This window comes from Streptomyces sp. NPDC060031, from assembly GCF_042736805.1.
Taxonomy (GTDB): Bacteria; Actinomycetota; Actinomycetes; order Streptomycetales; family Streptomycetaceae; genus Streptomyces.
The window spans coordinates 54,969-101,018 of the sequence record NZ_JBHWVM010000017.1; the positions used below are offsets into that span (position 1 = coordinate 54,969).

The following is a 46,050-nucleotide window of genomic DNA, read 5'->3' on the forward strand; positions in this document are numbered from 1 at the left end:
GCCGATCTCCTCGGGAATCGTGAGCGTCCGCTCCAGCGCCCCGTCGGCGTAGACCCGGATGGAGCGGTCGCCGTATCCCGCGGCGGCCACGCGGCCCGCGTCGTTGACCTTCAGCCCCGCCACCGAGCGAAGGGCGTCGGGCAGGCGGGTGACGGAGGCGTCGCCCGCCCGGTAGGTGAAGCCGACCTGGTCGGTGGTGCCGTAGGGCCGGTACCAACCCGTCATCAGACCGCCCTGGTTCACCCCGACCAGCTCGCTCTCGATCCGGCTGGCGTCCGGGACGGGCACCCGGTGCACGGTGCTGCCGGTCCAGTAGACCGCCTTGCCCCGGGACGAGCCGACCGACAGGGTGCCGCGGCCCAGGGCGCGTACACCCTCCCGCGGCCAGGACACCTCGGCGCCGGGCAGCGTCCCCAGCGCCGTGAGCGCCGGCTTGCAGGGCGCGGATCCGGCCGCCGCGGCCGGGCCGGCCGCGGTGACCAGTCCGGCCAGAACGACCGCGGCCCCGGCGGCGGCCATGTATTTCCTCATGTGTTCCCCCCTGGTTGGTACGTACGGAATTCATGTTGCCCCGGGGGCGGGACGGAAGGGGGCCGGAACCGGGCAGACCGCGGTGGACAGGCTGATTCCGGCCGCGGACGGGCCGATTCCCGGCCGCGGCGGGCGGCGGCGGGGCGGCGGCGGGGCCCGGCCGCGGCGGAAACCGGCGTCCCGCAGACGATCAAGTTGCCGAAGGGTCTTGCGTCCGGAAGGTGACAGATGAACAAATTCGGAAGGCGGAGCGCTCGGGGACAGCGCGCGCCGGACGATCCGAGGGGGAACGCACACCATGTCGCAGCAAGAAGTCACCACACTCGCACCCACACTGACGCCCATGGTGGTCGTGGAAGGGGTGCACCGCAGCTTCGGCAGCGGCGCCCAGGCCGTGCACGCACTGCGCGGCGTGTCCTTCGAGGTCCGCCGCGGTGAACTCACCGCACTCAAGGGCAGGTCCGGCTCCGGCAAGACCACCCTGCTCAATGTGGTCGGCGGCCTCGACACCCCGACCGGCGGCACCGTCCGCCTCGACGGCACCGACCTCGCCGAGCTGGACGAAACCGGGCTGCTCGCGCTGCGCCGGGACCGGATCGGCTTCGTCTTCCAGTCCTTCGGCCTGATCCCGGTGCTGACCGCGGCCGAGAACGTGGGGGTCCCGATGCGGCTGGGCAAGGTCCCCGCGCAGCAGCGCGAGGAGCGCGTCCGTACCCTGCTCGCCCTGGTCGGCCTGACCGAGCACGCCGATCAGCGCCCGGGCGAACTCTCCGGCGGCCAGCAGCAGCGGGTGGCCGTGGCCCGGGCCCTGGCGAACGATCCGGCCCTGATCATCGCGGACGAACCCACCGGGCAGCTGGACTCCGAGACGGGCCGCTCCATCATGCGACTGCTGCGTGCGGTGGTGCACAGCGAGGGAGTCACCGTCCTGGTCGCCACGCACGACCCGGCCCTGATGGAACTCGCCGACCGGGTGGTGGAACTGCGCGACGGGCACATCGTCGAGTGACCGGTCACATGCCGGGACCGTAGCCGGGGTCCTCCGTCTGGCGAGGGGTCCACCACTCGGTGAGCCCCCACGCCCCGAGCGCGAGCGCGGCCATGGCCGGCAGGAGCGCGAGCCAGGGGTTGCGCACCCAACTCGTGGTCAGCGTCCAGGTGAGGAGCGGAATCAAGCCTCCGCCGAGCAGGATGAGGGGCAGGTCGACGAAGAGCACGCTCAGATCGCGGGCATGAGCCTCGAATCCGCCGTCGAGGCTGAACGCGGCCCGCGGCGTCCACAAGAGGGCCCCGGTCGTCGCACCGAGACCGGCCAGGAGGCGTCCGGCGTGCTGCCTCACCTTCGGATCCATGTCCCTGACCCGTCCCGCGGTCCGGTCTGAGGTCCGGTCCGAGGTCCGTCTCGGGGTCCGCCCCGGGGTTCCTTCACTGGTTCCTTCGCTCATACCCGCGACAGACGCGGCGGCGCGGAGCTTGGTTCCAGCGGATGCGGGGTTACCTTCGGCGGCATGGACGGTGATCGCCGAGGGTGGCGCCAGTGTGTGCTCGGCGGGGCGGTGTTCGCCGTGTGCATGGCCGGCACCACGCTGCCGACCCCGCTCTACGGGCTGTACCAGGAGAAGTTCGGATTCTCCGAGCTGACCGTGACCGTCGTGTACGCGGTGTACGCCTTCGCGGTCATCGGCGTGCTGCTGCTGGCGGGCAACGCCTCCGACGCCGTGGGCCGACGACCGGTCCTGCTGGCGGGCCTGGGCTGCGCGGCGGCGAGCGCCGTCTGCTTCCTGTGCGCCACCGGCCTGGGCTGGCTGTACGCGGGGCGGCTGCTGTCGGGGCTGTCCGCCGGGCTGTTCACCGGCGCCGCCACGGTGTACGTGATCGAGCTGGCCCCGCACGGCGGCGCCTCCCGGGCCACGTTCGTGGCGACGGCCGCCAACATGGGAGGCCTGGGCTGCGGACCGCTGCTCGCCGGAGTGCTCGCGCAGTACGCGGCCTATCCGCTGTACCTGCCGTTCGCGGTGCACCTCGTACTGGTGGCCGCCTCGGCCGTCGTCCTGCTGCGGCTCCGGGAGACCGTACGGGAGCGGCGTCCGCTGAGTACCGTACGGCCGCAGCGGCCCGGCGTGCCCCCGCAGGTGCGGGCGGTGTTCGGGCCCGCGGCGATCGCCGCCTTCGTGGGGTTCGCGCTGTTCGGGGTGTTCACGTCGGTCAGCCCGGCCTTCCTCGCGCAGTCGCTGGACGTGCACAACCACGCCGTGAGCGGGTCGGTCGTCGCGCTGGCCTTCTTCTCCTCGACCGCCGGGCAGCTCGCGGTCGGCCGGGTCGGGGTGGGGCGATCGCTGCCGCTGGGCTGCGTCGGGCTCCTGGCCGGGCTGGGGCTGCTCGCGGGCGCGCTGCGCCGGGACCTGCTGCCGCTGGTGGTGCTGAGCGCGCTCGTCGGCGGGATCGGGCAGGGCCTGGCCTTTCGCGGGGCGCTCTCCGCGGTCGCCGAGGCGTCTCCCGCGAACCGGCGCGCGGCGGTGATCTCGACGCTGTTCGTGGTGGCGTACGCGGGCATCTCGGTACCGGTGATCGGTGTGGGGGTCCTGGCGGGTCCCCTCGGCCTGGAGGGTGCGGGTCTGGTGTTCATCGCGTGCATGGCCGTCCTCGTCTCGACCGCGGCCCTCTACCTGCTGCGCCGGCCGGTACGGGCGAGGCCGTGAACGCGGACGGGGTCGATCGGCGTGAGCACCCCGAGCCGGTCCTCGACCGCCTGGGCCGCGTCCAGGCACAGGTCCTCCCGGAAGGCGCGGCCGACGACCTGCACCCCGCACGGGAGCCCGTCGACCACCCCCGTGGGCACGGCCACGGCGGGCACGCCCACGAAGCTGGTCACCGTGCACAGGCGCATGCCCGACGCGACCCGGTCCCGGCCCGCCCTGTCGCGTGACTCCAGGCCCGGCTCCACCGGCGGTTCGGTGAACGAGGGGCCGAGCAGGAGCGGGTACTCGTCGAGGAACTCGGCCCACGAACGGCGGACGTTCAGCCAGGTGCCCATCAGCTTCATGAACTCCTCCGCGCTCGCGGGCGGTGTCCGCTCCATCGCCATGCCGATGTAGCGGTCGCCGCCCGCGCCGAGGAGAGTGCGTACCGCCGGCCAGGCCGGGGCGAACTCGGTCACGGTGATCCGGCCGTACGCGTCGAGGGCCTCGTCCAACCTCGGTACGTCCGCCACCTCGCGCACGTCGTATCCGGCCTCGCGCAGCGCCTCGGCCGCGGCCTGGACGGCCGAGAGGACCGCGGGGTGGACGCCGTGCCCGCCGGGGTCCGCCACGACCGCGACCTTGACCGGTCCGGGGAGCGGATCGCCGTACGCGGGCACCGGTACGGACCGCGGGTCGCGCGGATCGGTGCCCGCGAGCACCTCGTACGCCAGCCTCAGGTCGGCCACGCTGCGGGCCAGCGGGCCGTCGGTGACCAGCATCTGGGACGCCGGGCCCGGGTCGTCGGGGCCGAGGAAGCGGTGGTCGGCGGGGAAGCGTCCGGTGGTCGGCTTGAGGCCCGCCACACCGCAGAACTGGGCCGGGACGCGGATCGATCCGCCGGAGTCGTTGCCGAGGCCGAGCGCCGCCATGCCCGTGGCGACGGCCACGGCGTCGCCGCCGCTGCTGCCGCCCGGGGTCCGGCCGGGGTCCCAGGGGTTGGCCGTGTCGCCGAACAGCTCGCTGCGCGTGTGCATCCCGGCAAGGATCAGGGTGGGAACGTTGGCGTGCCCGACCGGGATGGCGCCGGCGGCACGCAGCCGCGCCACCGGGGGAGCGTCGGCCGATGCCACGAGATCGCGGAAGCGCTCCACGCCGAAGGTGGTCGGAACACCCTCGATGGCGGTGGTCTCCTTCACCGTGAACGGAACGCCCGCGAGCGACCCCGGCGTTCCACCGGCGGCCCGGCTGCGATCCGTCCGCGCCGCGGCCTCGCGCGCACGCTCCGCCAGGAGTTGGGTGACTGCGTTGACCTGCGGATTGACCGTGGCGATGCGGTCCAGGTGGCTCTCGACCAGTTCGACGGCCGACACCTCTCCGCTCCGTACGGCTGCCGCCTGCGCGGCGGCCGTCATCTGCCACAAGGCGTCCTGCATGGCTCGTACTCTCCCCGTCGTCGTGGGTGCTGTCGATTGTTTCGATGCGCTTGCATCGAAACCATACCCGCCGAACCGATGCGGGTGCATCGAATAGAGTGGCCGGCACGACAGCCCGCGGAGAGTGGGGCAACGAGGAGGCGATCGGGCATGCCCAGACAGGTGGACCACGAGGGCCGGCGCCGGATCATCGCCGACGCCGTCTGCCGGCTCGCCGACGAACGGGGGCTGGAGGGCGTGACCCTGCGCGACGTCGCCGCCCGCGCGGAGGTGTCCATGGGCGCCGTCCAGCGGTGCTTCCGCACCAAGGAGGAGATGCTCGTCTTCGCCCTCGGGCACATCGGCGAGCGGATCGGCGAGCGCGTCCAGGCGCGCCTCGTCAGGAGCCCGGCCCAGTCGGCGGCCTCCGCCCTGGGCCACGCGGCCACCGAGATCGCTCTGCTCCGCGAAGAGCACCGCGCCGAGGCCAGGGTCTGGCTCGCCTTCGTCGCGCAGGCAGCCGTCAGCAAGCCACTCGCCGAGACGCTGAAGACGAACTACGCGGCCCTGCAGGCGGCGTTCACCCACCTCATCTCGGAGGCCCGCGAGGACGCCGGCCACACCGGGCGCCTCGATCCGCAACGGGAGGCGCGCACCCTCCTCGCCCTCGCGGACGGTCTCACCACGCACGTCCTCATCGGCCACCTCACCCCGCAGGAAGCCCAGGAAGCCCTCCATGTCCACCTGGCGGGCCTGTGGGGCGGCCCGGGGGGATAGCGCGACCGACCCGCCGGGCCCCCGGCGCGAGGGCCTGCGTCGGGGACCCGGCGGACGATCGTGGACCGCGGCTGATCCGGCGTCAGGAGACGCGCTTCAGCGTCCATGCGTTGTTGTTGAAGCTGGGGTTCGAGGAGTACACGCAGCTGCTGGTGTAGTACGAGGCCGTCTGGATCCAGCCCGCGGGCTGGTAGGTGGAGGCGCAGGCCTGGACGACGGTGCCGACGGGCAGCCCGGTGAGCTGCTTTATCTGCTTGATGTTCGGGCTGAAGCTCTGCGTGCCGCAGCTGATGCTGTAGCCCCAGCTGACGTCGACGAAGCCGGCCGGGGTGAGAACGCTCGCGCAGGAGGTGGTGACGTCACCGGGGGCGGCCTGGGCGGGCGCGGCGGTCAGGGCGAACATCGCGGCGGCGCCGGCGAGGGCCATGCCGGTGGTGCGAAGGCGAGTCATGGGTGATGGCTCCTTGGTCATTGCGGACGGCCGATCAGGCCGGGAAGCCATTACTACGGGCTGATGATCAGTGCCGGATAGCGGCTTTCCGGCCTAAAGATCCGGTCATCCCGCCGGGACCGTCACCATCGGTGTGTTCCACCCGGAGATGCGCAGCTTCGGCGCCGAGCCGCGCAGGTCACCGGTCCGGTAGGTGGCCGTCAGCGTCGTCGATTCACCCGGCCAGAGGCTGATCTGGTTGTCGCTCCACCGGACGGGCAGGACGGGCGCGCCCCGCGCCCCCACCAGGTGGACGTCGGTGAGCAGGGCGGGCGTCTTCCCGGTGCCCGCGTTGCGTACGGTCACCGTGGTCGTGGACGTCCCCGCACCGTCCGCCGTCGTCGAGGCCGTCGCGGTGACGGTCGCCCGCCCCATCGAGTCCAGCCCCTTGAAATCGGCGTAGGAGGTGGTGGGGGTGTGGAACCAGGTGCCGTGCCCGTAGTCGAGCACGTCCGCCTTCGTGGAGAGCCAGTAGACGTTGCGGCTCACCTCCCGCCCGCCCGCGTCCGTCAGCAGCAGCCGCGCCAGGTAGGTGGTGGACAGGCCGCCGACCGACGCCGGGACCGTCAGCGCGGTGCTGCTCGCGCCGCCGCCCGCGACGCTCAGGCCGCTCACCGTCCGGTCGTACTTCTGGGTGCCGTCGGTGTTGAAGAGGGTCACCCGCGCCGTCAGCCCGGAGGCCGCGGAGGTCCGGTTGTTGACCACCGACACCGCGCGGTTGTCGTACCCGTACTGGACGTGCAGGGGCTCGTTCGCCTTCTTCGCGCCGAAGTAGGCCCCGCCCTGGTCGAGATACCGGTCCAACAGCTGCCACTGCAGCGAGGTCCAGCCGCTGTTGAACATCCAGTAGATGACGCCGGTCGACGGGGCGGACGCGTCCTTGGCGTTGCGGGCGTACGCCTCGAACTGGGCGCGCACGTTCTCGTACTGGGCGAGCTGTGCCTTGCGGACGTAGTCCTCGAGGCCGGTCGGGGGCCCGTAACGGCCCGACAGGGCGGCGTCGTAGAGCCGCAGCGTCGCGAAGGTGGGCGAGGGGGAGCGGTGGTACTGGGCGGCGGACGGGTCCTTCCACAGGGTTTCCAGCTCGGCCGGGGACATCATGCGGCGCAGCGTGTCGAGGGTCGGGACGTCCGGACCGGCGCTGGTCTCGGAGTTGAAGCCGGTGGCGCCGCCTTCCCGCTTGTTGTACCAGTAGCCGGGCGGGACCCAGTCGTACGGACCGGTCATCTTCATCCCGGAGCCGCCGGTGAGCGGGGCGGAGGAGTCGGAGGCCGCGGGAACCACCGGGGTCCTCCAGTCGGCGGCCTTCAGCGCGTCGACGTAGCCCTCCTCGATGTCCTCGTTCGGTGCGAAGTCACTGCCGATCAGGAAGGAGATCACGCTGGGGTGGTGGCGCAGCCGGGCGGCCTCCGCGGCCATCGAAGCCTTGGCCACGGCGAAGTCGGGGGTGTCCCAACTCTCCCCGGCCTCGGTGCCGTTGACCTCTCCCTCCCATTTGTCGCAGCACTCCCAGCCGGGAAGCGTCAGGATCCCGTACCGGTCGGCGAGGTCGAAGAACTCGTCGGGCTCGATGTGCCCTTCCAGCCGCAGGGTGTTCAGGCCGAGGTCCAGGGCGTACTTCAGCCGGTCCTCGGCGTAGGTGCGGTCCCATCGCAGGAACTCGTCGGGAGACCAGCCGCCGCCCTTGATCAGCAGCGGGCGGCCGTTGATCCGGTACTGCCGGGCGTCGTCGGCGTTCAGCGGAGCACGCACGTCGCGGATGCCGAAGGACGCGTGCGCGGTGTCGGAGGGCGCCCCGTTCACCGTCGCGGTCAGGTCGAGACGGTACATCGGCTGGCCGCCCATGGCGGCGGGCCACCACACGCGGGGGGAACCGAGCCGCAGTGCGGGGTGGTCGGCGGGGGAGAAGACCACGGTCTTGGTCTCGTGGGGGGCCAGGGAGACGCTGCGGCTGACGGTGGCCGGACCCGCGGTGCCGGACACGGTCGTGGTGACGGCGGTCGATGAGTCGTTGCGCACCCGGGCCTTGACGGTCAGATCGGCCGAGGACATCGACGGCATGGCCAGGGCGGTCACCACGTGTGCGTCGCGCAGGGCGACCGGCCCGCCGCGCCGCACCGTGACGTCACGGACGATGCCCATGTTCTCGTCGGGCGGCGGCTGCAGCCAGTCGAGCCAGCCCATCGTGAGGTGCTCGCGCGGATCGTTGGGCTGGACCCGGAAGGCGACCGTATTGGTGCCCGCCTCGATCAGGTCGGTGACGTCCAACTCGTGCCGGGTGTACGCCCCGGTGACCGTGCTCGCGGCGGCGACCCGGCGGCCGTTGACGAAGACGTCCGCGGCGGAGATCACCCCGCTGAAGTCCAGGTACGTACGGGCGGTCGTGTCGGGGACGGTGAAATCGGACCGGAACCACCAGGGCACGGTGAAGTCCTCGGCGGGGATCCGCTTCTGGTTGGTGGAGCGGAAGGGGTCGGGGTACACCCCGGCGGCGAGCAGCGCCGCGAGGACGGTGGAGCGGGGGCCGGCCGGATACCAGCCGGCCGCGCGATAGCCGGGGCTGGAGACGGCGGCCGCGGAGTCCGCGACCTTCTCCGTCGACTGGATGGCGTACCCGGCCAGGGCCGTCGCACTGCCCGGGGCCGCGCCGATCGCGGTGGCCCGTGGCCCGGGGGCGGCCGGCCGCGGAGCGGGAGCCGCCCGGGTGGCGCCCGCGGTGAGGGCCAGCACCAGGCCGACCAGGGCCAGGGCGGTGGTTCTCGCGTGGACGAGGGCGAGGCGGTGCGGCACGTGGCCCTCCTGGGGAAGCAGACCCCACCCCTATCGGTCGCCGCCCGCCACCGTCCACCCACGCCGCCGTGTCTTCAGCCCAACGGACCAAGGAAGAGGTGTGAACGGCGGCGGGCGTCCGCCGATATGGGATGTACCCGCGTCCGCCCCGCGTCCTACGCTCGGCGCGTGGACACCGTCATACTCGCCAGCGTCGTACTGCCCGTCACAGCACTGCTGTACGGCCACTTCGGCCTGCGGCGCTCGCGGGAAGCACGGCGCCACCGGGAGGCGGTCGCGCACCTCGCCGCGATCGTGGTCGACCCGTACCACGCTGCCGCCGACCGCTGGTGGCCCGACGACGACACCCAGGCCGCCGCCGCGCGGCTGCCTGGGCTGTACCGGGGTGCTGCTGCTGTGCGCGGAGTTCAGCTTCGGCACGGCCGCGCTGCTGGACCACGTACCCCGCGGCGGGCCGGTGCAGTGGGCCGCGGCCGTGGCCACGGGGCTCGCGCTGGTCGCGCAGATCGTCTGGCTCGACCTCGACGACCGGCTGCGCGAGGGCGGCGCCGCCCGAGTGGATCCGCTCGCCGAACGGCTGGCCGCGCAGGGGCCGCATCCGGCGCTCGTGGAACTGGCCGAGCGCGACCCGCAGGGCGTGACGCGACTGCGCATCAGCCGGATGCGCACCCGGCGCGGCCGCAACCGGGGCCGGCCGCGCCGCCGGGTCGAGCGGGTCGAGCGGGTCGAGCGCGGTGCCCGGCCGTGAGGCGGGCACCGCGCTCCCTCAGGTTCAGTGCCAGTACTTCATGAGAGTTCCTCCTCCCCCGTGTGTGGACGCAGAGTGACCTCGAAGCGGTCGAGACCGCGCAGGGTCAGATTGCGCCGGTGTTCTGGTTCCGCGACCGCCCGCGCATCGGGGTAGTCCCTGGCCAGGGTCGTGAAGACCGATCCGGCGAGCCGGATCGCCATGGACGCGCCCAGGCAGGCATGGGCCCCGCGCCCGAACCCCAGGTGCGGGTTCGGGGCACGGTCCAGTCGCAGCTCTGTGGGGTGGGCGAAGCGGAGCGGGTCGTGATTGGCCGCTCCCAGGAGCAGGGTCACCGGATCGCCCGCCCGGATGGTGACGCCTGACAGTTCGGTCTCGGTGACGCAGACCCGGGCGTCCGCCTGCACGGGTGCGTCGTACCGGATCAGTTCGTCGACGGCCGCGGCCAGGGGCGCCCGGCGAAAGGCCGTCAGCGCCCCGGGGGTCGTCAGCAGGGCCGCGGCCGCGTTGCCGAGCAGCCGCGAGGCGGATTCGTAGCCCGCGTGGAGTACGACCCGCAGGCTGTTGCGGAGCACCGCCCGGTCCACGCCGGCGGCGGCCGCGCTCTCGGCGTGCTGCGCCACGTAGGCGATGAGGCCGTCCTTGGGCGGATCGGCGAGCCAGCCGCCCGCGTACTCGGCGAGCCGGGCCCGTGCGGAGACGGCGGGCTCGTGCTTCTCCGGCCACAGCCCGGCGTCCATCCCGTCGACGACGGTGCGGGACATGGGCACGAACCAGGCCTGGTCGGGGGCGTCCACACCGAGGAAGGCGGTGATGAAGCGGAGGGCGAGCGGCTCGGCCAGCTCTCCGACGAAGTCGAAGGAGGGCCGCAGCGCCAGTTCGGCGAGCAGGTCCGCGGCCTCCCGCTCCATCGTGTCGTGCAGCGCCTGCCGGTCCTGGGCGCGGAAGCCGTCGAGCAGCAGATGACGGATGGCGGTGTGCTCGGGCGGATCCAGCGTCTGGACGCTCAGCAGCGGGGCCGGTATGTCCTCACCCGCCCGCCGCCAATCGGAGGCGAAACGTGCACTGTCGGTGAGTACCGAAAGGCAATCGGAATGCCGTGTCAAGACCCAGGAACCGAGCAGTTCGTGCCAGAAGACAGGGGTGATATCACGCAGCCCGGAATATGCGGAATACGGGCTCCGCAAGTTCGACGGACGGGCCAGATCCAAGAGTGGGTCCATGGTCGCCGATTGATCCACGAGAACGTCTCCCCCCGCACAAATGGCCTGGTTGAGGCCGCAAATGCTTCCGGTAGAGCAGTGCGATACGCAGGAATCGCCGGTGGGCGACCCGTCTGCGCAGGCACATCTTCGAACTGATCGTCGGTGACGCTACCACGCAACTTGGCTGGCTGGTATGACTACCTGCCACAGATGTTTCCCATGACTCCGGGGGAGTTACGGATGCCAGAACAAGGTCAGACAATCGTCCATGATGTGCCGGTAAACGTCGCTCAACAGCCCAATCCCTACCCGCTCTTCGAGCGAATCCGGGAACACGGGGCCGTTCAGCGCGCACGGCTGAATCCCACCCTTGAAGTCTGGATGGTCACCGGATATGACGAGGCGGTTTCGGCGCTCACCGACCCGCGGCTCAGCAGCAGCCCCGTCAAGGTGAACGGCCTCGAGGAGGAGATGGCCCACCAGGAGCGCACCAACGTCCTGATGGCCAGCATGCTCGTGGCCAACGGCGAGGACCACACCCGCTTGCGCAACCTCGTGTCCAAGGCCTTCACCGCACGACGCGTGCAGGAGATGGCGCCCCGCATCCAGGAACACACCGATGCCTTCCTCGACGCGATCGCCCCCCGGGGATCCGCCGACCTGGTCTCCGAGTTCGCGCTGCCGCTCCCCATGGCCGTGCTCAGCGAACTCATAGGTATTCCAGCCGAGGGGCAGCCAGATTTCGCCAGGCTGGCGGTCGGGCTCATCATGCCGCCCAACACCCCCGAGCGACTCGCCAAGGGAGCGCGCGCCCGGGCCGAACTCACCGAGTTCTACGAGCCGTTGCTCGCCCAGCGCAAGGCGGATCCGCGTGATGACCTGCTCAGCGCCCTGTGCGCGGCCCAGGCCGAAGAGCGCATCAGCGACCGCGAGCTGATGGCCATGGCCATCCTGGTCACCCTCGCCGGGCACGAGACCACCGCCAGCCTCATCGCCAACGGCGTCCACGCCCTCCTTCGCCACCCCGACCAGTTCGCCGCGCTCCGCGAGGACCCCGCGCTGCTCCCCGGCGCCATCGAGGAACTGCTGCGCTACGAGGGCCCGGTCAGCCGCGGCGTCGCGCGCTTCACCGTCGAGGACTTCGAGATAGGCGGCGTCACCATCCCGGCAGGCGAGATGATCATCATCGGACTCGCCGCCGCCAACCGCGACCCGGCCCGCTACGACCGGCCCGACATCCTCGACGTCGCCCGCCGCGAAATGCCCCAGCAACTCGCCTTCGGCCACGGAGTGCACTTCTGCCTGGGCGCCCCGCTGGCCCGGGCGGAGGCCAGGATCGCCATCGGCTCGCTGCTGCGCCGCTTCCCCGACCTGGAGCTGGCGGACGCCGACGAGACCCTCACCCGCCGTGAAGGCATCCTGCGCGGCATGGCCACGCTGCCGGTGACCTTCACACCCCGGGCGTAGGAGCGGGGCGTGAAGGCGGACGGACGCAACGGACGCAACGGACTCAACGGAGAGGAAGTTCCATGACAGCGGCCTCCGGCACCGCGGAGTTCGACGCGATAGCCCCCGGCTACGACCGGTCGCGCGGCGGCACGGCCCGCGCCGCCGGCTTCGCCGACCAGCTGGCACCGCTCCTGGACCCGGCGCACCCCGTACTCGATGTCGGCGTCGGCACCGGCGTCGTGGCCGCGGAGCTGACGGCCCGGGGCCACCGGGTGTGCGGCGTGGACCTCTCGCCCGGCATGCTCGCCCTGGCCCGCACCCGGCTGGGACAGCGTGTCGCGGTGGCCGACGCCGGGCGGCTGCCGATCCGCACGGCGTCGGTGACCCAGGCGGTGTCCACCTGGCTGCTGCACACCGGGGTCGACCGCAGGGCCGTGTTCGGCGAGGTGGCCAGGGTGCTGCGTCCGGGCGGCCTCTACCTGGTGATCCCGGCCGGGGGCATGCGTCCGACGGACGACATCGGGCGCATCGTGAACGAGCTGGAGGACCGGCTGGACCCGGAAGGCACCCGGCAGGACGGCCCGCAGGCGCTGGCCCCGGCCGCCGAGGCGCGGGGCCTGGTGTACGAGGGCACGGCGGGTGAACGGCCCAAGACCTTCGAGGTGTCGCCGCAGGACATGGCGCGCTCCCTGTCCGGCGGTCTGTTCACCGGCGCCTGGCCGGTCCGGGGCGACGAAGTCCGCGTCGTGGACGAGGCCCGCGCCCGGCTCCTGGCCCTGCCGGACCCGGCCGTACCCCGGGTGCGCCACCTGGCCGACTTCGTCATGGTGTTCACCCGCACCGCCTGATCCCGCGGTGCGGGGCCGTCCTGCCGGGCGTGTTCCGCGGGCACGGCCCCCTCCGCGGGCACGGCCCCCCTCCGCGGGCTTCACGCCGCATTCACCGGAGGCTGTCACCGTCGCCGTATGGACCTCAGTAGACGAGAACTGCTGGCAACCGGAGCGGCCGCGGCCGCCGCCCCCCTCACCCCCGCCGACCCCGGTCCGGGCCCCGGCCCCGCCCCGGGCTCCCGCCCCGAGACCGCCACCCGCACCCTGCGCGGCACGATCGCACCCGGGGCCCCGGACTTCGTGTACATACCCCTGGAAGTCCCGCCGGGGACACGCGAGTTACGGATCGCGTACACCTACGACAAACCGCCGGTACCGGCCGGCACCCCCGGCAACGCACTCGACATCGGCATCTTCGACCAGCGCGGCACCGCCCTGGGCGGCCGTGGCTTCCGCGGCTGGTCGGGCGGCGCCCGCGGCGAGTTCTTCCTCCGCGCGGACGACGCCACCCCCGGCTACCTGCCCGGCGCCATCGAACCCGGCCGCTGGTACCTGGCGCTGGGCCCGTACACGGTGGCACCCCAGGGCCTCGCCTACGAGATCACCGCCGCCTTCACCCCCGGCCGGCCGCAGGCGCCCGCAGTCCCCGCCCATCCGCCGCAGCGCGTCCGGGGCCGCGGCCGCGCCTGGTACCGGGGCGACTGCCATCTGCACTCCGTGCACTCCGACGGCCGGCGCACCCCCGCCGAGCTCGCCGCGCTCGCCCGCGGGGCGGGTCTGGACTTCATCAACTCCTCCGAGCACAACACCCACTCGGCGCACGCGGCCTGGGGCCCCGTCGCCGAGACCCATCCGGATCTGCTGATCCTGACGGGGGAGGAGGTCACCACCCGCACCGGCCACGTCCTCGCGATCGGCACCACACCGGGCACCTTCGTGGACTGGCGCTACCGCGCCCGCGACCAGCGCTTCGACCGGTTCGCCCACCAGATCCGGCGGGCCGGAGGGCTGGTCGTCCCCGCCCACCCGCACGCCACCTGCATCGGCTGCGCCTGGAAGTTCGGCTTCGGGGAAGCCGACGCGGTGGAGGTGTGGAACGGCCCCTGGACCCCGGACGACGAGGTCGCCCTCGCCTCGTGGGACGCGGCCCTGCGCGGCGGCGGGGAGCGGTGGCTCCCGGCGGTCGCGAGCAGCGACTACCACCGGGACCCGGACCGGGTGGGCACCCCGCAGACGGTGGTCCTGGCCGACGACCTGTCCCGTGAGGCGGTACTGGCCGGCCTGCGGGCAGGCCACAGTTACGCCGCCGAGTCCTCGGCGGTCTCGGTGACCTTCGACGCGGTGACCGGCCGCGGGGCACACGCCGGTATCGGCGACCGGCTCCGGGCCGAGCCCGGTACGGAGGTCCTGATCCGGCTGACCGTGACCGGAGCCGACGGATGCGACCTGCGGCTGGTCACGGACCAGGGCGTGGCCTTCACGGCTCCGGCGGCCACGTCGCTGGAGTGGCGCACCACCGCCTCCCGTACCTCCTACGTCCGCGCGGAGGCCCGGCGTCCCTCCCAGGCCCCACCCCTGCCAGGCCCCCCGGCAGCGCTGACCAACCCGATCCTGCTGGGGTGACCGTGCCGCCGAGGGCCTGGCCGGGTCGTGTCAGTGCCCGGTGACCCGGGTCGTGGCCTTGGCGGTGTCGTTCGCCCTGTTCGGATCAGCGGTACGGGAAGTGACGGAAGCCTTCGCGGTGATGGTGGGTCGCTGGGCGGCCCGTACCGTGACGTGGAAGACCCGCTGCTGTCCGGCGCCCAGGGCCTTGACGCGCCAGGTCACCTGCGTGGGCGTCTGCCGGTCCGAGCCGGGGGACGTGCCCGTGACCGGCAGCCCGTGGGGCCGGGTCAGGGTGACGGCCGTGTCGGCGGCGCTGAAGGGCCCCTTGTTGGTCACCGTGACGGTGTAGCCGTACTCGGCGCCGCCGGGTACGGCGGCCGGTGCGCTCAGCCGGACCACGAGGTCCGCCCTGGGTGCACCGGCGCCGACCTCGACCCGCCCGATCCGGTCGCCGAAGACCTCGGTGAACCACATGCCGCCGTCCGGGCCCGCGGTGATGCGGATCGGGGCGCTGGCCGAGTGGGGCAGCGGGTAGTGCGTGACGTCCCCGGTGGTGGTGATCCGACCGATCCGGTCGGTGAACTGCTCGGTGAACCACAGATTGCCGTCGGGCCCTGCGGCGATCCCGTCCGGACCGGTGTCGGGGACGGAGAACTCGGCGATCGCCCCGGCGGTGGTGATGTTCCCGATCCGGTTGCTGAAGAGTTCGGTGAACCACAGCTTGCCGTCCGGGCCCGCGGTGATGACGTCCGGCCCGCTGTCGGCGTGGGGCAGGGGGTACTCGGTGACGGCTCCGGCAGGAGTGATCCGCCCGACGCGGTTGCCGAGGATCTCGGTGAACCACAGGTTGCCGTCCGGCCCGGTGGTGATGCTCTCGGGAGAGCTGTCCGCGTTGGGCAGGTCGTATTCGGTGGTGACGCCGTCTGTGGTGATCTTCCCGATGCGGTTGCCGGGGTCCTTGGTGTACCAGAGGTTGCCGTCGGGCCCGGCGGTGATGGCGAACGGGGCGCCGTCGGACGGCAGTTCGTATTCGGTGATGACGCCGGCCGTGGTGATCTTCCCGATGCGGTTGCCGAGGATCTCGGTGAACCACAGGTTGCCGTCGGGTCCCGCGGTGATGCCGAGCGCGGTGTGGTCCTGGCCCGGCAGGGCGTACTCGGTGATCTTCCCGGCCGGGGTGAGCCGAGCGATCTTCCCGATGCCGGTCTCGGTGAACCACAGATTGCCGTCGGACCCGGTGGTGATGTCGCTGGGGGAGCTGCCGGCAGTGGGGAGGGGGTGTTCGGAGATGTCGCCGACCGCGGCAGGGACCGGGAGGGGGGTGGCGGCGGAGGCGGCGGGCAGGCCGATCAGGCTGACGAGCAAGGCGGCGGTCAGCCGGTACGCCCAGCCGGAGCGGCGGTGTCGGGGTGTCCGGGACGCAGGCCCGGACAAGGTGGAATGGGTCACGGGGCAGACCTTTCGGCCGGAGGTCGGGGCGGGCGGCCCGCCATCTGACCGAGACCTCGCCGACGGATCCGAGCGCTGTCGGGCGGCTCGTGGGCTCGCGACAGCGGTGCGCGCGCTCTGGATGCCGGGCATGCGCACCGCAGCGTAGGGGCCGGATGACGGCGCGTCAGCCCGCTGTCGGCCAACGGGCTGACGGCCAACCGGGTGATCCCGGGCCCCCACGGCTACGCGAGTTCCCCTGGCCGCCCGATCAGCCGAAGCCTCCACGCGTTCGTCGACGGCTCCTTGCGCCGCTTGCGGTCCGCGGCGGTCACCGCGCGAGGAACGCCGCGGCGCTCGCCACGAACCGGTCCGCGTCGTCGAGCCACGGATAGTGGCCCGCCCCCGGCTGCACCACGAGCGTGGCGTCGGGGAACAGCTCCGCGAACCCGGTCACCGTCTTCGGGGGGCTGTTCAGGTCGAACTCGCCGGCGAGCAGCAGCACGGGTGCCTCGTGGGCGGCGAGCGCCGCCCGGGTGGCCTGCGGGTCGAAGGCCCCCTCGGCGGCGAAGAGGGCGACGGCCTGCGTGTTGTCCGGCCGGCTCGCCGCGTGGTGCTCCCGCGCCGCGGCATCCCACCGGCCGCAGAAGAAGGGGGCGACGGCGTCCCAGTCGCTGCCGGTGCCCTCGTTGATCGCCTCCAGGGCGGCGAACGCCGCCGGGAACCACGGCTCGTCCTTCCGGCGGAGCGCGAGCTCGCGCCGGGTCTCCCCGCTGATCGCGATGCCCACGGCTCGGGCGCCGGGGGTGATCAGGGCCAGCTTGCCGACGTTCCGCGGGTATTGCGCCGCGTACCGCGCCGCGAGGTTGGCACCGCCGGAGTGCGCGAGCAGGTCCATCCGTGGGAGTCCGAGGTGTTCGCGCAGGGCCTCGACGTCCTCGACGAGGCGGTCGCAGCGGTAGGAGGAGGCGTCTTCGGGCATCGCGGAGCGGCCGGTGCCGCGCAGGTCCAGAAGGATCAGCCGCCGGTGCGCGGACAGTCCGCCGAGGTCGCCGAGGTAGACGGAGTCCGACGGGCCCCCCGGGATGCAGACGAGCGGGGCTCCGTCTCCGTGGGTGCGGTAGGCCAGCTCGGTGCCGTCGGGTGCGGTGAAGGTGTGCATGCCGCGGATCCTGCCAGTCATAACTCGGTTGTACAACCTGGTTATGGCGCAGGGTGGCCGGGGTGTATAACCGAGTTGTGGAAGGCGAAGCGATACTCACCGAGGAGCAGGCCGAGCGGATGCTCGCCCGTATGAACGAGGTCATCCGCGCGGGCGAGGAGATGCGCAGGCTCCGCACCGAAATGATCAAGGTGCTGGTCGATTTGGGCTGGACCCAGGACCGGATCGCCCGGCTCACCGAGATGAGTCAGCCCGCCGTGTCGAAGCAGGTGACGAAGTACAAGGGCGACGATCCGCTGCCCCCGATGGAGCTCTCCCTCGCCCAGTACGACAGGCCCTGGCTCGAAGGGCGCCTGTGGGGCCTGGCCGAGGAGATCTCCGAGAGCTGCGACGCCGCCCGCTGTACCCGCCATGTCAACGCCATCGCCCGCGGGCGAAGGCGCTTCACGTCCCAGCACGTCGACGAGCTGCGACGCCTCGTGGAAGAGGACCTGAGGCTGCACCGGGCGGAGTTGCCCGCCGGCTTCCGGGAGGCGTACGACGACATCGGCCGCGGTCTCGACGTCCCGCCGAAGGGCGCCGCCACGGCTGCGGCCGCCGCCACCGCATCGCCCTCCGTGCGCCGCGCCCTCGCCTGCCAGATCCAGCGCGACCGCCTCAGGGCCGCCTCGTGAGCCTCCGGTGACGCGGCGTCACATTCCGTCGGCCGCCGGGGTGGTGGGCGCGGCCGTGGCGATCAGGGTTGCCGCGAGGTTCTCCTTGCGCATCCGCTGGTCGACGTAGAGCAGGGCGATGACCAGCTGGGGATAGCCGAACTGGAACAGCATGCTGATCGCGCCGCCGACCAGCATGGAGATCGCGTACACGACGATCCCGAAGATCAGCGCGCTGGGATCGACGTCGCCGTTGCTCCCTTCCATCAAGGTCGGGAAGAGCGCGGCCATGCCGACGAAGCCGAACGGCAACTGGATGGCGTAGCCCACGGCCATCGCCACCAGGTACGCCAGCATCGTGATGCCGAAGACCCGCCACCAGCCGTCGCTGACCAGCCGGGAGGAGCGCCGCAGAGCCGCGACGGGGCCGAGCCCCTCGCACACCGCGGCGGCGGGCCCGAGGCTGAAGCGCGTCGCGAGCCACACCGAGACGGGCATACAGACCAGGATGCCCAGGAACAGTGCGAACAGGGCGGCCGGCGGCCCGGAACCGTCCGAGGTGACGACGATCAGCGGGATGCAGATCGCGTACACGACGAGCATCGGCCCGCCCGCGATCAGCCCGGCGAGCAACACGGTGCCGAGCACCGACGGCAGCCGCGACCAGCAGCGGCGCCACATCGCGCCGAAGGTCGTGGGCCGCCCGAGCACGGCCTCCTGCACCACCGCGGGACACAGGGCGCTGATCATCCCCGCGCCCAGCATCATCGTGACCATCAGGAGCACACCGGCCGGCACGAAGGCCAGGACCAGAGCCATCACGTCCGCGCCGTCCGCGCGCTGCCCCGGGGGGAGGTCGAAGACCGCGGAGAACCGGCTGTGGACCGCCGCGACGGCGATGCCGATCGCGGCGGCCACGAGCAGGATCCCGAAGCCCTGCACGGCGAGTATCACGCCGACCAGGGGCTTCCAGTACCGACGGAAGGTCGCGAAGGCGCCGCCGATTATTCCGCCCACGTCCAGCGGCTTCAGGGGTATGACGCCCGGCTGCGGCGCGGGCGGCGGCATCCAGCCGGCGCCTCCCCACTGCGGCATGGGCTGTCCCGGGTGTTGACCCCACCCCGTGTTGTGCGACATCGCTGTTCCCCCCTCGAATGAAGGGACACGGTAACCCGCCGCAAACCGCGAGGTCGCACGGGCCCTGCCGGCCTCGGCCGGGCCCGGGGCCGAGGTCAGGCGGGGAGGGCGTCGACGGTGGGCACGACGACGCCGAACAGGTCGGTGACGGCGGTCAGGGCGGCTGCCTGGAGGGTGGTGGCCGGCAGGACGGCGCCGTCCGGGGTGGTGAGGGCCCGCGTTGCGGTGGCCTCGGCGACGACGGTGGGGCGGTAGCCGAGGTTGAAGGCGCCCTGGGCGGTGCAGTTGACGCACATGTGCGTCATGAAGCCGGCCAGCACCAGGTCCTTGCCGCTGCCCGGGGCGGCGCCGAGGCCGGCCAGGGTCCTCTCCAGTTCGGTGAGGTGGAAGGAGTCGGGGAACTGCTTGACCACGACCGCCTCGCCGCCCACCGGGGCGACTTCGTCGCTGATGGCGCCGATGTGGGCGCGTATGTCGTACGGGGTGTTCTCGCCGCCGTCGTTGATGACGTGGATCACCGGGGTGCCCGCCGCGCGGGCGCGCTCCAGCAGGCGGGCGCCGGCCGCGAGGGCTTCCTCGGCACCTTCCAGGGCCATGACGCCGGTGCGGTAGGTGTTCTGGAAGTCGATCATGATCAGGACGCAATCGCTCAGCTTCGGCGGCCGGTCGTCCAGGCCGCTGAGGTCGCGCAAGGTCGTGGAGGGAAGGGTCGTGGAGTGCTGGTGCGTGCTCATGGGGGTGCCTTTCGGAGGGAAATGAGGCAGGGCGAAGCCATGCGCCGTGCCTGCGCATCGCGTAGGGGGGCGGTACCGGTGGGTGGAGGCGGTCAGTCGGCCTGGGTGCGCAAGCGGCGGCGGTAGGCGGCGGGGGTGGTGGCGAGCTGCCGCCTGAACGCCCGGTGCAGGGTCTCCGCCGAGCCGAGCCCGGCAGCGGTCGCCACGTGGTCGAGCGGATCGTCGGTGGTCTCCAGCACGCGCCGGGCCACCTCCACCCGGGCGGCTTCGACGTAGGCGGCGGGACTGGCGCCGGTCTCCTGTTTGAAGACGCGGGCGAAGTGCCGCTCGCTCAGGCACATCCGGGTCGCCAGCACCTCGGCGGACAGGTCCTCGTCCAGGTGGTCGGCCATCCACAGCCGCAGCTCGTCGATGTCACGACGGGCGGGGGCGGGCCGGCTGAGCGGTACGGAGAACTGGCTCTGCCCGCCCTGCCGCTTGAGGTACATCACCAGCTGCCGGGCCACCGCCAGCGCGACGTCCTCGCCCAGGTCCTCGGCCACCAGGGCCAGCGCGAGGTCCAGGCAGGCGCTGATCCCGGCGCCCGTCCACAGCCGGCCGCGGTCGGCGCGGACGAAGATCGGGTCCGGATCGACCGTGACACCCGGGTGGTCGGCGGCGAGCTGGGCGGCGGTCGACCAGTGTGTGGTCGCCGTCTTCCCGTCCAGTAGGCCCGCCGCCGCCAGCACGTGAGCCCCCACGCACACCGACGCCACCCGCCGGGCGTACGGAGCGGTCTCCTTCACCCATGCCACGACATCGGCGTCGATACGGGCCACGGGGCCGTCGTCGGCCATGTCGACCGCACCGGGCACCAGCAGGGTGTCCACCTGCCGGCCGACCTCGTCGAAGGAGAGGTCGGCCAGCAGCCGCACACCCGCCGAGGTCCGCACCTCGCCGCAGGCCGGCCCGGCGAGGCGGACCTGGTAGCCGGCGCGGCCGGCGGTCTCCCGGTTGGCCAGGGCGAAGACCTCGGCCGGGCCGGCGACGTCGAGGAGGTCGACATCGGGGAAGACCGCGATGACGACACGGTGCGCAAGGGGCATGACCCCATCCTGATCGCCCCCACCCATGGCCGCAATGACGGCTGACTGTCACATCCGGACAGGGAGGGACGGGCTACTGCGGGGTGAGGAGGTGGCGGAGGCCGACGATCTCGTAGCCCCGCTGGAGGGCCGCATCGATGATCCGGGGCAGGGCCAGGGCGTCGAGGACGACACCGTCGCCGTTGCTGCCGACGTGCATCTGCAGGATCGCGCCCGGGGTGAGGGCGTCGACGGCGCGCCGCACGGCACGGTCGACGCTCATGCCGCCGTCCGGGCCGAGGTAGCCGTTGGTGTCCTGGGTGAACTCGATCGCCGCGTAGCCGAGGTCGTTGACGTCGGCGATCGAGTCCGAGGTGGTGGCGCTGTAGGGGAACCGGAACAGCGGCAGGGGCTCGGACCCCGACGCCCGGCGGATGGAGGCGTCGGCACGCCGTACTTCGTCGGTCCGTTCCTCGGTGGTGAGGTCCGCGAAGTAGGGGTGGGTGTGCGAGTGGTTGCCCAGACCGTGGGCGGCGGCCATCGCGCGGACGGCCGCGGGGTGGGCGTCGGCGAACAGGCCGGTGGGGAAGAACGTGGCGGCGAGCCCGCGCGTGCGGAGCTCGGTCAGCACGCTGTCGATCCCGGCCTCGTCCCAGGCGGCGTTGAAGGTCAGCGCCACGACCTTCCGGGTGGTGGGGATCCGCCGGATCTCGTCACCGAACCACGCCGCCGGCGGCCGTGGCCCCGCCACCGACGCCGCCAGGGCCCGGGAGCCGGGGAAGAACCCCGCGGCCGCCACCGCCGTCAGCACGGCACGCCGTCCCACATCCCTCACGGACACTCCCCTCGACACGGTCCGCCCGTCACGGCCCTGTCTGGACTATGCGAGAGGACGGGGCCCGGTGGCCCGCACCCCGTGCCGGGCACTCGGGTGATCCCGTCCCGCTTCCGGCCTGTCCGATGGGACGAAGCCCTCGTCAGGTCCTTGGTCCGGCGCTGCCGGGGACCTCGTAGATCCTTCCGTCGACGCCCGCCCGGTAGAGCTTTCCGGCCGAGAAGCCGCGCTCTCCGTGGCCGTACGTGATCTGCGTGGAGAGGTACAGCCCCGATTCCACGGTGCACAAGGTCGCGCCCTCGGCCCGCCAGATCTGGCCCGCCGCGTGGGTGGCGATCAGCGGGCGGCCCCGGCCGTCGAGGGTCAGACCGTCGGGGAGGGCGAGGGCGTTGGAGGCGTCGGCGGAGATCCAGCGCTGCGGGTGCGCGGGGTCGGCGACGGGAATGCGGTACAGCCCGGGGGCGATGGTGGTCTGGATGACGTAGACCTGCGTTCCGTCCGGGGAGACGGCGATCCCGTTGGGCTGAGGCACCCGGGCCCAGGCGGGGTCGACCTGTCCGTCCGGTGTGACGCGGCCGATGTTCCGGCCGCCCAGGGTCGTGGTGTAGACGGTGCCGTCGGGCGCGAGGGCGACGCCGTCGATGCCGCCGAGGCCCGAGGCGTACGTGGAGACGCTGCCCGTCTCCGGGTCCACTTGCAGGAGCTTCGACACCGGGAGGGCGTCACCGGTGAGGGAGTGCGCGAGGTCGTTGCCCGTGCCGACGAGGAGCCGGCCGTCGTCGCGGACGACGATCCCGCCATTGGCGCCGATGTTCCCGGTGAGCGGGACGGGGGCGCTGCCCGGTCCGTCCATGCGGTAGACCCGGCCCGTGAAGTACGCGGTGGCGAACATCCGGCCCCGCTCGTCGACGGCGATCGACTCGACCCAGTCGGGTATGTGCGCCACTTGAACCGGCGGAGCCGTCGCGGCGGCATCACACACCGGCGCCGCGTGCGCGGACGTCGGCGCGAACACGCCCGCGGCCGCGGCCAGTACGACCGCCGCGGTCATGCCGCGGCGCGGCCCGCGTAAGGCGGCGCGGAAGTTCCTGGTCAGCCTCATCGGTTCCCCTCCGTGGTCAGGTCAGGTCGATCTGCCCGTGAAGTATCGGCCCAAGGCGTCTCCTGGACCACCCCGCCGCCCGGAGGCCGGGCCGGCCCGCCGCCCTCGCGGCGGCGGCCCGGCCCGTGGGTCAGTCGAGCTGGGTGATGCCCGGCAGGTCGCCGGTTGCCGCCGCGTTCGCGGCCGGCAGGGCCGTCGGGTAGATGCGGACGTCGCTCACCGCGCCGTTGGCGTACTCGCCGTACGCGCCGGAGGCGATGCGGCGGCCGATCTGCACGGGGCCCGCCGCGTTCCAGCTCGGGCTCGTGAACGGGCCGGTCGCCGAGAGCTTCCCGTCGACGTACAGGCTGAGCTGCGCGGTGTCCGCCTCGTACACGCCGACCAGGTGGGTCCAGCGGCCCACCTGTGCCGATTCGCCGTACACCGCCGAGAAGGTGGTGGTGCTGACCGCCGGGTCGTGGTGGAACCCGAAGGCCCACACCTTCTTGCCCGACGAGTAGTACAACTGCATGCCGTTGTACTTGCCCGCGGCGTCGGTCTGCGAGACGAACGTGGAGTTGCCGGTCAAGGAGCCCAGCTTCACCCAGGCCGAGACGGAGTAGCTTCCGGACGTGTCGACCGCGGGGCCGGCGGCGGCCGCGTACCCGGTCGTGCCGGCCAGGTTCAGCACCCGTCCACGGGTGGCGTCCGTCGTCCAGGTGTACGCGCCGCCCAGGGTCCCGTCGAGGGCGCCCGGCCCGTCGGCCACCGAGGTGCCCGCGCCCTCGTCCAGCCGCCAGGCATGCGTGGCCGAGCTGCCGACCGCGCCCAGGGACGCGGCCGCGTCGAGGCCGGCGAGACCGGCCTGCGGTGCGGTGCCGGGGAACTCGAGCAGCTGGCCGCCGGCGTCCACGGCGTACAGCTCGGGGTTGGCGTCGGGTCCGCCCGCCGCGCTGTTCAGGTCGCCCGGGGACATGACGGCCGGGTAGTCGACCTTCGGCAGGACCGGTGCGAGCGGTGCGGCCGGGGAGGTCTGCCAGCCGGCCGTGGCGCCGGTGGTCCAGTTCTGGGCCACCGTGCCGTTGCAGGTGAAGATCACCACCTGGGTGCCCGGAGTGGTGCTGGCGTTGGGGTCGTCCAGGCACTTGCCGGAGGACGGGTTCACGAGGCTGCCGGAGGCGCCGAGCGTCCACTTCTGCGCGCCCGTGCCGTTGCAGGACCACAGCTGGACGATGGTGCCGTCGCTGACGCCGTTGCCGTTCACGTCGAGGCAGCGGCCGAGGGCGCGGACACTTCCGTCCGACATCAGCGTCCAGGCCTGCGCGGGCGTGCCGTTGCAGCCGTACACCTGGACCTTGGTGCCGTTCGCGGTGCGCTGGTGGTCCACGTCGAGGCACTGCTTGCCGCCGCCGCTGACGGGCACCGCCGACGGCAGGGCCGTACGCACGGGGGCGTGCAGCAGGGCCGGCACGAGCGTGCCCGCGTCGACCGTGACGGGGAAGCTGTAGACCGTGCCGCTGACGTCGTCACGGGCCCACAGGGCCGGGGCGCCGCCGGTGACGGTGCCCTTCCCCGAGCCGTCCGTCGTGAGGGTGCCGCCGACCGTGCCCGGGCCCATCAGGGTGAGGCCGGACCAGTCGCCGTCACCGAGCAGCAGCGGGTGCTTGAAGTGGCCGCCGCCGTCGGTCTGGTAGATCCACAGCTTCTTGTTCTCGACGGTGACGACCGCCGGGTAGTTGGTGGTGTTGCCGTAGAGGTTGCCGGGGGTCACCAGCTGGTCGACCGACCAGCCGGAGGCGTCGTACCCGGCGGTGCGGCAGCGGGTGTCGTCGGCCACGCGGGCCGCCGACTCGCAGGGGTCCTTCGGGACGACGTCGAAGCGGCGGCCGGTGAAGCCCGCGTACGTCGAGTAGGGCACGCGCGGGAAGGCGTCGTCGGCGGCCGGGTCGAGGTCGTTCTTCACGATGTAGAGCTGGTGGCTCTGCTTGTTGTACGCGAGGAGGTCGTCGACGTCGGCGCCGTGCAGGTTGCCGCGGTGCGCGATGAGGTAGTTGTCCCAGCCCGTGCCGTCGGGGGAGTGCGCGGCGCTCGCGACCGTGACCGGTCCGGTGACCGGCGGTGCGGGGTCGGTGTGCGGGGCGGTCTGTACGGGCTGTACGGGCTGGGCCGCGTCGGTGTTGCCGGGGATCAGGTTCAGATCGCCGGTCCGGGTGGTGGCGAGCAGGTCGGGTATGCCGTCGCCGCTGATGTCACCCGGGGTGATCTTCGTGTCCGGGTTCCACGGCACGGCGTACGTGTAACTCACCGGCGCCTGCGAGAGGTTGCCGGCCTTGTCGGCCGCGGCGACGTACAGGGTGTGGACGCCCCACGCCGTCACGGGGACGGTCAGCTTCGCCGTGGCCCGGCCCGCGCCGTCGGTGGCGGCGACCGGGACCGAGGTGCCCGCCTGGGCCGTGGGCCGGCTGTCGAGGCGCCAGACGAAGTGGTCGACGCCGCTGCTCAGGCAGGGGCCGGGGGTGCAGGTGGCGGCCGGTGCGGAGTCGCTCGCGGCCACGTCGAAGGAGGTGGTGCGACCCGGTCCCGCGTAGACGACCGGGTTGCCCGAGCCGCCGCCGACGGGTGGGAAGGAGGGGTTGGTGGTGATGTCGGGGGTCTCGGGCGGGCTGAAGTCCGTACGGAACCAGCAGTGTTCGGAGACCGGTGAGGTCAGCTGGGCGGAGGCGTTGTCCTTCGCGTAGGCGTCCCAGCCGTACTCGTGGCCGTCCTTGAGCGCGATTCCGACGGGGACTGCCGCGTCCGATCCGGAGGCCAGGTACGGGCTGGACGGGGTCGCGATGGTGGTGGGGTTGCCGTTGGTGAGGGTGGTGCGGTCCCAGAACTCATAGACCGCGCTGGCCAGTTCGCCGGAGACGTTGGTCCTGACGGTCGAGTGCAGCTGGAGGCTGCTGCCCGCGTCCGAGTAGGAGGTGGCGCCGACCCAGCCGAGTCCGGTGATGGTGCACGGGCCGGAGGCTCCGACGGCGGAGGGGGTGGTGTGCAGGTCGGCCGGCACTTCGGGCGCGATGTCGAAGGTGGTCACCAGCGTCATCACGGTCGAAAACCGCAGGTAGTTGTCGTTGCCGCTGGAGACCGACTCGTCGCCGAACAGGCCGACGGTCCAGGTGTCGGTGCCGTTCAGGGCGATCTTCTGGGCCTGGGCCGTCACCGTGAAGGTGGCGGTGCTGTTGCTGCAACTGCTGCTGGAGTTGGCGCCGCTGGGCACCGATGTGCCCGCCGCCGCGTATCCGCCGTCGACGGAGGGCTGGTTGTTCCAGGAGGTGGTGGAGTAGATCATCCCCGTGGTGCGCAGGGTGACCGGCTGGTTCTTCGAGCAGTTCCAGCTCGCCGCGTACGTGGTGGGAATCGTGATCAGGGCCTTGGACACCACCATCCGCGGCGAGAGCCCGCTGGTGTTGATCGCGTAGTACGAGCGCTCCAGGCCGGTGCCGCAGGCGCCGCCCCAGCGCTGGTAGCCCACGCCCTCGCCGCTGGACTGCGGCTTGTCGTACTGCGGGCTGCCCGAGCACGAGCCGCTGGAGTACACCTCGTCGTAGTGGCCCGACTTGCTCGACACGGGGTTGGTGTACGGGTCTATGTACACCGGGTAGACGACGTCGGGGCCGCTGAGGGCCGAGGCGCCGGGGCGCAGGGTGAGCGAGTCCGAGGTGGTGCTCATCGGCACCTCGTCGACGAGCGCGGCCGAGCCGGGGCCGTCGACGGAGGAGGCCGGAGGCGGCCCGGGGTGCTCCTGCGGGGGTGCCAGCCGGTCCGCGGACGTCGCCCCGGCGGCCTTCGAGAAGGATTTTGCCGCGGGCGCCGACGCGGAGTCCTTGGCCGGGGTGGAGGAGTCCCACATGACCGGGCGCGGCGAGATGTAGGCGAGGCTGCCGTCCGCGGCCGTGGCGGTCATGCCGCCCGAGCCGGTCGCGTTCAGCTTGAGGCCCTCGGCGCTCGTCGCGAGCCGCAGTTCGCGCAGGCGGGGGTCGGCGGCGGCGGCCGCGTCGTGGACGACCAGGACGTCGCTGAAGCCGCCCTGTTCGGTCACGGACACCGACAGGTCGACGCCGGGCAGCACCGAGCGGTAGAGCGCGGTGTCGCCGGAGACCTCGGGGGCGGGGAGCGGGAAGGGCATGGTCAGCGCGAGCTTGTTGCCGTCCTCGTGGGCGAGCCGGACCACGGGACCCGCGCCTCCGCCCGAGAGGGCCACCCCGTGCGGGCTGGCGGCGGGGGACCAGCTGCCGTCGGTGTTCTTGCGGAGCGTCGCGTCGACCGGGGTCCAGGAGCCCCCCTTGCGGACGCGGACGGGCTTGAGGTGGGTGGTGGAGGTGAACGATCCGTCCGGGTTGGCCACGGTCTCGGAGGTCTGGGTGGTGAGCGAGTCCACCGGGACCGTCTTGTGCTGGGCGGACGCCTTCTGCTTGGCCGCGAGCATGCTGCCGGCGGGCGCCGCAGGAGCGGTCACTCCCGCCGCGAGCGCGGGGGCCGCGGGTGAACACATGGCGAGGACGGAAAGTCCCGCAAGGAGTTTTTGAGACAGCGTCAGACGTCTCCGTCTGCTCGCACCGCGGACTCTTCGGTCAATCATCAGTCAAATTCCTTGCAAGAGAGTGCCAGGTGGAATCCTCGGTTCCCCCATGTTTGGCCGCCGTTTCGGGGCGGCGTGGGGGCCGGGAGGCCGGCAGATTGTCGGATTGGTGGGATGTTCGCCCTGCATAAAAGGTGCGCAATGCGTCGATGTGAGTGGCTGATTGAGTTCGAACTCACTGACGAGCCACCGTATTGATTAAGCCTCAAGGACATCAATAGCCTCCGGACGATCACACGACTCGTGTGATCAGAATTCGGCGGCCGCGTCCATCCGGCCGCCCGTGTGGGGGGATGCACGTGGCAGGACGGCGTCGCTGGTTCGCGACCGTTCGATACCGGATATGGCACGGCAGACGCAGTGTGGGCATGGCGGTCATAGCCGCCCTCGCACTGCTCCTGCCGGTGGCCTTCACCCAGGGGCTCGACCTGGGGATGCTCGGTGCGGGAAAGAGTGACTGGGAGGGCCGCGACGGTCAGGCCGGGCACTACCGCTTCGACGGCAAGGTGTGGAAGCCGCAGAAGGTTTCGGCCACCCCCGGGGTGGCCGGACACCAGCTGGCCGCCGGAAAGCCGGCCGGCCACCCGGAGGGCTTCCGGCCGCTGGGCAACTACCAGGCCGCCGCGCCGGTGTGGCCCAAGGCGGGCAAGGCGACCGTCCAGCTCGCGGCGGCCCCGCCCGCTGCAGGATCGGCCGCCTCAGGATCGGCCGCCTCAGGATCCGCCGCCTCAGGCTCCGCGCCTTCCGCGGCCGATGCGGCGGCCAAGCCCGTCAAGGCCGGCTCGCTGCCCGTGTGGGTCGCCCCCGCGCACCCCGCCACGGCCGGCGCGCAGACCACCGCCACGGCCGCTCCGGCCGCCGTCCGCGTCGAGGTGGCCTCGCACGACCAGGCCCTCAAGGCCGGCGCCAACGGCATGCTGCTCTCCCTCGCACCGGACACCATCCCCGGCGCCCCGGCGCAGGTGGAGGTCGTCGTCGACTACGCCGCGCTGGCCAAGGCGTACGGCGGCGGCTACGGTTCGCGCCTCCAACTGGTGCGGATGCCGGCCTGCGCCCTGACGACCCCGCAGCGCGCCGCCTGCCGCACCCAGACCCCGATCCCCTTCGACAACCGCGCCACGGCCGACCAGCTGACCGCGACCGTCCCGCTGGAGACCACCGCCCCGGGCGCCCAGAGCGCCGCTGCCGATGCGGCCCCCGGGGCCCGCTTCGCCATGGCGCCCCCGGCCTCCACCGCGACCTACGCCTCCACGGCCACCTTCGCCGCTGCTGCGGCCACGGCCGCGGAGCCCACCACCCTCGCCGTCACCTCGGGCAGCGGCGGCTCCCAGGGCGACTACGCCGCGACCTCCCTGAACCCGTCCGGCAGCTGGCAGGCCAGCGGCGCCGGCGCCTTCACCTACTCGTACCCGATCGGCGTGCCGGCCGGCCTCGGCGGCAACGCCCCCTCGGTCGGACTGTCCTACGACTCCCAGGCCGTGGACGGCGAGACCTCCGCCCGCAACTCCCAGTCCACCTGGATCGGCGACGGCTGGGGCTACGACCCCGGCTTCGTCGAGCGTACGTACCGCAGTTGCGGAACCCTCCGCGACGGCAACGGTGACAAGGTCATCAAGGGCTCGGGCGACAACTGCTGGACCGGCGCCAACGCCCAGGTGTCCTTCGGCCCGCACTCCGGCGTACTGGTCCCGGACACCAAGGACGCGGCCGTGCCCGGCCTGCTGCGCCAGTGGAAGCTGCGCGGCGACGACGGCACCATCGTCCAGGAGCTCTCCGGCGCGGCCAACGGCCTCCAGGACGGCACGTACTTCCGCGTCCTGACCACCGACGGCTCGGCCGCCTACTTCGGCTCCGGCCACGCCCCCGCGGGCGTGGGCACCGCGGCCGTCCCCCAGTCAGCCGCCCCCACCGACGACAGCACCGACTCCGCCTGGGGCGAGCCCGTCTTCCACCCCCAGCCCGGTGACCCCTGCTACGACGCCGCCAAGGGCAAGGCCTCCCGCTGCGCCAAGCCCGAGGGCTGGCGCTGGAACCTGGACTTCGTCGTCTCACCGAACGGCCTGGTCCAGCGGTACGACTACACCCCCGAGACGAACTACTACAGCCTCGGCGGCGGTCAGGCGGGCGCCGGCAAGTTCGGCACGCTCACCTCGTACACCCGCGGCGGCGCGCTCGACTCGATCAGCTACGGGTACACGCTCGCGGACGCACTCGCCAAGCGCACCCCCTCCGCCCGGGTGGTCTTCACCTCCAAGCAGCGCTGCCAGACGACGAGCACCTTCACCGACTGCTCCGCCGGCAACCTCAACGACGCGAACGCCTCGCACTGGCCGGACACCCCGTGGGACCTGCACTGCGACTCCACGGACAGCACCACCATCCCGGACGGCTCCACCACGGTGCCCAAGGACGTCTGTGTCATCGCCGGCCCGACCTTCTGGTCCACGACGCGCCTGGACAGCATCGCCACCCAGGTCCACGTCAAGGACGCGAAGACGGACAAGCTGGTCCCGGTCGACTCCTACCAGCTCACCCATGTCTTCTCCGACGCGGGCGGCACGGTCGACCCGGTCACCGGCACCTCCGTGGACCCCGAGCACTCGGGCTTCCTGCAGGCCGTGATGTGGCTCCAGACGGTGCAGCACACCGGCAAGGACACCTACGACAACGGCAACAGCGACATCACGCTGAACAAGGTGGCGTTCACGGGCACCGAGATCGACAACCGCGTCAATGACGTGATGCCCTCGGCCCCGCCGCTGTACCACCCGCGCATGTCCAGCATCCAGACGGAGACCGGCGAATCCATCGCCGTGGACTACAACCAGGCCCCGTGCGAGGGCAAGACCCTCACCTTCGCGGGCGCCGACTCCAACACCGAGTCCTGCTACCCGGTGTACTGGACCGTACCGGGCGCCTCGAAGCCGCTCGAGGACTGGTTCAACAAGATCACGGTCCGCCAGGTCACCACCTCCGACCTGACGATCGCCTCGACGTACAAGCCCGACGGCAAGGCGGCCCCGGCCGGCTCGGCCTCGCGCGTCTCGACGTACGCCTACGCGGGCGCCGCCTGGCACCGCGACGACTCGCCCTTCACCGACGACCAGTACCGCACCTGGGGTCAGTTCCGTGGCTTCCGCACGGTGACGGTCCAGACCGGCCGGGCCCCCGAGCCCGTCACCCAGGCCGTCTCCACCTACCTCCAGGGCATGGACGGCGACTACAAGGCCGACGGCAGCCGCCGCTCGGTCACCGTGGACGCCAAGGCCGGCGGCGCGGTGGTGCAGAGCGTCACGGACGTCGACCAGCTGGCCGGCACGGAGCTGCAGAAGGACGTCTACACGGCGGCCGGCGGCACGGTCACGTCCACGAGCGTCAGCGGCCCCTTCGCCTCCACCGACACCGCGACGGTTGCGCAGACCGCGTGGAGCGGCTGGGAGCAGACCGACCACCCGGGCGAGACCAAGCCGGCCCTGTCCACCCTGCCCCCGCTGGTCGCCCGGCGGATGCAGAGCGCCCAGAGCCACGGCTACGCGAAGCTCGCGGACGGCACCTGGCGGCACACCCGCACGGACACGACGTACGACGCCCAGGGCCGGGTCTCCAGCACGGACGCGCACGGTGACGTGAGCGATCCGGGCCAGGAGAAGTGCAGCACCACCCAGTACGCGAGCGCCCCGGCCGCCAACCCGGCGATGATCTCGTACCCGGACCAGGTCACCACGGTCAACGGGCCCTGCGGGACCGCCGCGAGCGCCTCGACCCTGCTGTCCGACCGGAAGATCTACTACCTGGGCGACGGCACCCTCACCGGGCTCGGCACCTTCGGCCAGGTCTCGGCGACGGCCGCCGCCACCGCGACGCGCATCGCCACCGGTTTCACCGGCAGCACCGAGAACTGGCAGACCACGGCTGCCATGAAGTACGACGGCATCGGCCGGATCACCGACGCGCTGGACGCGACGGGGCAGAACACCCACACCGACTTCACGCCGGCGTGGAGCACGGCGGGCAACATCACCACCCCCACCACGATCAAGACCACCAACAGCAAGAGCTGGACGGTCACCTCCACGCACTCCCCGCTGCGCGGCCTGGAGACCAAGCACGTGGACCCGAACGGTCGCAAGACCGAGGTCACCTACGACGCGCTCGGCCGCCGCACCGCGGTGTGGCTGGCCAACCGCGACAAGGGAGCGGGCCAGAGCGCCGACCGGCTCTTCTCCTACTCCGTCAACCCGGGTGCCGTCGCCGCCCCCGGCGACACGGTCACCCAGCCCGGCGCGCCGACCTCGGTCACCACCAAGTCGCTGCGCGAGGACGGCTCGTACGCCAACTCCGTCGAGATCTACGACGGCATGCTCCAGCCCCGCCAGTCGCAGAGCACGCCGCAGGGCGACAGCGACACCGGCCGGATCGTGTCGGACACCTTCTACGATTCGCACGGCTGGCCCGTCACCTCGTACGCCCCGTACTACGACCCGACCGCCGGACCCTCCGGAACGCTCTTCGCGGCCAACGAGAACCAGATCCCGTCGGAGAACACCACGACCTACGACGGTCAGGGCCGGGCGGTCAAGTCGACGCTGTGGCACCAGGCGGTCGAGCAGTGGCACACCTCCACGAGCTATCCGGGAGCCGACGAGACGGACAGCACGCCGTCCGCCGGCGGGCGGTCGACGGCCGCCTTCACCAACGGGCTCGGGCAGACGGTCCGCAGCGTGGTCAAGAACACCGACGCCACGGTGATGGTCCGGGGCGGTGACGTCATCCCCTCGGGAACGTCGCTCGCCTCCAACACCGTGCGCCTGACCATGCAGGCCGACGGCAACCTGGTCCTGACCGCGCTGGCCACGGGCAAGACGATCTGGTCCAGCGGTACGGGCGGCAACCCGGGCGCCTACGCCAAGTTCGGCACCGACGGCAACCTCGTGGTGTACACGCCGTCGGGCACCGTGAAGTGGACGACGGGCCTCGCGGCCTCGACGGGCTCCACCTTCCGGGTCCGCGCCGACGCCACCGTGGTCGTGGTCGCGAGCGACAACAGCACGATGCTGTGGAGGAAGGGCACCGCGGGAGCGGTCCCGGCGGCCGACGCGACGACGAACTACACCTACACGCCGGGCGGCCAGATCGCCACGATCAAGGACAACGCGGGAAACACCTGGTCCTACGGGTACAACTTCCTCGGCCAGAAGACCTCCCAGTCCGACCCCAACACCGGCACCGGGACGTTCGACAAGTACGACGTCGCGGGGAACCTGCTCCAGAGCACCGACCCGCGCGGCCAGGTGCTGTCCTTCACCTACGACTGGAACAACCGGCGCACCGGTGAGTACGCCGCTCCCTGGCAGGCGACCCCGGACGCGGCCAAGCAGCAGGCCGGATGGGTGTACGACACCCTAGCCAAGGGCTACCCGACATCCTCGACCCGATATGTCGGCGGAGCGTCCGGCAAGGCCTACACCAGGGCCGTCACCGGGTACACCACCACGTACCAGCCGACGGCCAACACGCTGACCATCCCGGCGACCGAAGGCTTCGCGGCCGCCGGTCAGGCCACGGCGCCGGCCAGCGGCACGGTCACCTACACGGTGGCCGCCGACTACACGCCCACGGTCGGCCTGCTGTCCACCACCCACTACCAGGCCGACGGCAACCTGCCGACGGAGGACGTGGACTACGGGTACACCCAGCAGGGCAATCTGGACACCTTCGGCGGATACATCAGCGCGGCCAACACCCCCGCCTACCTGTCCGCCACCGTCCACGACGCCTTCGGGCGCGTGCAGCAGTCGAACTACGGCCCCAGTGGCAAGCAGGCAGCCACCTTCGCCCAGTTCGACTCCACGACCGGCCGCCGGACGCAGACCAGCAGCATGGTGCAGACGTCCGCGACCGCGCTCGACGTCGTCAACTACCGCTACAACCAGGCCGGCGAGATCACCGCGATCGACGACCTGCAGAACAACACCACGCACGACACGCAGTGCTTCACGTACGACTCCTTCCAGCGCCTGACCCAGGCCTGGACGGACACCGCGGGCATCACCTCCCCGTCGGCCGCGCCGGTGGGCGCCGTCGGAGGCTGCACCACCGGACGGGTCCAGACCACCAGCACCGGGCAGATCAAGACCACCACCGTCGGAGGACCCGCCCCGTACTGGCAGACGTACACCTTCGACCAGCTCGGCGACCGCACGGGCATGGTCAACCACGACCCGGGCGGCAACGCCCTGGCGGACACCACCCAGTCCATCGCCTACACCGGGACCGACGGCACCGTCGCGGCCAACCTGCCCAACCAGGCGGGCGCCACGGTCAACGACAACCCGAGCACCGGCGCCGCCGGCTGGACGAACGGCTACGCCGACCCGGCGTACGGCAACAAGAACGCCGGCAACACCGTCAGCCGGAAGGTCACCACCACCGGCCCCCTCACCACCGGCTTCAGCCTCTCCGGGGGCGGGAAACTGTGCATCGAGGACGCGGGCGGGGCCACCGCCCCGGGCGCCAAGGTCCAGGTCGGCGCCTGCAACGGCACCAGCACCGCACAGAAGTGGACCATCGGCACGGACGGCACCGTCAAGGTGCTCGGCATGTGCCTGGACACGGTCGCCAACGCGAGCGCCGCGGGCACCCTCGTGGTGATCGACACCTGTAGCGCGGACGCCACCCAGAAGTGGAAGGCGACCACCACCGGCACCCTGGTCAACGCGGCCAACAGCGCCGTGTGCCTGACCGACCCGGCCGCCAGCGCCACCGCGGGGACCCAGCTGACGCTGGCCGCCTGCGGCAGCGCGGGCCAGGTGTGGACCACGGCCGCCACCGGCGCGGTCCCGGCCGGCCAGACCCAGACCCTCACCTACGACACCGAGGGCCGCACGGCCGCGGTCACCACCCCGAGCGGTGCCACCAGTACGACCAGCAAGTACCTCTACGACGCCGACGGCAACCTGCTCATCCAGACCAGCGCCGCAGGAGGTACCGACAAGACCCGCGTCCTGTACCTGTTCGGCGGCGCCGAGCAGATCACCCTGAACGTGGCGGCGAAGACCTGGACCGGCCTGCGCCACTACACGGGCCCGGACGGCACCGACATCACGCGCAGCAGCTCGGGCAGCGTGACCTACCAGGTTCCCAACGCCCAGGGCACGTCCACGACCGCCATCGACGCGGGCAGCCTCGCCGCGACCCGCCGGTCCTTCGACCCGTACGGCAACGCACGCGGCACGAAGCCCACGGCGTGGGTCTCCCCGGACGAGAACCGAGGATTCCTCGGCAAGCCACTGGACACCTCCACGGGCCTGAACCTGCTCGGTGCCCGCAACTACGACGCCACGACCGGTCGTTTCCTCAGTCCCGACCCCGTCTTCCAGGCCGGCGACCCCAACCAGATGGGCGGTTACACCTACGCGGCCGACAACCCGGCCAGCGGCAGCGACCCCAGTGGCACGGACAACTGGTACACCGACCCGACCATGAACAAGTGCGTGATCGACTGTGGCACCACGACCACGACGACCACGACGACGACCACGACCACCACGACCACGTCCTCCGGTGGCGGCGGGAACAACAAGAAGGACGACTGTGACGGCTTCTGGGGCTGCGCGGGTCACTACCTGAAGAAGGCCATGCCGGTCATCGAGGTGATCGTCATCGTCGTGGTCGTGGTGGTGGTCGTGGCGGTGGTCGCCACCGGCTGTACGGCGGGGGCACCCGTCCTCGCCCCGGCCTGTGTGCTCGCACTGGGCGAGGCGGCCGGCATCGTCACCGGCGCCGTCGGCGGCGACTGTGCGGCCATGGGCTGCGGTGGGGCAGGCGGCTTCCATCCGAACATGGAGGGCGAGGGCGCGGCGGCCAGAGGCGCCTCAGGGGCAACCAAGGCCTCGGGTGAGGCAGGAGCCTCCGGCAACAAGGGCGCGGCCTCGTCCGGCGGCGCCGCGAAGAACGCCGCCGAAGACGTGGCGGGCGCCAATGCGGGGGCCGCGAAGAAGGGCGGCACCCCGCAGGACGCGGCTGAATCCAGCGCGGCCTCCTCGGCCCACCCGGACGAACCGAGCACCGGAGCCTCCGGCACCGGGCCGACGGACCGTGGTCCCGCCAAGTCCCGGCCGCCCTACGTGCACACCGAGGAGGCGTCTCCCGGCTGGACTCCGGAAGGCCAGCTCGCCAAGGGCACGGAGCTCGCCAGGAAGGCCGTGATCGAACAGCGGTCCTCCAAGGTCGCCTCGCGCTCCTTCGTCTCGGGCGTGCGGACGGACACCGGCGAGCTCGCGGTGGCCTCCTCGGGGCCCGGCCTCGTGGAGGGGTGCACCCTCTCCTACTGCGCCGAGGGAATCGTCGCCCAGGCCCTCGGCGGGGACTGGCGCAACATCCGCTTCGGCATCGCGTTCGTCGCCGAGAAGATCAAGGACTGGGAGGGCAAGACCGTCCAGCCCGTCGGCTACGAACCCGCGGGCAAGTGGGTCTGCACGAAGTGCCAGGGGGACTACCCCCCGTCGAGCTTCGGGCCGGGCGCACAGGGAGACCCCTCCGGCCCCTGGTTCAACGAGTGAGTTGCGGGCGGTACGGTATGGCGGTCGTCTTTGACGTGTGTTCCACAGCAAGGGAATGGGCAGCATGGTGAGCATTGCGCGGGCGGAGATCCGTCGGCACGACTGGGCTGCGATCCGGTGTGCCTGCGGTCAGCCCGCCTCGCACCTGCTCGACGGGCTGCTCGATGACGTGCTCACCGGCGCCCCCGGCGCCCTGCACGCCATGGACGGCCACGCGTTCGAAGGTTCCTTCCTGAGGGATCCGGCGCCGGCCGTGGCATCGGTGGCGCTGGGCATGCTGGCCGACGGCCTGACGCCCCAGCAGGCCGAGCACGTGCTGTGGCTCCTGCTGCAACTGGGATGCGGCGAGGGCGGGGACGAGGATCCCGAGTCCTCCAGCCTCTACGCCGAGTGCTTCCGGGTCCTGCGGACCGGCCTCGTCCTGATCTACCGGGAGTTCCTCAACAACCCGTGGGGTCGCGCCGAGGCCGGGGACCTCCTGGACATCCTGGAGGCCGATCCGCAGAAATTGGCCTTCTACCACGAGGAGTTGCTGCGCTCCGCTCCCTGACGGGGCCGGCGAGGGGGCGGTGACCGGGAAGCCGGTTGCCGCCCCTTCGGCGTGTGCAGCACCGTGGGGCCGTCGGCGCGCTGTCCGCCGGACCGGCGAGCCCGGCTCCGGCGTCAACTATAGTTACGCGCGACGGGCGTCAACTATAGTTACGCCCGAGGACAGGGAGTGGCACGCAGTGGCGGAATCAGAAGACGGACCCGATGCACCGGACGCACCTCGACCGACCGCGGTCGCGGTTCCCGGGCCCGGTGCTTCCTTCAGCGACCGCCTCAACTTCCTGTTCGACCGGGTGCGCCCGCCCGGTGCGGAGGAATACTCCAACGCGCACGTGGCCCGCACCATCTCGTCGTACGGCGGGGACAGCTACACGCGCTCCCACATCAGCTACCTGCGCGCGGGCAAGCGGACGCCGACCATCACCATGGTGCCCCTGCTCGCCCGGTTCTTCGGCGTCGAGGCCGCCTACTTCGTCGAGGACGAGGTCACGCGGAAGATCGCGACCCAGTTCGAGATCCTGCGCAAGCTGAAGGAGAACGGAGTCCAGCAGATCGCCCTGCGAGCGATGGGCGTGTCCGCCGCCGGCCAGCGCAAGGTCCTGGCGGCCCTCGAAGCCGTACGGAAAGAGGAAGGTCTGCCCGCCGACCCCGAAAGGGACCTGCCGTGAGCGGTGTGCGGCGTCTCGAAGAGGAGAGGAAGCACCATGTGGCTCAGCCGTCGTAACCGCGGATCCGAACGCGAGGCCGACGAAGTCGAGCGCCGGAACCGGGAGTTCGTGGACGGCCTCGACCTTCCCGCGGTCGACAGCGTCATGGACCTCGTGCCGTTCATGGAGGAGCGCTTCGACCGGTCGATCCGGCTCATGCCGTTCGCTTCGGATCCGGCCGATGCCGACTCCCTGGACGCTTCCGCCCCGTGCGGCCTGTGGCTCGCCACGGGCGACACGGACTACGTGTTCTACGACACCGCGATCAGCCGCGCGCACGCCGAGATCATCGTCGGGCACGAATTCGGGCACATGCTCAAGCGCCACCGGGGCAACGCCCCCTTGGAGGCGGCCAACCTGGGCGGTCTGATCACCGACATCGACCCCGCCACGGTTCAGCTCGTCCTCGGCCGGACCCGCTACCACGAGCCGGAGGAGTTCGAAGCCGAGCTGCTCGGATCCCTCCTGCAGGAGCGTCTGAGCGCGTCCCGGGTCTGCGACTCCCGGGAAGCCGACCCCATAACCCGCACGCTGCTGCGCTGACCGAATACCGAATCGGGACCCGTGAAAGACATACTTCACCCCCTGTGCCTGGCCATCGCCGGCACCGGTTTCCTCATCCTCGTGCGCGACCTGGGCAAGAGCCGACGCGATCGGGCACTGGTCGCCCTGGCCTTCACCTACTGCTTCTCCGCGCTCAGTTACGCCGTCTCCCTCACGTCGGTCTGGGTGCGGGTCGACGGCGTCTTCGGTGTCCCCAACATCGTCGTGCCGATCGCCCAGGGCTGCGTGATCCTCGTCTTCGCGCTCCAGGCCACCGTCCTGGCGTACTGGTCGAAGCCGCTCGGGGAAGCCCGCCGGCGCAGCCGCCTCCTGCTCTGCGCGGCCGCGGCGGTCATCGCCACCATGTCGGTGCTGTTCGCCCTGCTCACCCCCGCCACGACCAGGCCCACCGACTTCTCCCTGTACTACGCGCACGACCCGGTCTTCCAGGCGTACGTGCTGCTGTACTTCGGCACCTACAGCGCCGCCGAGATCTACCTGGCGCGCTCCTGCTGGAAGTACGCGCGCACCGCCACCAACCGGTCGATCGCCTTCAGCCTGCGCCTCGTCACCGTCGGCGCCGTCGTCACCCTCGGCTACAGCGGCATCCGCATCGGCGGCATCATCGGGGCCGAAGCCGGCTTCAGCGTCAGCCGATTGAACGACTTCGCCTGGGCGTGCGGGGACATCGGAGCCACCCTCACCCAGATCGGCTACCTCATCCCGACCGTCGCCCGGCGCACCAACACCGCCCGCGACTGGGCCACCGCGCACATCCGCTACCGGCGCCTGGGACAGCTGTGGCACGCCCTCGACCAGGCCGACCCCGGGATCACCCTGCGCCGCCCGGCCCGCCAGCGCCAGGACCTCCTACGGGGCCGCAGTGCCCTCTTCCCCCTGCTGCGCCGCCGCGTCGAGATCCGCCAGGGCCAGAAGCTGATGCGCCGCTACCTCGACCCGACCGCTCGGGAGCACGCCGAAACCCGCCGCCGGGCCGAAGGCCTCACCGGCGTCGAACTCGCCGCGGCCGTCACCGCCGACCAGATCCACGCCGCCCTGGTCCGGCACGCGGCCGACGAACCCGCCGACACCCCCGCCGAGTACGCCGACGCCGAGCTGTCCCTCCCCACCACGGAGGACGAACTGCTCCACCTCCAGCGCGTCGCCTCGTACTTCACCCCGCCCACGTCCGAGAGCCGCGACGCCGCCGAGTCCCGTGGCACCACCTCAGGAGCCCGTTCGTGATCCTCCGCCGCACCCTGCTCGTCGCCTGCACGGCCATCGCCGCAGCGGCGTCCATGGCCACCACGCCCGCGGCCGCGCGCTCCCGCGCCGGCGCGGCGAAGCCGCCCCGTACGGACCTGCACCTGGCGCCCGCCCGCGAACAGCTCGCGGCCCTGCGCCGGCGGACGATCACCAGCCGGGCCCTGCTGGAGCAGTACCTCCAGCACATCGCCAAGACCAACCCCGGCGTCAATGCCGTCGTCACCCTCGATGCCGAGGGCGCCCGCGCGGCCGCCGACCGGGCCGACCGCCACCTGTCCGCGACCGGCGAACCGCTGGGCGCGCTCCACGGCCTGCCCATGACCGTGAAGGACGCCCTGGAGACCAAGGGGCTGCGCACCGCCTGTGGTTCCCCCGACCTCGCCGACCACGTTCCCGACCAGGACGCCGACACCGTCGCGCGCCTGCGTGCGGCCGGCGCCGTGATCGTCGGCAAGACGAACGTCCCGGTCATGTGCCAGGACATCCAGACCTCGAATCCGGTCTTCGGCAAGACGATCAACCCCCACGACGACACCAGGACCGCGGGCGGATCCTCCGGCGGCCCGGCCGCCGCCGTCGCCGCGGGCCTCACCAGCCTCGAGGTCGGATCCGACCTCGCCGGCTCGCTGCGCCTGCCGGCCGCCTACTGCGGTGTGTACGCCCTGAGGCCGAGCGGCGGCATCGTACCTACCCGAGGCCACATCCCCCGGCCGCCCGGCTGGCTCACCAGCTCCGACATGCTCACCCTGGGCCCCGTCGCCAGGAACGCCGAGGACCTCGACGTCCTCCTCGACGTGCTCGCCGCGCCCGCCCCGGCCGAGGCCGCCGCCTGGCAGATCAGCCTTCCGGCGCCGAGGCGCGGTCGCCTGGCGGACTACCGGATCGGCGTATGGCAGGACGATGCGTACTGCCGCGTGGACCAGGGCACGCGCCGGCTCCTGGAGCAGGTCGCCGAGCTCGTGCGGTCGGCCGGCGCCACCGTCGACGGGACGACCCGGCCCGTGAACCTCGCCGACAGCGACAAGCTGTTCCAGCGCCTCATGTACGCCACGGCCGGCGCCACCGCGACCGACGCCGGGTTCGCCGACGACATCGCGGCAGCGGACAAGACCCCCGCCGACAGCCCCGGCGGCCTCTTCCTGCACTCGCGCACCATGCGACACAGGGACTGGCTGCGAGCGAACGAGGACCGCGAGAAGCTGCGCGGGCGGTGGGCCGACTACTTCGCGACCCATGACGTCCTGATCACCCCGGCCGCCCCCACCGCGGCGGTCGACGACCAGACGTCCACCCCGGTCCCCGGCCGGTTCATCACGGTCGACGGGGAGAAGCGTCCGTACTTCGACCAGACGGCATGGCTGAACCTGGCCGGGCACGTCAAGCTCCCGGCCCTCGTCATGCCCGCGGGCGAGACCGCCGACGGGCTGCCGCTGGCCATCCAGATCATCGGTCCCTATCTGGCCGACCGCACGGTCATCGACGTGGCCAAGTACCTGGCACGACGGCTCCCCGAGCCCGTGCGACCGCCCGCGCTCACCGAGTGACCGGGCCCCCATGACCGGGCTCGTTCTGCCTCCACGGGGGTGGGGCGGGGCGAGCCCGCACAGCAGAGGGGCCCCAGGTGAACCCGGGGCCCCTCTGCACCTGTGACAAGACATGAAGAGCCCGGATACCGACGGGGGATGCGGTACCCGGGCCCTGCGATCATCCTAGTCCCCCACGTCCCGGTGCCGGGCATCAGTACGATTCTTGCCCTCGAGTTCCGCTCGGCACACCCGCTGCAGCCGGGCCAGCGGCACCCTGCGCCCCTCCGCCACCTCGGCCAGATAGCCGTCCACGTCGGTTTCCGGCCACACGCTAGGGACCGGGCCTGGCCGCGACGGTGCGGGCTCGCACTCGGCCACACGGCTGGTGGGCACGGAGCGGTCCGCCGGGCCGAGGGGCGCGCGGGGCCTGCGCAGGGCCTCCGCCCGGGCGTCGGGCCGTATCTCGCCGAAGCCGTCCAGCCGGGCCTGCCGTCAGGCCCGCACGCCGGGGCGCACCACCGGGACCGCCGTCGCGACGCAGGCCGCGCCCGCGAGGCGCGGACAGCCCCGACGGCTCAGGCGGACGGAGCGCCACGTTGCATGATCATGCGGCGCAGTGCATACTCTTCCTATGTCTAAGGTCCTTACCTCCCTGCCCACCGGCGAGCGCGTCGGCATCGCCTTCTCCGGCGGCCTCGACACCTCCGTCGCGGTCGCGTGGATGCGCGACAAGGGCGCCGTCCCGTGCACCTACACCGCCGACATCGGCCAGTACGACGAGCCCGACATCGCGTCGGTGCCCGGCCGCGCGTCGGCGTACGGCGCCGAGATCGCGCGCCTCGTCGACTGCCGCGCGGCACTGGTCGAGGAGGGCCTGGCCGCGCTGACGTGCGGAGCGTTCCACATCCGCTCGGGCGGGCGCGCGTACTTCAACACGACGCCGCTCGGCCGCGCCGTCACCGGCACCCTGCTGGTCCGGGCGATGCTCGAGGACGACGTCCAGATCTGGGGCGACGGCTCCACCTTCAAGGGCAACGACATCGAGCGGTTCTACCGCTACGGCCTGCTCGCCAACCCGCACCTGCGCATCTACAAGCCGTGGCTCGACGCGGACTTCGTCACCGAGCTCGGCGGCCGCAAGGAGATGTCGGAGTGGCTCCTCGCCCACGACCTCCCCTACCGCGACAGCACCGAGAAGGCCTACTCCACCGACGCCAACATCTGGGGCGCCACCCACGAGGCCAAGACCCTGGAGCACCTCGACACGGGCGTCGAGACCGTCGACCCGATCATGGGCGTCCGGTTCTGGGACCCCTCGATCGAGATCGCCGCCGAGGACGTGACCATCGGCTTCGACCAGGGCCGGCCGGTGACGATCAACGGCAAGGAGTTCGCCACCCCCGTCGACCTGGTGATGGAGGCCAACGCCATCGGCGGCCGCCACGGCCTGGGCATGTCCGACCAGATCGAGAACCGGGTGATCGAGGCCAAGAGCCGCGGCATCTACGAGGCCCCCGGCATGGCCCTGCTGCACGCCGCGTACGAGCGACTGGTCAACGCGATCCACAACGAGGACACCGTCGCGCAGTACCACAACGAGGGCCGGCGCCTCGGTCGCCTCATGTACGAGGGCCGCTGGCTCGACCCGCAGGCGCTGATGATCCGGGAGTCGCTGCAGCGCTGGGTGGGCGCGGCCGTCACCGGTGAGGTGACGCTGCGGCTGCGGCGCGGCGAGGACTACTCGGTCATGGACACCTCCGGCCCGGCGTTCAGCTACCACCCGGACAAGCTGTCCATGGAGCGCACCGAGAACTCCGCGTTCGGCCCGGTGGACCGCATCGGCCAGCTCACCATGCGCAACCTCGACATCGCCGACTCCCGCGCCAAGCTGGAGCAGTACGCGGCTCTCGGCATCGTCGGCAACACGCACGCCACGCTCATCGGCGCGGCCCAGGCCGCCTCGACGGGGCTGATCGGCGCGATGCCGGAAGGCGGCGCCGAGGTCATCGCCTCCCGCGGCAAGGTCGAGGGCGACGACGACGAGATGCTCGACCGCGCCGCGATGGAGTTCGGCACCGACTGACCGGGCACCGACCGGCCAGGCGGCGCCTCGGGCCCGCGGCCCCGGACGAGCACGTTGTCGTCCGGGGCCGCAGAGCTTTGACCTGCGCGGCAGCGGCGGGCGCGGCTGAATGGCTCACCGCGCGACCGAGGTGGCGCGAGCCTAGGCTGGTGACGTTGCCCTGGTCGCCGGACGACAGGAGGCCGCGCCATGGAGCCCATCCGCATGCGGATGGGCCGGGCCTGCGTGGTGACAGCGAGACCAAGACCTTCACGGTCACCGCCTCCTGCGACTGCTCGACCAGGGCAACGCCCAGCAGTTGCTCGACTGATCCTTCAAACAAACACCCGGTGCAGTTCCTGCCGGGGGAGCCCAGCGCCTTCTTCGGCGAGGCGATCACCACCGTCGTCACCCCCGATCACGTCCACCCCGGCCACCAACGCCCCACCCCGAAGAGATGACGGCATGAGCGACCGCGAGGAATTCCTGGCGTGGGTCAAGAGTGCTCTGTACGAGGCGGAGCCCGCGCTGCACAACGGCGACGCGGCTCCGCGCCGTGCGCTGTGGTCGCGCAACGAGCCCGTGAGCGTGCTGGGCGCGTGGCGCAACGCCAACGGCCAGCAGGAGCTCGACGCGCTGTTCGCCGCACTCGGACGGAGCTTCTCCGACTGCACGTCGTACGCGGTCGAACTGCAGGCGTACGACGTGCTGGGTGACATGGCCTATACGGCCGGACTGGAGCACACCTCCACCTCCGTCGACGGACAGCCGCGCACCTACACCTTGCGGGCCACCCAGGTCTACCGCCGCGAGGACGGCGAATGGCGGGTGGCCCACCGTCACGGCGACACCGTGACCGACTGATCCGGCAGGGTCAGGACGGGACGGTCAGGAGGAGACGGTCAGGAGGCGAGGATCACCGAGGCGGTGGTGCGCCACCCGGCGTCCGTCCTGGCCGCGAGGTACAGCACCCGGACGCGCTGGAACTCGCGCCCGGCGGTGTCGTTGCGCACCCAGGTCACCTCGATGAGCGCGGACCGCTCGTTCAGGGCGCGGACCTCGGGATCGACGGCGGTGCTGCCGCCGTAGTCGGCGTCGCGCAGGGTCCGCAGCTCGTGGGCGAGGCCGGCCGTGAGGGCTTCGCCCGAGCCGAGCACCGTATGCGCGGCGCCGGTGGTGATGGTGATCGGTACGGCGAAGTAGGCGAGCAGGGGTGCGGGGTCGGTACGGCCGGCGGATGCCAGGCCGATGAAGGTGCTCACGTACTGGTCGAACCAGGCTCTCGCGTCGTCCGCGACCGCCGAGAGGTCCGTGTGCGGCATGGGCTTCCTCGTTCTCGCACGCCCGGGACGGGCCGGTCAGGGCGTCACCTCGCCGTGTGGGCAGATGCCTTTCCGTCGGGTGCCTGCCACAGGGTGTGGCCGTTTTGGACGATCACGGCTTCACCCGACGGACGGATCAGGAAGCGGGCGCCCTTGTGGCCGGCGGTCTTCGAGGACCATGCGGTGCGGGCGTCGGCGGTACGGACGGTGAGTTCGCCGTCGCCGGAGAAGACGGCGTCGGCGCCGGAGCCCGAGGTGTCGGCGTTCCACAGGGTGCGGCCTTCGTCGTCCTGGAGGATCAGGTCGCCGCCGGTGTCGAAGTGCAGGCGCACCGCCCCGGCGTCCAGGGTGTCGCCGGGGCGCAGCACGGTGCCGGGGTGGACCTCGATGGAGTTGTCGAGCTTGCCGGCGGCGAGGGCGCGCAGGGTCGGGAGCGAGGGGGTGAAGGCGTACAAGGCGCCCTCGGTACGGACGTACCGCTCGAAGGCGAGGGTGGTGGCGCGGCTGCCGCTGGGCGAGGGGCACTCGAAGGCTGCGGGCGAGGCGGGCCCGATGACGGGGTCGGTGCCGGGGCGGGGGTGCCGGGCCGGCGGGAAGTCCGCGTTGTTGCTCCAGCGACTGGCGATGAACTCGAACTGTCCGACGAGGTCCGCCTGATGGCTGATGAAGAGCAGCCCGCGCTGCGCGGAAGCCGCACCCGCACGGTAGGCCGGGCCGAAGGGGATGCCGCGCCGGATGATGCGCCGGGAGTCGTTGTTGGCGGCGGGCAGCGGCGGCCGCCCGGGAGCCGTCGTCAGGCCGCCCCTCGGATTGGTCTTGCGGATGTGCGCGAACAGCGGGGTGGTCCAGCCCTGGAGGTCGTCGTGGAAGTCGAGGGCGCCGTCGACGTCCTCACCGGGTACGGGAATCCGCTCGGCCGCCGGGCAGGTGGCGACGGGGGCGCCACCGGGCCAGCGGCCGACCATGCGGGCGGCGAGCCAGTTGGGGCTCGCGTCGGCCGGGGCCGCGCCCGACTTCTTGAGCTCGGCCAGGCACTCGTCGACCTGCTTCCACCATCCGGCGACGTCCTGTGCCAGGCGCCGCACCACGTGGAAGGAGCCGCCGGTGGCCCACGCGGGCAGCCCGGCGGGACGCTGCCCGACCCGCTCGTGCCCGACGAGGAACTCACCGGCGGGCACCAGACGGGTTCCGGGCTTGCCGCTTACGGTCGTACCGGTCTCGGGGTCCGGCGCGTCGAAGCCGCGTACGCCCGGCTGGCTGATGGCGTCGAGGAAGCCGAACTGCTCGTGCCCGCGCAGGCCGCCGGGCAGGGTCGCGCCGTCCTGGCGGAAGAGGACTTCGGCGTCGGCGTCCTCGAGGGACTCGTGGTGGTCGTCGATGGCCACCGCGAGGCGCTTCGGGTCGTCGGCGGCGAGCGTGAGGACGGCGTGGACACCGTCGGGGTCCGACCCGAACAGCCAGGAGTCCGGGGCGCTGGGGCCGGTATCGCCGAGCAGTGCGGAGCGGGCCGCGGCGCCGTCACGGAAGGCCTCCGCCGTGGTGCCGGGCGAGACGGCGGGGAACGGGTCCTTCTGGGCGAGGAAGCCCAGGCCGGCGTGGGTGAGGCTGATGCCGGTCCACAGGACGGCCATCGACGTCGGGTCCACACCCCTGCGCAGGCGGCGGGCCGCACTGAACTCGGCGTTGAAGCGGGTGACCTGATCGGTGGTGGAGAGCTCGGGCAGGAGCTGCCCCAGCCAGCGGCGCGCCTTCCGGGTGTCGTGGAAGTGCACGAGCAGCAGACACGCGTGGTCCTTGCGGAAGCCCGCCAGGATGTCGCCCTGCGTGGTGGCGTCGGTCCGCAGCGGAAGTTCCGCGCCCGCGCCCGCGCCCGCAGCACGGGGCGTGGCGGCCGCGGCGGCGGTCGCGGTCGTGGAAGCGGTCGTGGTCGTGGACGCGATCGCGGGCGTACCGACGGCGAGCGCGGCGGCGGTACCGGCCCCGGCTCGTACAACGGTCCGACGGGTGAACTGCATGCGGGTCCTCCGGGACGGGGAGCGGGGTGAGATTCCGGTGATCATCACCCTGTGCGATCACCTGCTCCCGCGCGAGCCGACGCACCGAGCGGGTGACGAACCATCACCTGCGCGCCGGGTGTCGAGGCTCCTCGCGCGGGGCGGGACGCCCCCGCGGTTGGGTGGGGGCGGGGGGGGGCGGGGCCGCGCCCCCCCCGGCCGGGGCGGGCGGCGGGGCCCCCCCCCCCCCGGGGCCCCCCCCCCGCCACCGCGCTGGCCCGGGC

32 protein-coding genes (1 of these 32 cut by a window edge) are annotated in these 46,050 nt (G+C 72.2%); 16 read left to right on the forward strand and 16 right to left on the reverse strand.

The window, feature by feature from the left end:
- Positions 1-531, reverse strand: the beginning of a protein-coding gene (locus tag ACFWB8_RS10540) for a hypothetical protein (protein ID WP_385224314.1). It extends 597 nt beyond the left edge of the window; 531 of the gene's 1,128 nt are visible here — the first part of the coding sequence; the start codon lies at positions 529-531; its stop codon lies off the left edge, out of view.
- Between the two features lie 298 nt (positions 532-829).
- On the opposite strand from ACFWB8_RS10540, the gene ACFWB8_RS10545 reads away from it, so the two are divergent.
- Positions 830-1,540, forward strand: coding sequence for an ABC transporter ATP-binding protein (locus ACFWB8_RS10545; protein ID WP_385224316.1), 711 nt, complete (start codon positions 830-832; stop codon positions 1,538-1,540).
- 4 nt (positions 1,541-1,544) lie between these two features.
- Here the strand turns inward: ACFWB8_RS10545 and ACFWB8_RS10550 are convergent, their stop codons facing one another.
- Complete coding sequence (locus ACFWB8_RS10550) at positions 1,545-1,883, reverse strand: hypothetical protein (protein ID WP_385224318.1); 339 nt, start codon at positions 1,881-1,883, stop codon at positions 1,545-1,547.
- Between the two features lie 156 nt (positions 1,884-2,039).
- Here ACFWB8_RS10550 and ACFWB8_RS10555 point away from each other — a divergent pair, with 156 nt between their 5' ends.
- Positions 2,040-3,230 carry an MFS transporter gene (locus ACFWB8_RS10555; protein ID WP_385224320.1) on the forward strand — a complete coding sequence of 397 codons (1,191 nt, stop codon included), beginning with the start codon at positions 2,040-2,042 and terminating at the stop codon, positions 3,228-3,230.
- Here the strand turns inward: ACFWB8_RS10555 and ACFWB8_RS10560 are convergent.
- Positions 3,194-4,645, reverse strand: a complete 1,452-nt coding sequence (locus tag ACFWB8_RS10560; RefSeq protein WP_385224322.1) for an amidase — start codon at positions 4,643-4,645, stop codon at positions 3,194-3,196. The genes ACFWB8_RS10555 and ACFWB8_RS10560 overlap by 37 nt on opposite strands.
- A 150-nt stretch (positions 4,646-4,795) precedes the next feature.
- Between ACFWB8_RS10560 and ACFWB8_RS10565 the strand changes: the two genes are divergently transcribed.
- The gene (locus tag ACFWB8_RS10565; RefSeq protein ID WP_385224324.1) at positions 4,796-5,401 is read left to right on the forward strand and encodes a TetR/AcrR family transcriptional regulator; all 606 of its coding nucleotides are present in this window, start codon (positions 4,796-4,798) and stop codon (positions 5,399-5,401) included.
- Between the two features lie 82 nt (positions 5,402-5,483).
- Here ACFWB8_RS10565 and ACFWB8_RS10570 read toward each other — a convergent pair whose 3' ends face one another.
- Both ACFWB8_RS10570 and ACFWB8_RS10575 read right to left on the reverse strand, forming a co-directional pair.
- Complete coding sequence (locus tag ACFWB8_RS10570; protein ID WP_385224326.1) at positions 5,484-5,852, reverse strand: hypothetical protein; 369 nt, start codon at positions 5,850-5,852, stop codon at positions 5,484-5,486.
- Between the two features lie 105 nt (positions 5,853-5,957).
- Complete coding sequence (locus ACFWB8_RS10575; protein WP_385224328.1) at positions 5,958-8,681, reverse strand: exo-beta-D-glucosaminidase; 2,724 nt, start codon at positions 8,679-8,681, stop codon at positions 5,958-5,960.
- 385 nt (positions 8,682-9,066) lie between these two features.
- On the opposite strand from ACFWB8_RS10575, the gene ACFWB8_RS10580 reads away from it, so the two are divergent.
- Positions 9,067-9,429, forward strand: coding sequence for a hypothetical protein (locus tag ACFWB8_RS10580; protein WP_385224330.1), 363 nt, complete (start codon positions 9,067-9,069; stop codon positions 9,427-9,429).
- Positions 9,430-9,467: 38 nt separating this feature from the next.
- Here the strand turns inward: ACFWB8_RS10580 and ACFWB8_RS10585 are convergent, their stop codons facing one another.
- Complete coding sequence (locus tag ACFWB8_RS10585) at positions 9,468-10,535, reverse strand: cytochrome P450 (protein ID WP_385224332.1); 1,068 nt, start codon at positions 10,533-10,535, stop codon at positions 9,468-9,470.
- A gap of 480 nt (positions 10,536-11,015) precedes the next feature.
- On the opposite strand from ACFWB8_RS10585, the gene ACFWB8_RS10590 reads away from it, so the two are divergent.
- The 3 genes from ACFWB8_RS10590 (at position 11,016) to ACFWB8_RS10600 (ending at position 14,536) form a co-directional block, all read left to right on the forward strand.
- The gene (locus ACFWB8_RS10590; protein WP_385224334.1) at positions 11,016-12,101 is read left to right on the forward strand and encodes a cytochrome P450; all 1,086 of its coding nucleotides are present in this window, start codon (positions 11,016-11,018) and stop codon (positions 12,099-12,101) included.
- A 62-nt stretch (positions 12,102-12,163) separates the two neighbouring features.
- A complete protein-coding gene (locus ACFWB8_RS10595) occupies positions 12,164-12,931 on the forward strand; it encodes a class I SAM-dependent methyltransferase (protein ID WP_385224336.1) in 768 nt (255 codons plus the stop codon).
- A 117-nt stretch (positions 12,932-13,048) separates the two neighbouring features.
- Positions 13,049-14,536 (forward strand): CehA/McbA family metallohydrolase, encoded by a 1,488-nt coding sequence (locus tag ACFWB8_RS10600; protein WP_385224338.1) that lies wholly within the window; start codon positions 13,049-13,051, stop codon positions 14,534-14,536.
- A gap of 30 nt (positions 14,537-14,566) precedes the next feature.
- On the opposite strand, the gene ACFWB8_RS10605 is transcribed toward ACFWB8_RS10600, so the two are convergent.
- Positions 14,567-15,967, reverse strand: coding sequence for a hypothetical protein (locus ACFWB8_RS10605; protein WP_385224340.1), 1,401 nt, complete (start codon positions 15,965-15,967; stop codon positions 14,567-14,569).
- 310 nt (positions 15,968-16,277) lie between these two features.
- Positions 16,278-17,108 carry an alpha/beta fold hydrolase gene (locus ACFWB8_RS10610; protein WP_385224380.1) on the reverse strand — a complete coding sequence of 277 codons (831 nt, stop codon included), beginning with the start codon at positions 17,106-17,108 and terminating at the stop codon, positions 16,278-16,280.
- Positions 17,109-17,185: 77 nt separating this feature from the next.
- On the opposite strand from ACFWB8_RS10610, the gene ACFWB8_RS10615 reads away from it, so the two are divergent.
- Positions 17,186-17,782 (forward strand): sigma-70 family RNA polymerase sigma factor, encoded by a 597-nt coding sequence (locus ACFWB8_RS10615; protein ID WP_385224342.1) that lies wholly within the window; start codon positions 17,186-17,188, stop codon positions 17,780-17,782.
- 18 nt (positions 17,783-17,800) lie between these two features.
- Here the strand turns inward: ACFWB8_RS10615 and ACFWB8_RS10620 are convergent, their stop codons facing one another.
- The 6 genes from ACFWB8_RS10620 to ACFWB8_RS10645 form a co-directional block, all read right to left on the reverse strand.
- Positions 17,801-18,856 carry a hypothetical protein gene (locus ACFWB8_RS10620; RefSeq protein ID WP_385224344.1) on the reverse strand — a complete coding sequence of 352 codons (1,056 nt, stop codon included), beginning with the start codon at positions 18,854-18,856 and terminating at the stop codon, positions 17,801-17,803.
- 137 nt (positions 18,857-18,993) lie between these two features.
- Positions 18,994-19,632, reverse strand: a complete 639-nt coding sequence (locus ACFWB8_RS10625) for an isochorismatase family protein (protein ID WP_385224346.1) — start codon at positions 19,630-19,632, stop codon at positions 18,994-18,996.
- A 92-nt stretch (positions 19,633-19,724) separates the two neighbouring features.
- Positions 19,725-20,717, reverse strand: a complete 993-nt coding sequence (locus tag ACFWB8_RS10630; protein WP_385224348.1) for a GlxA family transcriptional regulator — start codon at positions 20,715-20,717, stop codon at positions 19,725-19,727.
- Positions 20,718-20,790: 73 nt separating this feature from the next.
- On the reverse strand, positions 20,791-21,531 hold the full coding sequence (locus ACFWB8_RS10635; protein WP_385224350.1) for a polysaccharide deacetylase family protein: 741 nt from the start codon (positions 21,529-21,531) through the stop codon (positions 20,791-20,793).
- Positions 21,532-21,673: 142 nt separating this feature from the next.
- Positions 21,674-22,633, reverse strand: a complete 960-nt coding sequence (locus ACFWB8_RS10640; protein ID WP_385224352.1) for an SMP-30/gluconolactonase/LRE family protein — start codon at positions 22,631-22,633, stop codon at positions 21,674-21,676.
- A gap of 130 nt (positions 22,634-22,763) precedes the next feature.
- Entirely contained in the window at positions 22,764-27,149 is a 4,386-nt protein-coding gene (locus tag ACFWB8_RS10645) for a LamG-like jellyroll fold domain-containing protein (RefSeq protein ID WP_385224354.1), read from the reverse strand.
- Between the two features lie 455 nt (positions 27,150-27,604).
- Between ACFWB8_RS10645 and ACFWB8_RS10650 the strand changes: the two genes are divergently transcribed.
- From ACFWB8_RS10650 to ACFWB8_RS10685, 8 genes are all read left to right on the forward strand, one after another.
- A complete protein-coding gene (locus ACFWB8_RS10650; RefSeq protein ID WP_385224356.1) occupies positions 27,605-35,797 on the forward strand; it encodes a ricin-type beta-trefoil lectin domain protein in 8,193 nt (2,730 codons plus the stop codon).
- 64 nt (positions 35,798-35,861) lie between these two features.
- Positions 35,862-36,347, forward strand: coding sequence for a hypothetical protein (locus tag ACFWB8_RS10655; RefSeq protein ID WP_385224358.1), 486 nt, complete (start codon positions 35,862-35,864; stop codon positions 36,345-36,347).
- A 178-nt stretch (positions 36,348-36,525) separates the two neighbouring features.
- Positions 36,526-37,014: a hypothetical protein gene (locus ACFWB8_RS10660; protein WP_385224360.1), complete on the forward strand. Its 489-nt coding sequence runs from the start codon at positions 36,526-36,528 to the stop codon at positions 37,012-37,014.
- 36 nt (positions 37,015-37,050) lie between these two features.
- The gene (locus tag ACFWB8_RS10665) at positions 37,051-37,596 is read left to right on the forward strand and encodes a hypothetical protein (RefSeq protein WP_385224362.1); all 546 of its coding nucleotides are present in this window, start codon (positions 37,051-37,053) and stop codon (positions 37,594-37,596) included.
- 21 nt (positions 37,597-37,617) lie between these two features.
- Positions 37,618-38,841 carry an MAB_1171c family putative transporter gene (locus ACFWB8_RS10670; protein ID WP_385224364.1) on the forward strand — a complete coding sequence of 408 codons (1,224 nt, stop codon included), beginning with the start codon at positions 37,618-37,620 and terminating at the stop codon, positions 38,839-38,841.
- On the forward strand, positions 38,838-40,406 hold the full coding sequence (locus ACFWB8_RS10675) for an amidase (protein ID WP_385224366.1): 1,569 nt from the start codon (positions 38,838-38,840) through the stop codon (positions 40,404-40,406). Before ACFWB8_RS10670 ends, ACFWB8_RS10675 begins: the two co-directional genes overlap by 4 nt.
- A gap of 613 nt (positions 40,407-41,019) precedes the next feature.
- Positions 41,020-42,471 carry an argininosuccinate synthase gene (argG, locus tag ACFWB8_RS10680; protein ID WP_385224368.1) on the forward strand — a complete coding sequence of 484 codons (1,452 nt, stop codon included), beginning with the start codon at positions 41,020-41,022 and terminating at the stop codon, positions 42,469-42,471.
- Positions 42,472-42,915: 444 nt separating this feature from the next.
- Positions 42,916-43,314, forward strand: a complete 399-nt coding sequence (locus ACFWB8_RS10685; protein ID WP_385224370.1) for a nuclear transport factor 2 family protein — start codon at positions 42,916-42,918, stop codon at positions 43,312-43,314.
- Between the two features lie 38 nt (positions 43,315-43,352).
- On the opposite strand, the gene ACFWB8_RS10690 is transcribed toward ACFWB8_RS10685, so the two are convergent.
- Together ACFWB8_RS10690 and ACFWB8_RS10695 are read right to left on the reverse strand one after the other, a co-directional pair.
- A complete protein-coding gene (locus ACFWB8_RS10690; RefSeq protein ID WP_385224372.1) occupies positions 43,353-43,772 on the reverse strand; it encodes a hypothetical protein in 420 nt (139 codons plus the stop codon).
- 44 nt (positions 43,773-43,816) lie between these two features.
- Positions 43,817-45,787 carry a peroxidase gene (locus ACFWB8_RS10695; RefSeq protein ID WP_385224374.1) on the reverse strand — a complete coding sequence of 657 codons (1,971 nt, stop codon included), beginning with the start codon at positions 45,785-45,787 and terminating at the stop codon, positions 43,817-43,819.
- Between the last annotated feature and the right edge of the window lie 263 nt (positions 45,788-46,050).

Bases quoted from the DNA above. Each gene is read 5' to 3' on its own strand.
- ACFWB8_RS10595 (WP_385224336.1), top strand. From the start codon at position 12,164: ATGACAGCGGCCTCCGGCACCGCGGAGTTCGACGCGATAGCCCCCGGC.
- ACFWB8_RS10665 (WP_385224362.1), top strand. From the start codon at position 37,051: ATGTGGCTCAGCCGTCGTAACCGCGGATCCGAACGCGAGGCCGACGAA.
- ACFWB8_RS10565 (WP_385224324.1), top strand. From the start codon at position 4,796: ATGCCCAGACAGGTGGACCACGAGGGCCGGCGCCGGATCATCGCCGAC.
- ACFWB8_RS10610 (WP_385224380.1), bottom strand. From the start codon at position 17,108: ATGCACACCTTCACCGCACCCGACGGCACCGAGCTGGCCTACCGCACC.
- ACFWB8_RS10545 (WP_385224316.1), top strand. From the start codon at position 830: ATGTCGCAGCAAGAAGTCACCACACTCGCACCCACACTGACGCCCATG.
- ACFWB8_RS10645 (WP_385224354.1), bottom strand. From the start codon at position 27,149: ATGTGTTCACCCGCGGCCCCCGCGCTCGCGGCGGGAGTGACCGCTCCT.
- ACFWB8_RS10690 (WP_385224372.1), bottom strand. From the start codon at position 43,772: ATGCCGCACACGGACCTCTCGGCGGTCGCGGACGACGCGAGAGCCTGG.
- ACFWB8_RS10560 (WP_385224322.1), bottom strand. From the start codon at position 4,645: ATGCAGGACGCCTTGTGGCAGATGACGGCCGCCGCGCAGGCGGCAGCC.
- argG (WP_385224368.1), top strand. From the start codon at position 41,020: ATGTCTAAGGTCCTTACCTCCCTGCCCACCGGCGAGCGCGTCGGCATC.
- ACFWB8_RS10570 (WP_385224326.1), bottom strand. From the start codon at position 5,852: ATGACTCGCCTTCGCACCACCGGCATGGCCCTCGCCGGCGCCGCCGCG.
- ACFWB8_RS10630 (WP_385224348.1), bottom strand. From the start codon at position 20,717: ATGCCCCTTGCGCACCGTGTCGTCATCGCGGTCTTCCCCGATGTCGAC.
- ACFWB8_RS10620 (WP_385224344.1), bottom strand. From the start codon at position 18,856: ATGCCGCAGTGGGGAGGCGCCGGCTGGATGCCGCCGCCCGCGCCGCAG.
- ACFWB8_RS10550 (WP_385224318.1), bottom strand. From the start codon at position 1,883: ATGGATCCGAAGGTGAGGCAGCACGCCGGACGCCTCCTGGCCGGTCTC.
- ACFWB8_RS10590 (WP_385224334.1), top strand. From the start codon at position 11,016: ATGGTCACCGGATATGACGAGGCGGTTTCGGCGCTCACCGACCCGCGG.
- ACFWB8_RS10655 (WP_385224358.1), top strand. From the start codon at position 35,862: ATGGTGAGCATTGCGCGGGCGGAGATCCGTCGGCACGACTGGGCTGCG.
- ACFWB8_RS10600 (WP_385224338.1), top strand. From the start codon at position 13,049: ATGGACCTCAGTAGACGAGAACTGCTGGCAACCGGAGCGGCCGCGGCC.
- ACFWB8_RS10555 (WP_385224320.1), top strand. From the start codon at position 2,040: ATGGACGGTGATCGCCGAGGGTGGCGCCAGTGTGTGCTCGGCGGGGCG.
- ACFWB8_RS10625 (WP_385224346.1), bottom strand. From the start codon at position 19,632: ATGAGCACGCACCAGCACTCCACGACCCTTCCCTCCACGACCTTGCGC.
- ACFWB8_RS10650 (WP_385224356.1), top strand. From the start codon at position 27,605: ATGGCGGTCATAGCCGCCCTCGCACTGCTCCTGCCGGTGGCCTTCACC.
- ACFWB8_RS10695 (WP_385224374.1), bottom strand. From the start codon at position 45,787: ATGCAGTTCACCCGTCGGACCGTTGTACGAGCCGGGGCCGGTACCGCC.
- ACFWB8_RS10685 (WP_385224370.1), top strand. From the start codon at position 42,916: ATGAGCGACCGCGAGGAATTCCTGGCGTGGGTCAAGAGTGCTCTGTAC.
- ACFWB8_RS10640 (WP_385224352.1), bottom strand. From the start codon at position 22,633: ATGAGGCTGACCAGGAACTTCCGCGCCGCCTTACGCGGGCCGCGCCGC.